We start from the raw sequence: 43,274 nt of genomic DNA, 5'->3' as shown, positions 1-43,274 counted from the left end.
CCATGGCCTGGTCGGTGGTGGCGTCCGGGGTCGTGGTGTTCGGCGGCGCCGGGAACGGCTCGAGCGCCGAGGCCAACACCGAGGCACCCGCATAGCCATACATCGCCACCGCGTCCTGAGCCCACATCAGCCCGTAGTCGGCCTCGGTGGCGGCGATCGCCGGAGTGTTCTGCCCAAAAAAATTAGTGGCGACCAGCGTCGCCAGCAGCACCCGATTCGCCGCGATCGCCGGCGGCGGCACCGTCATCGCGAACGCCGCCTCATACGCCGCCGCCGCCGCCCGACCCTGACTCGCCGTCTCCTCCGCCATCGCCGCCATCACCGACAACCACGACACATACGGCGTCACCGCCTTAAGCATCGACGCCGACGCCGGCCCCACCCACGGACCGCCGCTCAACTCCGTCACCACCGACGAATAACCACTCGCCGCCGCCCCCACTTCAGCGGCAATCTCATCCCACGCGGCGGCCGCAGCCATCATCGGCCCCGAACCCGGACCCGCATACATGAGACCGGAATTGATTTCGGGCGGTCTCGCTCCGAAGTCAAACACCGTGTCCTCCTCAGTCAACCGAGACCACTGGCAATCTCGGCGGTCAGGAATCAGTTGTGGCCGCCCTTGCAAGCTGGATGCGGCCACGGAAGAGGTGATGGCATCGCCGCCATCACGCGGCTTAGTTTGCCGCCGACCGAGCGCTGCGTGCCAGGACCAATGAGCTCACAGAGCGAAGGCGAAAACTCTTATCGGAGGCTGTTTTTGGACTGTTCAGCCCCCTATTCGGTTGTCGGCAGAATAATGCGCGGCGGCGCGCCGTCGGGGCGGTCTGCGGTAGTCGATAACATGCAGGACAGAGGCTTTGGTTCTTGCAACGTTAGCGGGAGGATGATCTGTGCGAGCAATCCCCGTGATCGGCTTGACGGGTTATCTCGGTGCCGGCAAGACCACGCTGCTCAATCACGTGCTGCGCAGTCCCGGAGCGCGGATCGGCGTCATCATCAACGATTTCGGTGAACTGAATGTCGACGCCATGCTGGTGACCGGCCAGATCGACGAGCCCGCGTCGATCGCCGGAGGCTGCATCTGTTGCCTGTCCGACGACGACGGCATCGACGACGCGTTGGCCAGGTTCACCGATCCACGGCTCGAACTCGACGCCGTCATCATCGAGGCCAGTGGCGTGGCCGAACCCGCGGGCGTCGCTCGCATGATCGGCTTCAGCGATGTCAAGGGCGTCCGGTTCGGCGGGCTGGTCGACGTCATCGACGCCGCAACGCACTTCGACACCGTCGACGTCGGCCCCACGCCTCCTGCCCGTTACGCGGCGGCATCGCTGATCGTCGTCAACAAACTCGATCGACTTCCCGAAACCGAGCGCGCGGCGATGGTCGATCGGGTGAAAGACCGGGTGCAGCAACGCGGGTCACGCGCGGCAGTCATCGGAGCGATGGACGGGAACATCGACCCAGAACTGCTGTACGACGTCGCGGTGCCACGAGACCAGCTTGGCCAGCTGTCCTTGCGTGAATTGTTCGTCGACGTCGACTCAGCGCATGCGCACCATTCGGCCCACGCCGACTCGGTCACGGTGACGAGCACCGGCCTCGTCGACCCGGGCGCGCTGCTCGACCTTCTGGAGAATCCCCCAGACGGGGTGTACCGGCTCAAGGGTGTGGTGGCGGTGCGGTACGGCGCCGCCACCCCCACTTACCTGGTCAACGTGGTGGCCGACGCCGTTCACGTCGAGGCCGCGCCGCCCGGTGCGGTCGCCAACTGCCTCGTGGCGATCGGCGCCCACCTCGACGATGACGACGTTCGAGCTCGGTTGGAAGCGGCGCTGCGCCCCGCCACCGGCTCGCCAACGGTGGCAACGGTGCACCGCCTTCGGCGATATCGCCGCCGCACCTGACCGCCAGGGTAGAGAGTCGCTTCGTGGTCCTACCCGGGACCCTCGCCGGCCGCGGCAAGTGACGGCTCGGCCACGGGCGTGACCGCCGTCCGCTCGAGCCGTCCGATGGTCTCCGGGCCGACCAGGACGGCGATGAGAAAGATGACGTACCAGGCGAAGAGAAAGGCAGCCAGCCGCGATGGGATGTCTGCGAGTGTCGGACTGGCCAACGTCACGAAGGTGGTCATGAGGCCGCCGATCGCGAAGCCGCCGTTCCAGAGGAACGCGGTCCCGGTGGCTCGGACGCGGGTGGGGAACAGCTCGTTGAGGTAGATCATCGCGGGGCCATAGATCGCATTGGACAAGAACACGAGGATCAACGAGTACAGCAAAATCAGGGGGCCGGACTGCGCGTTCAGTTGGGTGATCACCCAGTACAGCGACGGGACCACCACGAGGTCGATCACACCGAACAGTACGAGGGTCCTCCTGCGCCCCCAGACTTCGCTCAACGCCCCGGCGGCCACAGTGCCGACCGCCACGACGACGCTCGAACAGATGAGGAAGTCGCTCGCCAAGCCGCCGTCGAGTTTGTTGAACTTCTGATACACGGTCGGCAGGTAACCGGACGTCAGGTAGTACGACGTCCCGGCGCCCGAAACCACCAGGACGCCGGTGAGGATCGTCCGCCGCCGGCCACGCTCGAACAGGCTCTTCACGGTCGTGTGCGTCGACGCGCCGGCGACGGCGTGGTCTTGCCACGACGCGGGTTCGCCGGCGCCCCGCAGCAGAAGGTAGCTCAGCACCGCACCCAGCAGCCCGCTGAAAAACATGAAGCGCCAACCCCACACGGCGAATTGCGCGCCCGGGAACAGTGCATGGCAGATTAGGCTGGCAACCGAGGCCAACACGGCACCGACCGCCGGTCCTCCCCCGCCGACCAAGCCCGACACCGCGCCGCGCAGATTTTCCGGCACCGTCTCGGTGGCAAGTGTGTGCGTCGAGGCGACGATGCCGCCGACGAACAACCCCTGTATCAGCCGGAGAAGGATGAAACCTATTGGCGCTGCGGCACCGGCCACCGCGAACGTCGGAACCGCACCCATCAACGCCGTCGAAAGCCCGGCGCCCGCGGTCGTGACGAGCAGCAGTCGCTTCCGCCCGAGCCGGTCCGCAAGCGGCCCGAAGACAAACGAGCCGAGGGGCCGCATGATCAGACTCACCGCGAACGAGGCGTATACGGCGGCGAGCGAGAGCGTTTCGCTGCGCGCGGGAAAGATGAGCTCGCTGACGGCGGAGGCGACGAACAGCAGGATGAACAGGTCGTAGAGGTCGAAGGCGAACCCCACGATCGACGCCGCGACCGCCGCCCCGAATCGCCGCGCACCGGCGGGGCCGACGTCCGTCGACGCCGTCACCTGTGCCTCATCCACGGACGGCAACCGGCTTACTGAAGCACGTCACGCCCCCGTCGTGGCACACCGGTGTCTGCGGTTCGATCTCCAGCAAGGCGGTGTCCGAGTCACAGTCGACGGCGATGCGTTGGATGTGCAACGGCGGGCTTCCGTCGTCTTCGCCCTTCACCTGAACGCGCCCGAGCGTCCGCCGGAACAGCGTCACCACACCGGTGCTCAGCGTCTTCGCCCACGCCTCCTCGTCCACGAACCCGACCATGAGCACCTCCCGAGTGACCGCGTGCTGCAACACCACGGGCGCCAGGCCGCCCAGCTTCGAGAAGTCCAGTGCGACCGTCTGATCGAAGCTCATCAGTACCCTCCTCAATTGGCGCCGGCCGCGGTGAGCGCCTCTTCGCCCAGCCGGCGCGCCGCCTCGCGCGGATCGTCGGCCGCGGCGATCGCGCGGCCCACCACCGCATACCGGCGGCAGCCCACCGCCGCGGCGAATACCTCGGGAATGCTGCCTCCCAGCGCTCCGATGCCCGGCAACAACAACACCGGCCTGTCGACCCGGTCCTGGAGAGCCTTCGCGTGGAGGCGCACCGCCGCGGCGTCATGGGCGGGGAGGACAAAGTGGCCGGCGCCGTGCTCGACCGCCGCACCCAAGATGCGCTCGAGCGCATCATCGGCGACAAAGCCACCGGCACTGGCGAAGTATTCCGGCAAGGGCAGAGCGCCTCCAACGATTGGAGTCAGACCCGCCACACGCGCTTGGCCGACGAATTCGCTTACCGCCCGCTGCCCGGCAAGCGGGAACAAAACGATGGCCGTGACGCCGGCCTCGCGGCAGAGCTGCGAGAACCGGTGGGCCATATCCGGGATGTCGGGCCCGGCCTTCTGGTGGTCGTAAATTATTGGCAGGTGCGATATTTCCCGGATTGCCTGGACCGCAGCGGGCAGGCCGAGGCGCAGGGCGCCGGCGATCCCGAGCTTGTAGGCCACGATGCCGTCGATGTCGGTGGTCGCCTCGACGAGACGCCTGAGCGCATCGACGGAGTCCACGTCCAGCGCGGGAATCACACCGCCGTCGGTGGATCGCCAGTCGGCGGCGTCAGGCACGGACGACGTCCGCTTTTAACGCCTCGGCAATGAACCGCTGCGCGCTGGGCTTGACCTCGCCGATGTCCAGACTGACGTCCAGCGCTTCGACGCTGTGGGTGAGGTCGCCGACGGAGATGACGTCCACACCGAGTTTGGCCACCTCGACGATGTTGTCTTCGCGGATGCCGCCCGATGCCTCCGTCATCGCGCGACCACCGACCAGCGCGATACCGGCGCGCATCTCGTCGAGGTCCATGTTGTCGAACATGATCACCTCGACGTTCGCGGCGACCGCCTCCTCCACCTGGCTCAACGTCTCACATTCCACTTCGATCTTGAACGTGTGCTGAGCCCTTGCCCGCAACGTCTCGACCGCCTCGGTCAAGCCACCGGCCGCCTTGATGTGGTTGTCCTTAACCAGGATCGCGTTGTGCAGGCCGAACAGGTGGTTGTGGCCGCCGCCCACGCGGACCGCGTACTTCTGAAGAACCCGGATGCCGGGGACGCCCTTGCGGGTGTCGGTGATCCGGGTGCCGTACGGCTCGACTAGGGCGACGTAGCGACGCGTTTTCGTCGCGATGCCCGATAGCTGTTGGATCCAGTCCAGGGCGGCGCGCTCCGCGGCGAACAGGGTGAGAGTCTGGGCCTGCACGCGCAAGAGCACATCGCCGGGTTGCACCCGCTCGCCGTCGTGTACCTGGTAGGAGACTAAAGCGTTGGGTTCGATCGCTTTGATCGTCTCTTCGGCGAGCAGCAGACCACACACCACACCGGGCTTCTTAGCGTAGATCAGGGCCTGGCTCCGGTCGTCCGGCTCAACCAGGAAACCGCCGGTGGTGTCACCCGCGCCGATCTCTTCGCGGAGCCCCTGCTCCACGAAGGGCCGGACCATGAACCCCGATAGCTGCATCGGCCTTCACCTTTCAGCCCGCAGCCGGCACCGGCGGCTAAAACGCCGGACCCGTTGGGCACGAGATCACGATTCATCCGAGGAGACCGCCGCGCAATCGCGTTGTCCGGGAATCGAATCCAGAGGTCACCACTTGAGCAGACGGTATCGGAGGGCGCGGCTGCTGTCCCCTATTAATACCGCGGCGATCAGAATCCCATGGGCGGGCCCAGCCGCCCACCTCGCGCGAAGCGATCCACTTGGCCCTCCCCACCTATCCCTGGCCGAAGCGCCGCGAACTAGGTATGGTCGTACCGTACTGCAATACCTTTTGCTTCGCGGTGACGACCTTGCCTGATCAACACCCCACCGCGAGGCACTATTCGCTATAGGAAGGAACCGGCGATGCCCAGCTGGCACGACGCACTTGCGCAATTGCAACAAAGTCTGAATGGACCCCTGCTGACGGCGGAGTGCCCCGAATTCGGCGACGAGACAGGCGTTTTCAATACAGTCGTGCGCCACCGCCCGGCCGTGGTCGTGGGCGCTGTCGATGCCTCGGATGTCGCGAACGCGGTGCGTTTCGCTGCCGCCCATAATCTAAAGATCGCGGTCCTGAACACCGGACACGGACCTTCCGTTCCGGCCGATGCCGAGACGCTGATGATCACCACGCGCAGGATGCGCGAGGTCACGGTGGACGCGGAACAGCGCCGCGTGCGCGTCGGCGCCGGCATCCGCTTCGCGGAGCTCGTCGCTGCCACCGCTTCCCACGGCTTGGCGCCGCTGTGCGGATCGGCTCCCGGCGTCGGCGTGGTCGGTTACACCCTCAGTGGCGGTGCCAGCGCCACCTTGGGACGCAAGTACGGGTGGGCCTGCGACCATGTGAGCGCGATCGACGTGGTCACCGCGGACGGCGAGTCGCGTTGTGTGACACCACAGTCGCATGCCGACCTGTTCGAGGCGCTGCTCGGCGGGAAGAGCAACTTCGGGGTCGTGACGGCCATGGAATTCGCGCTGTTTCCCGTGACACAGCTTCACGCCGGCGCGTTGTTTTACGCCGGTGAACACATCGCGCCCGTCCTTGATGCCTATCGCGCGTTGACGGTATCGGCGCCCGACGAGCTCACTACCGGCTTCGCGCTGCTGAATCTGCCACCGCTGCCCGGCCTTCCGCCGTTCATGGCCGGCAAGCCGACCGTCTCGCTGCGCGTGTCCTTTGTCGGCGACGCCGCCACCGGGGATCGGCTCATCGAACCGCTGCGCCAAGCGGCGCCGCTGCTGGCAGACACTGTGACCACCATTCCTTATTCCGCTTTCGGAACCATCACCAACGACCCGACCGACCCGGCGGCCGCAGTCGAACAATTCGCGCTGCTGCGCGAGTTGACTCATGACACGGTGGCCGCGATCGTCGACGCCGTGGGACCGGGGTCGCAGAGCGCGATCAACATCGTCGACATCCGGCACTTGCAGGGGGCGTTCGCCAGGCCACCGGCCGTTCCGAACGCCGTGGGAGCCCGCGACGCGGCCTTCGCCATGTTCGGGTTGACGGTCGTGCCGCCGGGCCGGGCGGCAGCCGAGTTCGGACGGTCCGGCTGCGAATTGATCGCGGCGTTGACGCCCTGGCTGCACGAACAGGGCAGCCCCAGTTTCCAGGGGCCGGGTGACATCGACGAGCGAGGAACCCGCCGAGCCTACGCTCCCGACGTCTACGACCGGTTGCGAACGGCGAAGGCAAAATACGACCCCGACAACAGGTTCCGCGTCAACCACAACATCGCCCCGCACCCGGCACTGTGACCGCGGCACTGCGCCGCGCCGGTGAAAGGTTGCATCGGCGTGGTATGGCCGTACCATATTCACCCATGCCCATAGAGCGACGCACCCGGCGGGCAGGCGGAGCCCGCCGGGCCGCGGTCGCCGAGACCGTCGCCGACGTCTTGGCGGAGCGCGGGTACGAGAGCACGCGCTTTGCGGACGTCGCCGCCGCCAGCGGTGCTGCCATCAGCACGCTGCAGAACTATTTCGGTTCGCGTGAGGACATGCTGATCGAGGCGATTCGGCACGCGACCGAGAAGGAGGTCGTCGCGCTCGAGGCGGTGGCCCAGGCCGAAGCCGATCCCTGGCTTCGCCTGGTGGCGATGATCGACCGAAACCTCAACACTCCGTTGACCAATCATCGGCTGCTCATCGAAGTCTGGCGGTCCAGCATGCGTGACGAGGAACTGCGTGACTACAGCCAGCAGGGTTGGGCGCGCTACCGCGCACCGTTCGTCCAGACCGTGATCGACGGCTCCGACGCGGGCGTCTTCACGCCAGTCGCCAGCCCCGACGACATCGTCGATCTATTGCTCGCGTCGTTGGCCGGCGGCATGATTCCGCGCACGCTGCGCTTTCCCAACCCGTCGGCCGATCAATTCCGGGCGGCGCTGCTGCGCCATGTCGGGGTGATGCTGGGCCGCGGCGGCTATCACTGAGCAAACGACGCGCGCTAAGACGCCATATCCATTGCCGCGTAGCGCCATTCGCCTACCGCACGTCTGAACGGCCCGGCGCCGACCAGTGCACCACCTTCACGGCCGTCATCTCGTCCAGCAGTTCCGGCCCGAAGCCGAACCCGCTGCCACTGGCGCGGCGCGGCTCGGACGCGCCGCCAGGGGCGCCGCCGAACACGTCGTTGATCTTCACGGTCCCGACGGGAAGGCTGCGCCACGCCTCCTGGGCGCGCCCCATGTCGGCGGTCAACACGGTGGCCGCCAGGCCGAACCGGTCGTCGGCGGCTTCGGCCAGCGCGGTGGCGAAATCGGGCACGACGCGCACCGGCGCGATCGGGCCGAACGTCTCCTCGCGCAACACCGCCATGACCGGCGAGCAATCGGTCAACACCGTCGGCGGATAGAAGGAGCCGGGCCCCTCGGCCGGCTCCCCGCCGATCAGCACGTGGGCGCCCTGCTTGACGGCGTCTTCCACGTGAGCGTGCACGTGCTCGCGATGTCGCTCGTCGACCAGCGGGCCGACCCGGCCCGCCCACGCCGACGCCTCGTCGACCAGCGCGTTGATGAACGCGTCGGCGATCGACTGCAGGACGTAGATCCGCTCGACCGAGACGCAGATCTGCCCCGCGTTGGCGAAGGCTCCCAACGCCGCCTGCGAGGCCGCCCAGGCCGGATCCACGTCGGCGTCCACGATCAGCGCGTCGTTGCCGCCGTTCTCCAGCAGCGCTTTGGCCCCCCGTTGCGCGCAAACCCGAGCGATCTCCTGGCCGGTCGCGCTGCTGCCCACGTGCGCGACCACGTCCACCAATTCCGATTCGGCCAACCGGGCGCCGACCGTGCCGTCGCCGTCGACGATCTGCAGCACACCGTCGGGCAGCCGCGCCGCCAGCAGCTCCGCGAAGCGCCGGCCCGTCTGTGGGCAGCGCTCGCTGGGCTTGTGCACCACCGTGTTGCCGGTCACGAGCGCCGCACCGAGCAACCCGGCGGCCACGGCGACGGGATCGTTCCATGGGGTCAGCACCGCGACCACCCCCCGGGGCTGCGGAATCATCAGGTCCGCCGCCGACCAGCCGCCTTGCAGCGCGTGCCCCCGATGCAACGGGCCGAGCTGGGCGTACTGCAGCAGCGTTCCCATGCCGGCATCGACGCCACCGCGCGCGTCACCGCGCACCTTCCCCGTCTCTCGCTCGTTGAGCTCAGCCAACTCGTCGGCGGCGGCATAGACATCCGACGCCGCCGCGGCGATGGCGGCGGCCCGATCCGCCGGCGAGGTGCGAGCCCACTCGTCGGCCGCGGCGGCGGCGCGGCGAATCGCCTCATCGCAGTCGGACGGCTCGGTGATCGGCACCTGCGAGACGGTGTCGCCAGTGCGGGGATCCAGGACGCTGATGATCTTTGTCATGGCCGAAGACACGCCAGCGGATACCCTGCGCTCGTGCCGACCAATCAGGCCGGATGTCGCACCGGCCGAGACAACGCTCGTCCGGTATGGTCGGCGGGTCCGCGGGCACGCGAATCAAAGGTCAGGTCAATGGGCGAGGCATATCCCGACAACGCCTACACCTCACGACAGGCGCTCAATCCAGACCTACGCACGGTGGCCCGGTTCCTGCCCCGCGGCTACGCGCTGCAACACGGTCTCAAGTTGCAGCGCAAGCTCATGCATCTGATGGGCAACGCGGGCCGGATCCGCGACGTGCCGGTGGCCGCCGTCAACGAACACGTCACCGTCCGGCTGCATCGCCCGACCGACCTACCGAGTCGAGCACCCGCGCTGCTGTGGATCCACGGTGGCGGCACCGTGATGGGTCACGCCGCCCAAGATGACAAGTACCTGCGGAAATTGTCTCGTTGCGCCGGCGTCGCGATCGCGGCGGTGGAGCACCGATTGGCGCCCGAGCACCCGTATCCGACGCCCGTCGAGGATTGTTATGCGGCGTTGCGGTGGCTGGCCAACCAACCATGGGTGGATCCGGCGCGAGTCGGCGTCGGAGGGGCCAGCGCCGGCGGGCATTTCGCAGCGGCGGTGGCCCAGCGAGCCCACGATCGCAAGGACGTGGCACTGGCCTGTCAGCTGCTGATCTATCCGATGCTCGACGACCGCACCGGAGCCGAGCGCGACGCCCGCAAGCGCCTGATGTGGACGGCAACGGACAACCAACTCGCCTGGCGGTGGTACCTCGACGGAGCCGACCCGCGCGACGCGGCGCCGGCGCGCCGCGATGACCTCTCCGGTCAGCCGCCCACCTGGATCGGGGTCGGCACGCTGGACCTGTTCTACCCGGAATCCCGGGCCTACGCTCGGCGCCTGCGCGACGCCGGCGTGCCCGTGCACGAAGAGATAGCCCCCGGCGCTTTCCACGCCTTCGACCAGATCGCCGACAAGGCCCCGGTCTCGGTGCGGTTCTTCGACAGCCAGTGCACGTATCTGCGGGGCGCCCTCGCCGGGCCCGGCGCCGATTCCGGGCTCCACACCACCGATTAAGGCGCTGCGCCGCAACAGTTTGCGTCGAGCCGGTGCGGCCCGCGCGGTCGCCGTCGCCGCGGCAGGTCCGACGCGTTCGGACACGTTTTGACTGCAAAGTATGCAGAGTGTGCAACTATAGAGGCCGTGGTGGTCAACCAGATGGGCCTGCGCGAGCGCCGTCGCCGTCAGACGAGCGCGGACATCCGCGACGCGGCGGTGCGCCTGACGCTGGAGCGCGGATTCGACAAGGTCACCGTCGACGAAATCTGTGCCGAGGCCGGCATTTCCACGCGCACGTTCTTCAACTACTTCCCCAACAAAGAGTCGGCACTGGCGTACGGGCCCTCCGATATTCCTCCCGAGTTGGTCGCCGATTTCGTCGCGGCCGGCCCGGCTCGGTACTCGGTGGTGTTGGCGGAGCTGATCACCTTGGCGGCGCACCATCTGCGCGACGTCCCGCCGCGCCGCGAGCATGCCGCCCACATGCTGGAGCTGGCCAAGACCTCCCCCGCGGTCCTGGCAGCGTTCCTGGCCGACCTGGAGCGCTTCCAGAATCACCTCACCGACGTGGTGGCGCGCCGCCAGGGCATGCAACCTGACGACGAGATCGTGGCGTTGATCGCCGCGCTGGCCCTGACGGCCGTGCGCTCGGGCATCGAGCGCTGGTCGCAGGGCGAGGCGGACGAGACCGCCGACACGCCGATGCCCCACGTCGAGCGGGCCGCGGCGCTGGTCAACAGCATCTTCACGGAGTGATTTGAAACACCGTCAGCAATAGTTGCATGGTGTGCAACATATGCAGAATATGTACTATGCTCGACTCGCGGTTCTCAGCTAAGTTTCGCAGTAACAGGCAAGAGCACCGGGGGTGAGCGTCGGTGCGCTTGGCGGCCCGCGCCGCCGGCAATCGAACGACCGTTGATCATTGTCACCGTCGAGAAACACTGCGGTGCAACGTAAGTCGTGGAGCTCGTGTGGCCATGGCCTCGTGTGCGGGCGGCGCTCACGCTGACCGCATCACGAGTGGGTGATGAGAAAGGGAATCACCTCGGTGCAGATATCCAAGTTGGTGCGTACCGCGTGGTTGCCGCTGCTGATCGTGGCGGTCGTCGTGGTCGGCGGCTTCGCCGTCGTGCGGGTCAAGTCGTTCTTCGGTGCCCAGGACACCAAAATCCTGACCAGCCCGCGGCTTGACGACTCCAAGCCCTTCAAGCCAAAGGTGGTCAAGTACGAGGTCTTCGGCTCGGCGCCGGAGGCCAACGTCAACTACCTGGATCTGAGCGCCGACCCGAAGCGGGTCGACGGCGCGCCGCTGCCGTGGACGCTGGTCTTGAGCACCACCGCCCCGTCGGTCTTCCCGAACCTTTCCGCGCAAAGCGACGGTGACTTCCTGGGGTGCCGCATCACCATCGACGACGAGGTGAAGGCCGAGAAAACGACCACCGGCGTACACGCCCTGACCTTCTGCTTGGTGAAATCAGCATGAGCACCGTCTCCGACGACACGCGGACCGACACCATCCCGATCAGCCAGGCGCCGGTACGGGAGCGAATTCCGCGGTTGATCCGCAAATTCGCCGTCCCCATCATCCTCGGCTGGATCGCGATCATCGCCGTGCTCAGCGTCATCGTTCCCGACCTGGACGAGGTCGGGAAGATGCGATCGGTGTCGATGACGCCCGACGACGCGCAGTCCGTGGTTGCGACCAAGCGCATGGGCGCCATCTTCAACGAGTACAAGTCCAACAGCTCGGTGATGATCGTGTTGGAGGGCCAGAGCCCGCTCGGCGCCGACGCCCACGCCTACTACGACAAGATGGTCCAGAAGCTCGACGCCGACACCAAACACGTCGAGCACGTCCAGGACATGTGGAGCGACCCGCTCACCGGGGCGGGCGCGCAAAGCAACGACGGCAAGGCCGCCTACGTGCAGGTGTACCTGGCCGGCAACCAGGGTGAGGCGCTGGCCAACGAGTCGGTCGAGTCGGTACAGAAGATTGTCTCGGGCCTGACCCCACCCAAGGGGGTGAAGACCTACGTCACCGGGCCCGCCGCGTTGTCGGCGGATCAAAACGTGGCCGGCGACCGCAGCCTGCAGTTGATCACGGCGGCCACGTTCACCGTCATCATCGCCATGCTGCTGCTGGTGTATCGGTCGATCGTCACCGTGCTGCTGACGCTGGTGATGGTGGTGCTCGAGCTCTCGGCAGCGCGGGGAATGGTGGCGTTCCTCGGCTACTACAAGATCATCGGACTTTCGACATTCGCGACCAACCTGTTGGTCACCTTGGCCATCGCGGCCGCCACCGACTACGCGATCTTCTTGATCGGCCGATATCAGGAAGCCCGCGCTATCGGCGAATCCCGGGAAGAGGCCTACTACACGATGTACAAGGGCACGGCGCACGTCGTGCTCGGCTCGGGCATGACGATCGCCGGCGCCACCTTCTGCCTACACTTCACCAACCTGCCCTACTTCCAAACCCTCGGCATCCCCTTGGCCATCGGCATGATGGTCGTCGTGGGCGCGGCGTTGACGCTCGGACCCGCGGTGATCTCGGTGGCGACGCGATTCCGCAAAACGCTGGAACCCAAACGCACACAACGTATTCGCGGGTGGCGCAAGATCGGCGCCCTGGTGGTGCGGTGGCCGGCGCCCATCCTGGTCCTGACCGTCGGGGTCGCGCTCGTCGGGCTGCTCACGTTGCCCGGCTACCGCACCAACTACAACGACCGCAACTACCTGCCCGCCGACCTGCCCGCGAACGAGGGTTACGCGGCCGCGGATCGGCACTTCTCGCAGGCGCGGATGAACCCTGAAGTGCTGATGATCGAAAGCGACCACGACCTGCGTAATTCCGCGGACTTCCTGGTCATCGACAAGATCGCCAAGGCGGTTTTCCGGGTGCCGGGAATCGCTCGGGTGCAGGCGATCACGCGTCCCCAGGGCACGCCGATCGAGCACACCTCGATCCCCTTCCAGATCAGCATGCAGGGCGTCAGCCAGCAGATGAACCAGAAGTACCAAGAAGACCAGATGGCCGACATGCTCAAACAGGCCGACATGATGCAGTCGACCATCGACAGCATGGAGAAGATGCAGAGTCTGACCCAGCAGATGGCCGATGTCACCCACCAGATGGTCGCCAAGACCAAGCAGATGAAGGTCGACATCGACGAGATCCGGGACAAGATCTCCAACTTCGAGGACTTCTTCCGCCCGGTCCGCAGCTACTTCTACTGGGAGAAGCACTGCTACGACATCCCGGTGTGCTTCTCGCTGCGCTCGGTGTTCGACACCCTCGACGGCATCGACACGACGGCCGACGACGTCGGCGAGCTGGTGCCGCTGTTGGAGCACCTGGACACGTTGATGCCCCAGCTGACGGCGTTGATGCCACCGATGCTCGCCAACATGCGGGCGATGAAAACGACCATGCTGACCATGTATTCGACGCAGAAGGGCCTGCAAGACCAGCAGAACGAGGCGCAGAAGAACTCCAACGCCATGGGCAAGGCGTTCGACGAGTCGAAGAACGACGACTCTTTCTACCTGCCGCCGGAGACCTTCAACAACGCCGAGTTCAAGAAGGGCATGAAGAACTTCATCTCGCCCGACGGCCACGCGGTGCGCTTCATCATCAGCCATGACGGCGATCCGATGTCCCAGGAAGGCATCTCGCACATCAACCTGATCCGCAAGGCCGCCTACGAAGCGCTCAAGGGGACGCCGCTGGAGGGCTCGAAGATCTATCTCGCGGGCACCGCGTCGATCTACAAAGACCTCAGCGACGGCAACGCCTACGACCTGTTGATTGCCGGGATCTCCTCGCTGTGCTTGATTTTCATCATCATGCTGCTCATCACCAGGGGTGTGGTCGCCTCGGCGGTCATCGTGGGCACGGTGCTGCTGTCGCTGGGCGCGTCGTTCGGGCTCTCGGTGTTGATCTGGCAGCACCTCATCGGCATCGAGCTGCACTGGATGGTGCTGGCCATGTCGGTCATCATCCTGTTGGCCGTGGGCGCCGACTACAACCTGCTGTTGGTGGCGCGGTTCAAAGAGGAGATTCACGCCGGCTTGAACACCGGCATCATCCGATCCATGGGCGGCACCGGCTCGGTGGTGACGTCGGCGGGCCTGGTGTTCGCGTTCACCATGATGACGATGGCGGTCAGCGAGTTGACGGTCATCGGTCAGGTGGGTACGACCATCGGCCTCGGGCTGTTGTTCGACACGTTGATCGTCCGGTCGCTGATGACGCCGGCGATCGCCGCGCTGCTGGGCAAATGGTTCTGGTGGCCACAACGGGTGCGGCAGCGCCCGCTGCCGTCGCCCTGGCCCAAGCCCGGCGAACGAACCGAGAGCGACGCGCCGGTGATCAGCGCTACGTGACCCAGTCGGGTTGCGCGGCGACGTCGACCGCCGAGAAGTCCTTGTGCCCAAGGCCGGCGGTGACGCCGCCGTCCACGACGAATTCGGAGCCGGTCGAATAGCTGGACTCGTCGCTGGCGAGGTACACCACCAGGTGCGAGACCTCCCGCGGGTCGGCGGCGCGGCCCAGGGCGGTCTGGAAGATGTCGTCGGGCACCCATTCGGTCATCGGCGTCTTGATCAGGCCGGGGTGAATCGAGTTGACGCGAATACCGCTGGGCCCCAGCTCCAGCGCCGCCGATTTGGTCAACCCCCGAACGGCGAACTTGGTGGCCGTGTAGCCGTGGCACGCGATGGTGCCGGCCATCCCCTCGATCGAAGAGATGTTGATGATCGAGCCCCGGCCGGCTTCCTTCATAGGCTTGACCACCGACCGGATGCCGAGGAACACCCCGGTCAGATTGATGTCGAGGATGCGCTGCCACTCGGAGAGCGCGTAGTCCTCCAGGGTGCCGATGTTGATGATGCCGGCGTTGTTGACCAGCACGTCCACCCCACCGAACTCGGTGACCGCCAGGGTCACCGCCGCGTCCCACTCCTCGGGCTTGGTGACGTCGAGGTGCAGGTAGCGGGCCGCGTCACCGACCTCGGCGGCGACTGCCTTGCCTTCGTCGTCGAGGATGTCGCCGAACACCACCTTGGCGCCCTGCTCGGCCAGCGCGCGCACGTGCGACGCCCCCATGCCGCGCGCACCGCCACTGACCAGGGCCACCTTGCCCGCCAACCGTTGTGCCACCGCATCGCTCCCGTCGTGTAGGTGCCTAGCACCATACAAAGCGGAAGCGATGGATGGCCAGGGTTCCACCGTGGCGGGTCAGCTCCTGTCCGACCACCGGAAAACGGCGAGGCAGGCGATCAGCCCACCGATCGTCCAGGCCGTCAGCACGAAGAAGATGTGCCAATGTTCCCAGCGGCCCGCCGGTTCGAAGGCGGCCATCTCCGCCGGCAACAGCACCGACCGAAATCCCTGGGCCATCCACTTCACGGGAAACACCGAGCCCAGGGTGAGCATCCAGGCCGGCAACGCCATCAGCGGAACATATGTGCCCGAGACGAATTGCAAAGCCACGGCCGGGCCGTTGGTGATCACCGCCGCCGACACCGCGCTGCTGGCGAAGTTGCTGACGAAGATGCCCAACAGCGAGCAACTGACGATGCCCAAGAGGAAGACCCACGCCAGGGTGAACCAGCCGAACACCGTGGTGGGGAGCGCCAGCTTGAACACCAACACACCCACCGTCAACAGGACGACGGCCTCGGCGAGGCTGGCCACGGCGACCAGGCAGATCTTGCCGATGAAATACGACGAGGCGGTGGTCGGCGTGCCCCGTAACCGCCGCAGGGCACCGGTTTCGCGATCGGCGGCGATGCTGATGCCGAGGTTGATGAAGGAGGTCGACAGGATCCCGTAGGCAAGGATGCTCGCGGCGATGACCGCCCCGGTGCTGGTATTGCTGTGCGGCAACTTCGTCGAGAAGATCGACCCCAGGAGCACGCCGATGACGGCGGGCATCGAAAAGGTCAGCACCACCTGCTCGGGCCGCCGGTAGAACATCTTGAGCTCCGGCACTATCCGCGACATGCCGATTCGCATCGCCGACGGCAGCGCTACCACCGGCGCCCCCGAACGGCGCTGCGCCGCAACAGCTTTGACATGACCGACCTTCATCACGCCTCGCCGATGAGCCGCAGGTATGCGTCTTCCAAAGTCGGTCGAGACACCGTGAGCTGGTCCAGTTCTGCGCCGTGTTGTGACCGCTGCCTGATGAACTCGGTCGGGCGGTCCGTCTCCTCCTCGTGCATCTCGTCTCCCTCCATCCACCGGACCGTCGCGGCCGACTTCACGTACGCGGTCAACCTCGACGGCGAGTCGACCGCCACCACCCGGCCGCCCGCGAGAACCGCGACGCGGTCGGCCAGGGCGGCGGCTTCCTCGAGGTAATGGGTGGTCAACAGGATGGTCGTGCCATCGCTTGCCAGACGTTTGATGAGGTCCCAGAAGCGACGCCTGGCGTCGGGGTCGAACCCGGTGGTCGGTTCGTCGAGAAAGAGCAGTTCGGGCATCCCGATGATGCCGAGTGCCACGTCGAGCCGACGCCGCTGACCCCCGGACAGGCTGCGCACTCGCGCCTGAGACACCGCGGTGAGCCCGACGAGTTCGAGCGTCTCCTCGGGAAGTCGGGCCTTGCCATAGCATTTCGTGAACATGTCCACTGTCTCTGACACGGTCAGCATGCCGGCGTCGCTGGCTTCTTGCAGCACGATGCCGATCCTGGCCCGCCACCCCCGCCCGGCCGTCCCCGGGTCGTCGCCGAGAACCCGCACGATGCCGGCGTCGCGTCGTCGATGGCCCTCGAGGATTTCGATGGTCGTCGATTTCCCCGCCCCGTTGGGACCCAGGATGGCGAAGATCTCGCCGTAGCGGACGTCGAGATCGAGATCCTGAACGGCGGATAGCTGCCCGTAGGCCTTCGACAACCCGCGGACGCGCACGGCGGACGACCCGTCCGGGCGCGTCATCGCCACCACTCGGCGCGGCCCGCAGCAGTCACGACTGCGCCTCGTCCGTGTCGTGGTCCTGGGGCCCGCTCGTCAGTTCGGCGAGCAATTCCGCAAGCTCGGCTTCGGAAACCTGCTCCATCAGGCGGTCGACCTCGTCGCCAGGGTCGGGATGACCGGCCGGCTCGGCGAGTCTGGCCGTGTCGGTGCCGTCCAAGCCGAGTTCGCCGAGCAGCCGCACCGCCAGTGAGTTCACGCTGACACCTCTGAGCAGTTCCAGCACCGGCAGGTCGACCGCGAACACCGCACCGATTCGGGCGCGGAAATCCATCGCCATCATCGAGTCCAGGCCGAGATCGTCGAGGGCGTCGTCCGGCCCGATCTCGGTGACGGCCAAGTCGAAGACCGCCGACGCGATGTGGCGAACCTGGCGCGCCACCGTGTCGAGCCTCTCGGCTGGGGGGCATTCCGCAAGGGACTCCAGCACCGACGCTCCGTCACCGGTCTCACCGGTCGGTGCCTGCTCCGTGCCCAGTTCGCAGAACATCGGGGGGAGCGCTCCGACGACGCCGACCCGCCGGGCGCGCGCCCAATCGGCGGTGATGGCGACGACGTGCGGCGCCTTCTGGTTGATGAGCCGATCGAGGACCCGGATGCCCTCGGCGGGCGTGATCAGCTCGATTCCCCGCTGCGCGTAGACATTTTCGAGCTTGAGGTCTTCGACCATGCCGACCGACCAGGGACCCCACCCGATGGTGAGGGCTGGCAGCCCCGCCGCCCTGCGGTAGTGGGCGAAGGCGTCGAGGAACGCGTTCGCGGCGGCGTAGTTGCCCTGACCGGGCGAGGCGATGACCGATCCCGCGGACCCGAACATGACGAAGAAATCCAGGCGGTGGTCTCTGAAGGCGTCGTGCAGCACCCGGGTTCCGACGATCTTGGGCGCTAGGACGGTGGCGAAGTCCGCCTCGGCCATGTTGACCAGCAGCTGGTCGTGCACGGAGCCCGCCGCATGGACGATGCCACGGATCGGGCGGCCGCCCTCGGACTCGTGGCGCCGCAACCATGCCTGTACCTGGCCGGCGTCGGTGACATCGACGCTCACGGTGCTGACCCGGGCGCCGAGCCCTTCGATCTGCCGGATCGCGCTGACAGTGGCGTGATGCCTGTCGCCGTGGCCCAACATGGGCCAGCGACTCCTGGGGGGAAGTTCGCTGCGGCCCAGCAAGACGATGTGCCGAGCCCCCTGCTGCGCGAGGTAGGTCGCCACCGTGCGGCCCAGGGCGCCCGCTCCCCCGGTGACCACGTAGGTGGCGTCGGGCGCGAGCTTGGTGGGGAAAGCCTTGGTAAGTCCGGTGATCGACCGCATCCTCGGGACCAGCGTCGAGCGGCCGCGCAGGGCGATCTGATCCTCGGCATCCTCGGCGAGGACGTACTCACACAGGCGTGCGGCGGCGTGGTGGCGCGCGTCGGCGTCGGCGTCGGGGGCCAGGTCGAGGTCGATGAGGCCGCCCCACTGTTTGACGAACTCCTGGTGGCCCACCACGCGGCCGAGCCCCCAGATGACCGCTTGGTCGACGGCGAGCGTTTCGGATCCTAAGGCCGGTTGCGCGTTCGCGGTGACCAGGAAGAGGCGCAGTGGGCAGTCGTGCGCGGCGAGCGCCTTGACGAGGTGCAGTACCGCGAAAACACCGATGCTGTCGTTCGTTTCGGCTCGCGTCGGGATCCGCTCGGCGGCGTCGAGAGAAGCGCCGTCGGGGACGGGCCGGATGTCCAGCGGCCAGCAGTCGACGATTCCGGCGAGGTTGCCCTCGTCGTCGAGGTGAGCGCGCAGCAGGTCCTGGAATTGGTGCGGTCGCGCGGGATTGACGAGGTATCCGTCGCCGGTTCGGGTGAGGGCGTCGACGGGCCGGTGCTCGACCGTCCGGACCCGCTGGCCGGCTTGCCGCAGCTGCTCCGCGAGTGCGGCTCCCGTCCCTCCGCCGTCGGCGAATACGAGCCACGACATCCCCTCGGAGGCAACGGGACTCGTGGGACCGACGTCCTGACTCACGCTGGTCGGTGTCCACACGAGCTCGTAGAGCCCCTTGTCCACCCGTTCGGGCGACACGCGCGACGACGCGCTGAGCGACGAGACGGTGAAGCCGTCGAACACGGCCAATGGCCGGCCCTGCGCGCCGACGATCGCGATGTCGCTCTCGATTTCGTCGTCGGTGGCGGACACGATGCGCACCTGCACGGTCATGTGGTCTTCGGGCGGGAAGTAGATGCGGCTTCGCCGCACCCGGACGGGAACGTAGGCACTGCCGTCGGCATCATCACCGAAAAGGGGGATTCCCAACAGGGTTTGGAAGGCCCCGTCGATGAGGGCCGGGTGAAAGCGGAATTGCCCGACCTGAGCACCGAGGCGGGCCGGCACGGCGAGGCGGGCGGTGGCCCAGCCGTCCCCGGCCGCCACCTCGGTGACGGTGTGGAACGCCTCGCCGTATTCCATTCCCACGGAGCGGGTGCGGGCGTAGAACTGCGCTCCGTCGATGGTGGTGACCGGTCCGGTCCCGGGCGTGGCGTCGCCGCGATCCGGCACTGCGGGCAGCGTGTTGAGTTCCGCGGTCGCCGTCACCGTCCACTTGAGGTCCCCGCCCGCAGTGGCTGTGAACGCCGCGAATTCGAGTACGCCGGTGTCTTCGTTGAGGGTGGTCCGAAGGATCGGATCACAGCTGTCGTCGAGGATCAGTGCGCGCCGAAGTTTCAGGTTGTCGACGCTGTGATCAGCCGACCCATAGGCCGCCTGCCCCGCCGCGAGGGCCATCTCGACGTACACGGCGCCGGGTAGCAGGATGCTGCCCTGGATTCGGTGGTCCTCGAGGAACGGCACGGTGGCGGTGCTCAGCTCGACTTCCCACGTCGGATGCACGGCACTCACCGGTTGCCCGAGCAACGGGTGCACCGGGTGGTAGTGCAGGTCCTCCGTGGCTTCCTCGGTTTCGTTCCAGAACCGCTTGGCTTGCCACGGATAGGACGGAAGCGCCACCGGCCGCTGCTGCGGGTAGAGCGCGCTCCAGTCGATGCGGTGTCCATGGCAGTGCAGCGCGGCCAGGCAGGACATCAGCGCGCGCCCGTCGTCCTCGTTGCGCCGCTGCGCCGCCAGGACGGCGACGTCCGCCTTGTGCGCGGCGGCGATCTCGACGATCGACGTCGCCAGCACAGGATGTGGGCCTAACTCGACGAAGTGGTTGTATCCGTCCTCGAGCATGCGACTGAGGGCCGGCTCGAAAAGCACTGTGGCGCGGGTATTCTGCCACCAGTAGGCGTCCCCCGCGGCGTAACGGTCCAACCGCTCGCCGGTCACCGTCGAGTACAGCGGGACCACCGCCGATTGCGAGGACAGCCCGGCCAAGGCGGTGTTCAGTTCGTCCTTGACCATGTCCATGTAGTGGGTGTGATACGGCACCTTCACGTCGAGGAATCTGTTGAAGATCTTCTGCGCGTCCAACTGCCGGGCGATGCCCTGCAGCAGGTCACCGTCGCCGGCGAGCGTGATCGCCGACGGGCTGTTGACGGCGGCGATGGACACGCGCCGACCGAGGTGTCCGGCCGTCGTGGAATCTATCGATTGCAGCAGCGCGTCGGCACCGACGCCGACGGCCAGCAGGCGACCCAGCCCGGTCGTGCGTTGTTGAAGACGGCTGCGGTGGTAGATGACTCGGACGGCTTGCTCGAAGGTGAGCGCGCCCGCGAGGTAATGGGCCGCCACCTCGCCGGCGCTGTGCCCGACGACGGCGTCCGGGGTGATGCCGAACTGCCGGAGCTGCTCGGCGAGCGCCACCTGGATCGCAAAGTTCGCGGGCTGCGCGACAGCGGTTTCCGCCATTTTCGAGTCGGCCTCGTCGGCGCGTAGCTCGTCGAGCAGGGACCAGTCGGTGTAGCGGGACAGCTCGCGATCGCTTCGCAGGATGCTTTCGGTGAAGGCCGGATAGACGTCCAGGAGCCCACGACACATCCGCCACCACTGCGGCCCCATGCCGGTACACACGAAGGCGATCTTGGGGGCGTCGCCCGGCGTGCGGGCCGCCGAGCCGGATCCGCCGGCGGCCAGCGCGCGGAGTTGGTCCAGCGCGTCGTCGATGCTGCCGGCGACGAGCGCGCGTCGGTGGGTCAGGTGGGAGCGGCGGCGGCTGAGCGTGTAGCCGAGTTGGTGCGCGGTGATCTCGGGGTGCGCGCTGACGTGGTCGGCCAACCGGTTCGCGGTTGCCAGCAACGCGTCCTCGGACCGCGCCGATATCGGCAGCACGGCCAGCGGCCACTGGTGGGTGCCGTCGGTAGCCGCGACGTCGTCGGCAGCGGGAGGCTCGGCGAGCACGACGTGAGCGTTGGTGCCGCCGAAGCCGAACGAGTTGACTCCGGCGATGCGGCGGCGGACGGCGGGAAACGGCCGGCTCGTCCGGGCCACCTCGATAGGCGCGTCGCCGACGGTGATGGGGTTGTTCGCATGCAGGCTGGCGGGGATATACCCATGCTCGAGCACGAGCGCGGCCTTGATCAGACCGGCGACCCCGGCACCGGCCTCCAGGTGGCCGATGTTGGTCTTGACCGACCCGATCAGCAGTGGCTCGTCCGAAGGCCGATCGTGAGCCAGCGCATTGGCCAGAGCCCGCATCTCGACGGGATCGCCCACGGGTGTTCCCGTCCCGTGTGCCTCCACGTAGCCCACGTCCGCGGGCTGGACTCCGGCCCGTCGCAGCGCTGTGGTGATCGCCGCTTGCTGTGCCGTCACACTGGGTACGGTGATGCCGTCGGTGTGGCCGTCCTGCGACACCGCGGTGCCGAGGATTTGGGCGTAGATCCGGTCCCCGTCGCGGCGGGCCCGCTCGAGGGGCTTGATGACGACGACCGCGCCGCCTTCTCCCCGGGCGTAGCCGTCCGCGGACTCGTCGAACGCCTTGCACCGACCGTCCGGGCTGAGGAACCCGCTCTTGGACTCGGCGATGGCGGTGTTGGGGCCAATCATGATATTGACGCCACCTGCCACGGCGAGCGCGCATTCACCGTTCCAAATGCTCTGCGCGGCAAGGTGAACAGCGACCAAGGAGCTCGAGCAAGCGGTGTCGATGGTCATGCTCGGTCCGCGGAAGTCGAAGGCGAACGACACCCGGTTGGCCAGCATGGTCATCATCATTCCCGTGGCGGAGTGCGTCTTGAATCGGTACCGGCTGGCTCGGCCCCGGTTTTGCAGCAATTGATAGTCCAGCGTGAAGCCGCCGACGAATACGCCGACATCGGTGCCGGCGAGGCTTTCCGCGGGTATGCCGCCGTCCTCCAACGCTTCCCAGGTCGCCCGCAACATGAGGCGCTGCTGGGGATCGATCAGGTGCGCCTCGCGCGGGGAGATCCCGAAGAACTGCGGATCGAATTGGTCGATGTCGGTGAGGAAGCCACCGCGCCGCGTGACCATCTTGCCGACCTTGCCGGGGTTGGGGTCGTGATACTTCTCGGCATTCCACCGGGTTTCGGGCACCTCGCGGGTGGCGTCGGTTTCGTCGCAGAGCAGGCTCCAGTAGCTGCGCGGATCGTCGGCACCGCCCGGGAACTGGCATCCGATCCCGACGATAGCCAGGGGCTCGCGGGCGCCGTGTTCGACACGCATGTTCGTCCTTTCGCCTATAGCTGCCCGCGCCGGGCGCCGCACACCCCGTGACCGCACCGGTGTGCTCGGCGCTGGCCGGCGCACAGCCCGCCCCGCCGCGGCGGGGCCACCAACCCGGCAGGGCATCGGTCGATTCCCGAGGAAAGACCGGAGCCTTCGGTGATTGCTCTGTCGCTCAACGTGCTTCGAGCGCGGGTGCGGCGCCGAGGATCCATTCTCGGCTGAGGGGGTGGAGCGCCTGCTCGCGGCGATAGATCGATCGAAGCTTGCGCAACAGCGCGTCCTGCTGCCAGGCCTGAAGCTGCCGCACCGCCCGGTCGTCGGCGAAGTCGTCGCACTTGGCCGCGATCACGGTCTCGACGAGTTGGCCGGCAAGCTGGTGCAAGAGCCGGGCGTTGGCGTCGAATTGCGCGGCGAAGTCCGGTGATTCGTCCATCATCGCGGTGTGCAGCGTCACCATGAAATTCAACGGTGAATACAGGTCGACGAATCCCGCCGCCGGGCGCCCGGTCTCGATCGCGGCCCACTCGCGAAAGAACCTCTGCGTGCGGTTGCTGAGGTCGATCATCCCCTCCAGGTGTGGCACCACGTGCGGGTCATCGGCGACGGTGACGAACTTGCCGTTCCGGTAGAGCAGGCCCACGAACCCCCAGTAGAACGCGATGTCCCAGATGACCTTGGCGGTCATCACCGCCGGCGAACCCATGAGGGGGTACTGGTCGCAGTAGACCGCGAGCCACATGTCGGTGAGGGACCTGAACAGGGAGTCGCTGATGCCCGACCGCGCGACGACGTCTTCACCGTCGAGCTCGCGGGTGATCATGTCGGTGATGAGACCGTTGCCGATCGCGACGAGGTCCAGCCCCGACGAATAGAGGGGATCCAGGAACACCGCGGCGTCCCCCGTGCAGCACCAACGGTCCCGACCGCTGTACACCGTGGTGGCGCCGTGGCTGTAATTCTTCATGACCCGAAAATCTCTGATGAGGTGCTCGTGCGCCGCCAGGACCGCGGCGAATTGTGGCTCGTGCTCGCCCAGCCACGCGCGCGCTTTCGCCAGCGTGTTGAAGCCGTCGAAGTCGTGGCAGGCCGGGTCGGCGACGATTCCCACGCTCGTGGATCCAGACGGGAGCCGGATCAGCCAGACCCAGTAGCCCTGGCCCATCAGGTGATTGGTGGACATCGCGCGGTCGCCCTCGGCGAGACGGGTTCGCCACGCCGGGTCGTCGCTCCAGGCGCCGATTTCCAGTTCGGCCGCCACGCGCAGCCAGACGGCGTTGCAGAGGTGTGCGTTGCTGCGCCGCAGCCCCAGATGCCGGGCCACCGTGCGGGTGCGCCCCGAGGCATCAACCAGCCAGCGAGCCGTCGTGCGGGTGACGGCGTCACCTGACTGCACCGAGATCACGTGTGCGCGCCCCTGCCGCTCGATCGATGCGGCCCGGCCGAAGACGATGTCGATGCCGGCCGACCGGCAGCGCCTGTTGAGCTCGTTCTCCAAGCGGCCGCGGTCGATCTGATAGGTGACCTGAGGGATGAAGCGGGAGCTGCCGAGCTCCAACCGGTCGGCAATGTCGAGGTTGCCGCCGTTGGAGAAGAACATCCGCAACCCCATCTTGCGGATTTGGGCGGTGCTCAGGTGGTCACCCAACCCGAGGCGGTCGCGCAGGTAATGGGCGGACACCTCGACCGTCGACTCGCCCACCGTGTGGGTGACCTCGGGAACCGGGTGGGCGTTGGGCGAGATGACCACGATCCGCGTTTGCGGCCGGGCGGTGTGCACCTCCAGGGCGAGCGTGAGACCGGCCGCGCCGCCGCCCACGATCGCTACCTCGCGGTCGGTGACGACCGCGTCGTCATCCCTTGCGGCCGCGATTTTACGACGCAGGGCCTCGCGTGCCTGCGGGCTCAACTGCGACAGTTGCGAGCGCACGTCCACGCGTCCACCTCTTGCAAACCGGCTTCGATTCAATTACTTAATAGTTAAGTAGGTTACACGAAACGGGGGACCTGGCAAGCGCAGCCGCCCCCGTATCGGTGGCGCCTATCGTCGGCGGTACGTGCACCGAAAAGCGTTGCAATGTCGCAACTTCGAATGTCGACTCGACCGCAGCCGGACCGTCGCAAGCGTCAGATAGGACCCCCGGACATGTTCCCGAGATTCGCAGGTGATGGCGAACTTTCACCGGCACCTCCGGCCGCGTCGGCTCGGTGACCTGACTCCATGCCGGCAGCGACAGCGGTCCACTTCTTCCTCGAACTCGCCGTCATCCTGGTGGCGTGCCGTCTCGTGGGGTTGGCGGCCCAACGCGTCGGCCAGCCACAAGTCGTCGGCGAGATGATCGCCGGTGTGCTCTTGGGACCCTCGTTGCTGGGCCGCGTGGCGCCCGGCGTGCAGCACAGCCTTTTCCCGCCCGGCCCGGCGAACACCGTGCTGTACACGACGGCGCAGATCGGCCTGGTCCTGTACATGTTCCTGGTCGGCCTCAGCTTCGACATCGGGCTGATCAGGCACCGGGCCGGGACGGCCACGGCGGTCTCGGCCGCCGGCATTCTCGCCCCGCTCGCCTTGGGGGCGCTGGTGGCCGCGCCCTTGCTGACGAGCGGCCGCTTCTTCGGCCATGACGTCTCGCTGCCGCTGGCGATGATGTTCTTGGGCGCCTCGATCGCCACCACCGCGTTTCCCATGCTCGCCCGGATCATCTTCGAGCAACGGCTCTCCGGAACGCCGTTGGGCACCCTCGCGCTGACCTGCGGCGCGACCGACGACGCGCTGTCCTGGTGCATCTTGGCCGTCGTCCTCGCCATCCATCGGGGCAGCCCTAGCACCGCGGTGACGGCCATCGTCGGCGGAATCGTCTACACGCTGGTCCTGCTGACGGTGGGACGCAAGTCGCTGGCCGTCCTGGGTGCGCGCTCCGAGCGGGACAAGACGATCAGCGCGCCGGTGTTCAGCGTGGTGCTCGTGGTGTTGATGACGTGCTCGTGGCTCACCGACGCGATCGGCATCTACGCCATCTTCGGTGCGTTCATCCTGGGCGTCGCGATGCCGTCCGGCTTCTTCTCGCGCCAGCTCACGACCAGCCTCGAACCGCTGGTCACCACGTTGTTGTTGCCCCTGTTCTTCGTCTACTCCGGGCTCAACACGCAGGTCGGGCTGGTGAACACCCCGCGGCTGTGGGGGGTGACCCTGGGACTGCTCGTGCTGTCGATCGTCGGCAAGGGATTCGCCTGCGCGTCGGTCGCATGGCTGCGCAAGGTGCCACTGCGCGAGTCCATCGCGCTGGGGTCGCTGATGAACGCCCGCGGCCTGATCGAGCTGATCCTGCTCAACATCGGGTTGCAGGCGGGAATCATCACGCCAACCCTGTTCAGCATCCTGGTGCTGGTAGCGATCGTCACCACCTTGATGGCCACACCGATCTTCGAAGTGGTCTACGGGCGCTATCGCGACGACCCACCGGTGCCGGACGCGGCCACCGGAGCGCGCAGTGACCCGCCGGTTCGCCAGCCGCCGCTGCGCGGTCCGCGGCGCCGCAGACTGCCGCGGCGGGCGTGACGGTCTCGCGGGCGCCCGCAGCCCGTAGCATGCGCCCGCGACCCCGCGTCCGGATGGACCAGTTTCGGCAAGTAACCTCCGGTCCGAGCGATATGACCGGAACACATCCTTTCGACGAGGCCGTTCACCTCGATGCGATCGACGCGCAGCGCTGGCGCGGCCGGACCCACCACGAGTGGGCCAACATGGTCGGGCCGTTTGGTGGCATCACGACCGCCGTGCTGCTGCGCGCGATCGACGGGCATCCCGACCGCCTCGGCGAACCCATGGCGCTGACGGTCAATTTCGTCGCTCCCGTCGCCGACGGTGACTTCGACATCGCGGCGCGCGCGGTACGGACCAATCGCACCAACCAGCATTGGATCGCCGAACTCAGCCAGGACGGCGTCGTGAAGACCACGGCGACGTCGGTGTTCGCGACTGCGCGGGAAAGCTGGGCCGACACCGAGGCCCAGCCGCCTTCGGTGCCGGCCCCCGAGGAGCTCACCCGCCTCGACCCCGGCGTCGTGAAGTGGACCCGCCTGTACGACATGCGGTTCGTCGAAGGGGCGATGCCCGTCGAGGACGGGCAACCGAACCCCAGTTCGACGACCACGCTGTGGGTCCGCGACGCCGCGCGCCGCCCACTGGACTACCTGGCACTGGCCGCCCTGGCCGACATCTTCTACCCGCGAGTCTTCCTGCGTCGCGGCGGCTTCCTGCCGTCCGGAACCATCTCGTTGACGTCGTACTTCCACGCCGATCAGCGCCAGCTTGACGCCGTGGGCGACGACTACATCCTGGCCACCGCCCACGCCAACCGCTTCACCGGCGGCTACTTCGACCAGAGCGCACAGCTGTGGAGTCGCGACGGCGCGCTGCTGGTAAGCACCCACCAAATCGTCTACTTCAAGGGTTGACACCGCGATGACGGAACGCCCACTCGAACCCGGCATCATTGACGACGCCGCCTCGCTGCGGGCGATCGAAGCCATCAAGCAACTCAAGGGACGGTACTGCCGGTACCTCGACACCAAGGACTGGCCTGCGTGGCGCGCACTGTTCACCGATGACTTCGTCAGTGACACCTCCGCGGCCGGCGGCGTGGTGATCACCGGCGCCGACGACTTCGTCGCCTTTCTCCGCAAGACCCTGGGGCGGCCGACACAGGTGACCGCCCACCAGGTGCACGCCCCGGAGATCGAGTTGACCTCCGCGACGACCGCGCGCGGCGTCTGGGCGCTGCAAGACGTCGTCCGGTTCGCACCCGGCGTGAGTCTCGTCGGCTACGGCCACTACCACGAGACCTACGAGAACATCGACGGCCAGTGGCTGATCAAATCTTCGACGCTGACGCGACTGCGCGAAGACATCGCGACGCCGCTGTTCTCCGTCTACCTCTCGCCGCGCATCCGCCGGATCGCGGGCCGCCTCTCCGGTCGGCTGACCCGACAGTAAGGATCGCATGACCGTCGACACCATCCTGGTCACCGGCGCCTTCGGGCAGGTTGGAAAGCGTTGCGTGCAGCTGCTTTTGGAGCGCGGTCGGACTGTTGTCGCGCTGGACCTGCGCACCGACAACACCGTCGCGGTCGAGAAATCGTTGTCCGCCGGCGACGGCACGCTGATCGCGGCCTACACGGACCTGCTGGACGCCGCGGCCGTGCGTGAACTGGTCGGCGCCCATCGACCGCAGGCCATCGTCCACCTTGCCGCCGTCGTCTCCCCGCCGTCGTACCGCAATCCCAAGCTGGCGCGCCGGGTCAACGTCGGCGGCACCGAGAACCTGTTGGCGGCGGCGGCGGCCCTGCCGCGCCCACCCCTGTTTCTCCTGGCATCCAGCGCGGCGGTCTATGGGAGCCGCAACCCCTACACGCACCCCGAGCGCATCACTCCCGACACTCCGGTCAACCCCATCGATCAATACGGACAGGACAAGGTGCTGGCCGAGGCGGCGATTCGCGCCAGCGGGCTGCCCTACGCGTTCTACCGCCTCGCCGGCATCATCTCGCCGGACACCCAGGCCGAGATCAACGGCGATCACCTGATCCTGATGCGCTCGATGCCGAGCGACAACCGCATCCACGCCGTGGATGCCCGCGATGTGGCGCTGGCCTTCGCCAACGGGGTCGACCGAGAGGCCACGATCGCCGGCAAGGCCCTGCTGGTTGGCGGCAACGAAACGTACGTGCTGCTGCAGCACCAACTGCAGGACAGCATCATGGCGGCGGTGGGTCTCGGTGGGCTTGGCCCGTCGGCCGGCCTGCCCGGGGACCCCACGGACGAGCGCGGCTGGAGCTTCACCGGTTGGTATGACACCACCGAGGCGCAGGCCTTGCTCGACTTCCAGGAACATGACTGGTCCGAGACCGTTGCCTGGCTCGCCGAATCGCAAGGCCTGCGGCGCCAACTGTTGCGCGTCGTGGGGCCGCTGCTGCGCCCTGCCCTGCGAGTGGGCCTGCGGATACAGCGCCAGGTCGAACACCGGGGCCGGTATGCCGACCCCTGGGCCTTCATCGAAAAGACCTACGGGACAGCGGCTTTGGCCAGCGCAGACCAGAACCCCTAGCGGTCGATCCACGCCATCTGCGACTCGGAGTGGTGAGCTCCCAGCGGCGGGGTCAGCGCGTCGAGCCTGGCCAGCTGCTCCGAGCTCAGTTCCACCGTGTCGGCACCGACGTTTTCCTCCAGGCGCGCAACGCGTTTGGTTCCCGGGATCGGCACGATGTCCGGGCCCTTCGCCAGCACCCAGGCGAGTGCCACCTGCGCGGGCGTCGCCCCCACCTCGTCGGCGATCTCCCGCACCTGCGCCGCACTGCGCACGTTGTGCTCGAAGTTCTCGTCGGAGAACCGAGGGCTCGTCTTGCGGAAATCCGTGTCGGGCAGTTCGTCACGCGAACGGATAGCGCCCGTCAGCAAGCCACGACCCAGCGGCGAATAGGCCACAAAGCCGATGCCCAATTCGCGCAACGCCGGCAGGATCTCGTCCTCTTGCTCGCGCGTCCACAACGAGTACTCCGATTGGACGGCCGTGACGGGGTGCACCGCGTGCGCCCGCCGAATTGTGTTGACGCCCACCTCGGACAGCCCGATGTGCCCGATCTTGCCTGCGGCGACGAGCTCGGCCAGGGCGCCGACGGTGTCCTCGATGGGTGTCTGACGGTCGAGCCGATGCTGGTAGTAGAGGTCGATGTGGTCGGTCTGCAGCCGCCGCAGCGATCCGTCGACGGCGACGCGGATGCTGTCCGGACTGCTGTCCAGGCCGTCGCGGCCGGTATGCGAGATCATCCCGAATTTGGTTGCCAGAACCACCTGTTCGCGCCGGCCTTGCAGGGCGCGCGCGAGAAGTTCTTCATTGACGAACGGCCCGTAAACCTCGGCCGTGTCGATCAGCGTGACGCCCAGTTCGATCGCGCGGTGCACGGTCCGGATCGACTCGGCGTCGTCGAAGCCACCCATGGCGTAGGCCGCGGACATCCCCATCGCGCCGAGGCCGAGACGCCCGACCTGCAGGTCACCGAGGTGGGCTTGCTTCATGACGCGTCTCCTAAGGGCTTGGGCGATGCCGATCGGGGTACCGTGGCGCTGTGTCTGGCGTCGAGCTTTCCCGGAACTGATGGACCGCGCAACCAGCCCGCGCCCGCAGCGCGACCTGGCGGTCGACTACTACCGCGTGTCGGGCGTGGTGCTGATCGTGTTGGGGCACTGGTTGGCCGGGTCGGTGACCTACCACGACGGTCGATTCGGCCGGCAGAACCCGTTGGTCGACATGCCCTGGACGCAGTGGCTGACCTGGCCCTTCCAAGCCGTTCCCACGTTCTTCCTGGTGGCCGGCTACGCCGGCGCGGTGTCGTGGACGCATCGTCGCGAGACCGACGCGGTGTCAAGCCGGGCGTGGCTGCAGCATCGACTGGCCCGAGTCCTCGGCCCGACCGCGGTATATGTGGGGCTGGTCTCAGCGCTCGTCATCGTGGCGGGCGCCCTCGGGGTCGCGGGCGCGGTGCTGGAGTACGCGGGCTGGGCGGTGGCGATGCACCTGTGGTTCTTGGCCGTGTATCTGGTGGTCGTGTCCCTGACCCCCATTGCCGTTGCCGCGCAACGCCGCTGGGGGCTGCTGGCGCCGTCCGCCCTGGCGGTGGCCGTCGCCGTGGTCGACGCGGTCCGGCTGGGTGCTCACGTGCAATACCTAGACTGGTTGAACTACCTGCTGGCCTGGGGAGCGCTCTATCAGCTCGGGATCTGCTGGCGCGGCGGCCATTTGGCGGGCCGCAGGCCGGCGCTACTGGCCGCGGCGTCGACGGCGACGCTGGCGCTGCTCATCTGGGCGCGGCTGTATCCGGTCAGCATGATCGGCGTCCCGGGCCAGACGATCGACAACACAACCCCGCCCACCGTGGCGCTGCTGGCGTTCGCCGGCGCGCAGACGGGAATCGTGATGGCGTTGGCGCCCACGCTGAACCGGGTGTTGCGGGCCGCGGGCGTCCGGCGCGCGCTGGCGATCGGTAACCGCAACATCATGGCCCTGTACCTGTGGCACATGATCCCGGTCGTCGTCGTCGCGGTCGTCGGCTATCCGGCCGGACTCTTGCCGCAACCGGAGGAAGGCACCGCCGACTGGTGGCTGGCCCGGGCGGAGTGGGTTGCGATCCTGGCCGCCGTGACCGGCGCGGAGATCGCGGTGCTGTGGGTGGGCCGGCGGGTCTTCGCCGCGCCCCTCCCCCAGTTCGGCGTTCCGTGGCCGCAGCGCGCGGGTGCACCGGTCCTGCTCCTCGGCGCGGCGATGGCGGCCTACGCGCTGTCGGTGCTGGCCGCCGGGGGATTCGCTCCCGACGGCCAGTTTCCGTGGTGGGTCGCGGGGCTGTTCGCCGCCGGAGTGCTGCTGGTGGCGCTGCGTCCCACCCGCGCCGCCCGTCCGCAGCCGGCGTCGCGGGACGGGCGCCCGGCGTCCTAGCCGCCGTGCGCCGGGAGCACGTGGTCGGCGAGCTTATCGGTGGACAGACACAGCGAGCAGACGTGCGCGCCGTGCGTCTGGCAGGCCAACACGTCGGGCCGCTCGTAATCGTGATGGCAGACATGGCATTTCAGCTGCGCGCCCGAGGGGTTGCCGTGTTCGTCGTACATCGGAAGATCGATGCCGTCGTCGTGACGGCGCAGGTAGTACCTGCCCCCGGTGGCCACCGCGAGGATCGGCGGCAACGCCACGGCGATCACGATCGCCACCAGCGGCGAGAACGGCCGCAGGGTGGCGCCAAGCCCGCCGAAGAAGGCCGCGACGGACAGGCCCGCGGCCAACAGCATGGAACCGAACCCGACCGGGTTGATCGCGTAGAGCATGCCGCGACGAAACTCGGGCACTTTCGGCGACAGCTTGAGCAGGTATTTGTTGAAGACGATGTCCGACGCGACGGTCACCACCCAGGCCATCCCGCAGTTCGCGTAGAAGCCGAGGATGGTGTTCAGGACGTCGAACATGTTGGCTTCCATCAGGACCAGCGCGATGGCGAGGTTGACGCCCAGGAACACCACGCGTCCCGGGTAGTGCTTGGTGACGCGGGTGAACGAATTGGTCCACGCCAGCGACCCCGAGTAGGCGTTGGTCACGTTGATCTTGACCTGGCTGAGCACGACCAACACCACGGCCAGCGTGAGCGCCAGCCAATTCGGCATGAAATTGCGGTAGATCAGCAGGAATTGGTGCACGGGCTGGTTGGCGACCGGGGTGGAGCCCGCGACATGGGAGATCAGGTAGACGGCGAGGAACAAGCCGATGATCTGTTTGAGCGCCCCGAACACCACCCAGCCGGGGCCGGCCAGCAGCGTCCACGCCCACCAACTGCGTGCGTTGGCGGGGGTGCGCGGCGGCATGAACCGCAAGTAGTCGATCTGCTCGGCGATCTGGGCGATCAGCGACAGGCACACACCGGCGGCCAGCAGGCTGGACCCGGCGTTCACCGCGCCGCTGTGGGGGCGCCCGCCGTAGGCGAAGAACTGCTGAATCGACTCCGGGTGGCTCACCACGAGATAACCAAACGGGATGACCATCAGCACCAGCCACAACGGGGTCGTCCAGAGTTGAAGCTGTGACAGCACTTTCATGCCGTAGATGACCAACGGGAAGATGACGAGCGTCGAGCAGGCATAGCCGGCCCAAAGCGGCACTCCCAGGCCGAGTTTGAGGCCCTGGGCCATGATCGAACCCTCGAGGGCGAAGAAGATGAACGTGAACGTCGCAAAGATCACGTTGGTCACGACCGAGCCGTAATATCCGAACCCGCTGCCCCGCGTGATCAGATCAAGGTCGAGGTTGTAGCGGGCGGCGTAGTAGGCCAACGGCACGCCCGTCGCGACGATCACCGCGGCGAAGATCGCGATGCCGCACAACGCGTTGCCGGTGCCGTAGGCGATGCCGATGTTGGCTCCGATCGCGAAGTCGGCGAGATAGGCGATGCCGCCCAGCGCCGAAACTCCCACCACGGCCGTCGACCAGCGCCGGTAGCTGCGGGGCGCGAAGCGCAGCGTGTAATCCTCCAGCGTCTCGCGTGTCGCCGTCATCGTGTCGAGGTCCGCGGTGGCGGACGGGTTGTCGGTGTCCTGTTCGGTCATGCACGCCTCCCACGCCGGTTCCGGCCGAACATAGCCGACGTGGGTTTCGGGCAGGTGACGAGAAACGCCCACGCCCCGCCCGCAGCGGCCAGCCCGCCGCGTGGCCGGCCCGGCCGCGGACGCGCGGGTGACGAGGTCAGGCCCCGGGCCGGGCGACGATCACGGGCACTCGAACCGAGTGCACCACCGCGTTGCTGACCGAGCCCAGCAGCACGCTCGTCAACCCGCCACGGCCGTGGCTGCCGACGACGACAAGCTGTGCGCCCTCGGCTTTTTCGGCAAGCTGCCGGGCGGGATGATCGCGCACCACGATGCGGTGCACGGGGACGTCGGGATAGCGTTCGCGAAAGCCGGCCAGGCTTTCGGCGAGGTGCCGCTCGGCTTCGGCCTCTACCATCGACCAATCCAGGTCGGCGATTTCAGCCCCCATCACGTCGCTCCACGCGTGCAGGGCCACCAGATCGACGCCGCGGCGCGACGCTTCGTCGAACGCGATCGCCGTCGCCAGCTCGGACGCGGGCGAACCGTCGATCCCGACCAGGACGGGCCGACCACCGTGCGGATCCGGCAGTGGCCCGTCGCGGACGACCGCGACGGGGCAGTGCGCGTGGCGCACCACGGTGGACGTCACCGAGCCGAGCAGGCCGCGCGTCAGCGCACCGCGTCCGGCATTGCCGACGACCAGCAACTCCGCCGCCGCCGAGAGGGTGATCAGGGCCAGCGCCGGTGCCGCGTACTCCAGCCGCCGGCCGAGCGGAACCTTACGGTCGGCAGGCATCGACTCGTCGGCGATCTTCATGGCGTGCATGACGGCCTTCTTGCCCTCGTCCTCCAGTCGCATGCCCAGCGAATCCGGGTAGGGCACGGGCGGCCAGTAGGCGGTGGGGGTGGCCACCGCGTGCGCGACGGTCAGGGGAACGTTCCTTAATGTTGCTTCGGAAGTGGCCCACAGGGTGGCCGCTTCGGACGCGGGCGAGCCGTCGACCGCGACGACGACGCCAAGCTTTTCTCCGGTTGTCGACATGTCCATCTCCTCCCATCGCGAATGACGGTATTCGCCGGAGGGCGCGTCGGCGTGAGGCTTTGGTCCTCAGCGGCCGGGCCGTTGGACTTTCGTCACGGCCGGTCGGCGTCGCGCAGCACGTCGATTGCGTCGATGACCCCCGCGACGTGGTCGTCGCTGAGCTTCTCGCCGTCGAAGACGTGGTTGAGCAAGATCTTGAGGTCTTGCATCTGCTGGAGGTACACCAGGCACGGCGGGCATTCGTCGAGGTGCTTGGCGACGATCGCGCCCCAGCGTTGCGGGGGCGAGTCGACGAGGTCGTCGACGAGACGCACGAAATCGACGCAGTCCATGGCGGGCACCGTGTTGTCGTAGACGGTCATCGCTGATACGTCCTCTCCAATTCGTTGCGCAGGTTGCCTCGGGCGCGGTAGAGCAGGGCGCGCTGCGCCTCCGCGGAGAGGTCCAGGATGGCCGCGGCCTCGTCACCGGAGGCGCCGGCGAGGTCGCGCAGAATGATGAGCTGCCGTTGCCGCGGCGGCAGCGCGTCGAGCGCCGCCCGCACCTGCCCGACGAGTTCCTTGGTGACGGTGTGGTCTTCGGGCAGGAAGCGACCCGACGGCGGCACCCGCCAGTGCCCGGCGTCCGGATGCCCCGCGGGGTGCATCCGACCCGACAGCGGGTCGGGGTCGGTGCCGTCGGTCGCGGCCAACACCTCGTGTTGCCTGATCCGCGACTCCCGGCGACGATGCCGGATCGCGGTGTTCTTGACGATGGCGAATAACCAGGTGGCCACGGAGGAACGCCCTTCGAACGAACTCGACGATTGCAGAACCTGCACCCACGCCTCTTGCACGGCCTCTTCGGCCGCGACCGGTGAATCCACCACGGTGCGAGCGAAATTGAGCATCGCCCGGTGGTAGTCGCGGACCAGGCTGCTCAGCGGGACCCCGCCGACGAGAAGCTCGGCGGCCGGCTCGAACCCGGGCCCTTCGGACGGCGATGCCCTCGGCGGTGCCGGCGTCACCGTCGGCCCGGGCCGTCGCTCACTCGCAACGCTCGAGTTCCCACCGCAGCTGACCCTCGGACGGCGACTGAACCGGTATGAACGCGGCCTCGCGGTAGCGCCGGCTCGCGGGCGTGCGGCTCGCGTATCCCTTACCGCCCGCGGTACGGATCTCCAAAGCCGCGCTGCCGCTGGCGATCTCGGCGGACGCGAGCCGCAACGTCAGCAACTCCCTCTTGCTGGGCGGCTGTGTGCCACCGACCCGCGCCGCCAGGGTCGCCAGTTCCTGCTGCGCGGCGGCCAACCGCTGCGCCACGTCGTCGACCTCACCGGCGAACACGGCGTTCACGCCGGTCAATCCGAGCTTCGCCTGGGCCACCGTGGTCTGCGTCAGCCCCAGGCACATCGCTGACTGCAGCACCAGAAACGTCGGCCGGACGGCGGCGAGGAACCCGGCGAAATCGGTGGTCAGCACCTGCTCCGCTGCGACGAACGCGTCCTGCAAGGTCAGATACGACGACGCGGTGCTGCCCATGGCGAGCAGCGAAAAGTGATCTCCGAGCGCGACACCGGGCGTGCTGAGCGGCAGGGCCACGATCAGCTTATCGCCGGCCTCGGTTTGCGCGGCGGTGATCATCAGTGAGTCGTCGTACAGATTGCTGGCCCACCGGATGGCGCCGGAGAGCCGGTAACCGCCCTCGACCGGTGCGGCGGAGAGGTCCAGGCTGCCGCAGCCGGCCACGTCCTTGAAGGCCGAGGCCATCCCGGTGACACCCAGCGTGGTCCCGCCGAGCAGCCGTTCGGCCGCGGCGACCCCGAACGGCGTTGCGGCCGTGAGCAAATACTCGACCGCCATGCGGTGCGCCCACAGCGAGAAGCCGGTGCTCATGCATTCCGCGGAAATCCGGCCGATCACGTCGGCCATCTGCGGTAGGCGCCCGTCGGCGTTGCCGGGAGCCCCCAGCCCCAGCAGGCCCGCCCCACCCAGCGCCGCGAAGCTGCGGCGCGAGGTGTCTTCGTCACGGTCCAACGCGTCGGCGTGGGCGCGGATGTCCGGAAGGAGTTGAGATTCCAGCAGGCTCAGTCCGGCGTCGACGGCCGCGGTCATCCCTGCACCTCCCCATGCTTCCACGCGTAGTCGAGGAACTTCCCATCGAAAGTCACGATCACCCGGTCGCCCTGCGGGTCGGGCCGGCGTTCGACGCTGAGCTGGAAGTTGATCGCACTCATGATGCCGTCACCGAACTCCTCGTGGATCAGCTCCTTGATGGCGGGACCGTAGACCGACAGCGCCTCATGAAAGCGGTAGATGGTCGGGTCGGACACCACGGCGGGGTCGCTGCCACGGTAGGGCGCCAGCTGCAGAACCGCGACCGCCTCGTCGTCGAGCTCGAGCAGCTCCGCCACGATCGCGGCGTCCTCCGGTGTCATCGGGTGCTGGCCGAGCAGGGCAGCGACCGTCCACGCGCGGTCTTTGCCGATGGATTCGGCGATCTTTGCCCAACTCAACCCGTGTTTGAGCCGCGCCAGCCGGATGATCTGCGCCAGCTCCTGCTTCGTCAATGTGCTTGCCACGCTTGGCCGTCCCGTCTCGAGGGTCTCAGCCGATGGACAGCGTCGAGCCGACGCTCACCGGATTGCTGAACGTGTTGACCACCGGTGACCACGCGATGGCGTTGTCGTGGATTTCCTTGAGCGTCGCCTCGTCGGCGTCTCCCGCCAGCGTCACCTTGCAGCGCACCGCGCTGAAGCCGAGCCGCTTGCCCTCCGGGGTGTCCCCGACGCCCCACACCGCGGAGATGTCGATGTCGCCTTCCATCTCCACCTCGATCTTCGTCAGCGTCACACCGCGGTGGGTGGCGTTGGCGAGCAGCCCCACCGACACGCACGAACCCAGGGCGGCGAGCGCGGTCTCGGAGGGGTTGGGCGCCGAATCGTCGCCCAGCAGCGCGGGCGGCTCGCCCACCAGCATCGGCGCCAGGTCGCGGACGTAGGTCATGTTGCGGAACCCGGTTTCGCACACCGTCTTCGCCTTCAGCGTCTTCTTGCCGGTTTCCGGGTTGGCCTTGGCGTTACAGGAGAGCTTGTCGAGGCCTTCGGCGTCGATGACGAGCGCGTCGCTCATGTGTCTTTCCTTCCATAGCGGGGTGTGGGACCAACATGGGGTTAGTGCGTCGCCAGGGGTCGAGCGTGACGCGGCCCGCCGACGTTTTACCGCGACGACACCGAACCTCACACATCCGTAACCGACCGCCGCCCCCGGCGGGCCGGGCGCCTGGCGCGTTTGCTCAGTCGAAGAGGTTTTGACCGATGTAGTGGCCCTCCTTTGGGGCGGGCGGCACCGCAAAGATTGCTGAGCCGATGTGTCGGATGTATTCGTTCAGCAGGTCGTTGGCGCCCAGCCGGTTCTGCAGCCGGATAAAATCGCGGGGATCTTTTTGGTAGGAGATGAACAGGAGGCCGGCGTTGAGCTGGCCGTTGGCGTCCAGGCCGTCGGTGTAGTTGTAGGACCGCCGGCGGATCATGACGCCGTCGTTGTTCTCCCGGGCGGCGAGCCCGATGTGCGACCGCGGGTCGATGAGCAATCCGCCGTCGGCGCCCTTGGCCGTGAAATCGGGCGCGTCGAATTCCGCCTTGCCGGACAACGGCGCACCCTCTGCCTTGGTGCGCCCGAAGATTCGTTGCTGGTTGCCGATCCTGTCGACGTCCCACGTCTCGAGCAGCATCCGGATCTTGCGGACGACTTGATAGGTGCCGCCGTCCATCCAAGGCTGGTCGCTGTGGTCGACCCACACGAACCGGGCGTACTCCGCGTCGGAACCGATGTTGCGGGTGCCGTCCTTGAATCCCAATAGGTTTCGCGGGGTGCTCTGGCCGGGCCCTGCGGACGCCCGGCCGAAGCCCAGCACCGACCAGGAGGGCGAGACGATGGTGCGGCCGAGGCGGGCCAGGTTGCGGACCGCGTGGTAGCAGACCTGTGGGTCGTCGGCGCACGCCTGGACCGACAGGTCACCGCCGCGCAGCCGGGGATCGAGGTTGTCCCCGTTGAGCGGCGGCAGGTCGGTGAACACGGCCGGCCGTCGGGTCGCCAGCCCGAACCGGTCGCCGAACAGCGACGGGCCCAGCCCGATGGTGACGGTGAGGCTGGCGGGGCTCAGCCCGTAGGCCTCCCCCGTGTCGGCCGGGGGCTGTACCTCGCCCGACGGTTGCACCGTGCCGACGGGCTTGCCCTGCTGCAGAATCGCCGCGGCGGCCGACCAGCGCGCCAACAGCGTCTGCAACGCCGCACGTCCCACGCCGGCGCCGAGCGCGAACGACATGAACATCGCGTATCGCTGTGGCAGCGTGGCGATTCCGCCCTGATGCGGCTGGTCGTAGAACGGGTAACTGCGGCGCAGGTCGACGGTGTCGTCGGCGGCACCGTCGCGGTCGGTCGCCGCCGCGTACCCGGCGACACCGCCGCCCGCCGCGCCGACGGCGGCACCGGCCAGCATGGCACCGCCGAGCAGGCGCCGACGCGTCACTGAGGGTGGTTGCGCGGCAACACCGTTCGCGTTGTCTTTCACGTGGTCTTCTGCGTCGGCGTCTTTGCCGCCGGAGTCGTGGTGTGCGCCCATGTCAGTGTGCCGCCACGACCTTTTGCGCCACCGTGGACAGGCTTTGGTGCAGCGGCTGGATCACCGCGGTCAGCTTGGGGGCGTCGCTGGCCCGCAACGCGGGAGTGTAGGTCCGGTATCCACCCAACGCGGACGGGTCCCGATACCCGTCGAGGGTGTTCTGCACCGCCTGGAATTGCTGATCGATCTGTTTGACCAGGGCGGCGTCGATCTTGTCCAGTCCCGGCCGCAGCGAGGCGTAGGCCTGTTGCGCGCCTTCGACGTTGCCCGAGAAGTCGACTAGGTCGAGGTGGCTGAAGGCCTCCTCCTCACCGGTGATCTTGGTGTTCTGCACCTCCTCGATGAGGTCACTGGCCCCGTTGGCGAGGTCTTCCGGCTTGTACTCCAGGAGGGCGACGATCGCGCTCAATTTGGCGACGTTGCCGACCAATTCGGAGCTGAAGGCCTTGGTTCCCGGGGTGATTGTGCCGCCTTGCCACAGATCGCGTTCGATGGCGTGGAAGCCTTTCCAGCCCACCTTCGCGTCCACCGGGGTGGACTCGCGCATGTCGATCAGATAATCGAGGCTTCCGGCGTTGTCACCCACCGCGAAGCCCACCAGGATGAAACCCTCGACGGCGGACTCCGAACGTTCCCAAAACAGGCGCGCTTTACCGTAGGCGGTTTTCGCGGCCTCGACGTTGCCCTGCTGCACCGCGGCGTCCAGCGCCTTGACCCCGTCACCGAGTTGAGCGACCTGGTTGACGATGTACGCGGCGTAGTCCTTGGTGCCCTGGGTGAGGATGGTCGCGACGGTGCCCGTCGGCGACGCGGGCGCGCGGCCCGTCACCGTGAGGTTCTGGTATTCGGTGCTCGCGCCGGGGCAGTACAACTGATACGACCCGCCGTCGAGGGTGACGGTGAACGAGACCGGGTCCAGACCCGGGGCCAGGTCTTCCTTTTCACCGACGATGCGCTGGTCCCGCAGCAATTCGACCTCGCTGATCCCCGGCGAGTTGGTGTTGGCGATGGTGAAGGTCACGGGGCCGGCGGGCACGCTGGTGTTGTCGAGGGCGCAGGTGTCTTTGCCGGCGTTGTTGCTCAACGTCACTTTGACCGCGTTGCTGCTGCCGGGTTTGCCGGCGGGCGCCGACCGGCCGCCGGAGTGGCCGCACCCCGACGCCTCGGCCACCACCGCGGTCACCAGTAGACCCGTTGCGACCCAACGCATTCCGCGCGATCCGCCCGCTTCGAGTGACGCCCTCACCCGGTCTCCTTTCTTGCGCGGCGGGGCGGCTGCCAGCGCCGCGTCGAGGCTACAGCGCGAACGCCGCAGAGCAGGGCAAGCCCGCCGAGCAGCAACGGGAGCCACACCGCCCACAGCCTGGGTTGCGCCGCGTCGTACCGGTCGGCCGCGAGTTGCGCCGCGGTCCGGCGATCGTCGTCCGCGGTGGTCGACCAATCCGTGGGCAGGCCTCCGATGCTCACGGTCCTGGCGGCGGCCAGGCCACCGCCGGTCAGGGTTGCGGTGCGATTGGTCGACGCTCGCGCGCTCACCACGCAGTCACCGGCGGCCAATACCGAGTACACGATCGAGGTGTTCCACTGCACGCGGAACGCGCCGGAGGTACGTGCGGCGGACACCCCCACCGGCAACCGGCCGCCCGTTAAGTCGACGAGCTGCTCGAGGGTCACCGTGGGTGGGGCGTCCGCGGCGGCCGCGTCGCCGGCCGTCGCCTGCCAGGCGCGCACCCCGACGCCGTCCACGGCCTGCTCGCCGGCCGGCGACAGCGCCAGGGTGTGCACGTTCGCGGCGTCGGCGATGGTCAGCGTCGCGCGCTGCGGGCCGGTGGACACCGCGACCCGCGCGGTGCGGCCGGCCTGGTCGCTCACGACGCGCTGCCGCCCGCAGCTCACCGGGTGGGCGGCCGGCACGGCCAGCACCAGCAGGGCGGCGGCGACCAACGATGTCAGCGCCGCGGCCGTCAGCACCCTGGCCCGCGTTCGCGGTGCGGCGGCAAGCCCGTCCGGCCAGCAGAACACGATCAGCACCGGCACCGCGTAGGCCGCCCAGCCCAGCAGTTCGACGAGCCGCGGGTCGGCGGGAATGCCGAACATCCCCGTGATCAGCGCGCCCGGCACGGAGTCCGGGGGTATCCACCGGGACAGGTCGAGCGCCCGTTGCTGCCCGAGGTTCACCCAGCCCGCCTCGTGACCCGAGCGCAGGGCGCCCAGCACCAGCCCCGCGGCGATGAGCACCAGGAACACGCCGGTGACGCGGAAAAACCGGCCGAGGTTGAGGCGCAGGCCGCCGGCGTAGAGGCCGGCGCCCAGCCCGATGGCCACGGCGATGCCTGACGCGCCGCCCAGCGCGGCCGCCCACCGGCTGCCATGCGACGTCTGGGCGGCCGCCAGCAGAAACACCGACGTCTCGAAGCCCTCTTTGAGCACCGCCAGGAAGGCCATCACCGCCAGCGCCAGCGCGCCACCGCGGCTCATCGCGCGCTGGGCGTCGCGTTCGAGGCCACCCTTGAGGCGCGCGGAGTGGGTGTTCATCCAGACGATCATGGAGGTGACGAACACCACCGCGACGGCGTCGATGACCGCTTCCATCGCCTCCTGCCGGGCCTGCGGCAGGCTCGCCGCGAAGGCGTCCAGCCCGACGCCGACCGCGGCGCTGACCAGGACGGCCAGCGTGACGCCGGCGACCAGCGGGCGAGTCGACTGGCCGTTTCGTTTGAGGAACGCCGCGACGATGCTCACGATCAGCGCCGCCTCCAGCCCCTCGCGGAGGCCGATCAGGAAGGTGCCGATGAAAACGCCGAATACGCCCTGCATGCGCTCGTTTCCGCCCCAACGATCGAGACTGTCGACTTAGCCTAACCTCACTCGGCGCCGCCGCGGGCCGGCGGGTCGGCGGCGTCAGGCCGCCGGTTGCGTCACGAAGTCGATGAGCTCCTCGACCCGGCTGATCAGCGCCGGCTCCAGGTCGTTCCAGTCGCGCACCCGGGAGCGGATGCGCCGCCACGCCGCGGCGATGTCGGCCTGCGTGGTGTGTGGCAAGCCGAGCGTCCGGCACACGCCGCGCTTCCACTCGACCTGGCGCGGGACCTGGGGCCAGGCCGCAAGCCCGAGCCGCTGGGGTTTCACGGCCTGCCAGATGTCGACATAGGGGTGCCCCACGATCAGCGTGTCGGCGCCGCCCGGACCGCGACGCACCGCGTCGGCGATCCGCGTCTCCTTCGAACCCGGCACCAGATGGTCGACGAGCACGCCGAGCCGGCGACCGGGCTCGGGGGCGAACTCGGCGACGATGCTCGCCAGGTCGTCGACGCCGCCGAGCTGCTCAACGACGACGCCCTCGATGCGCAGGTCTTCGCCCCAGACCTGGGCGATGAGTTCGGCGTCGTGGCGGCCCTCGACGTAGATCCGGCTGGCACGGGCGACCCGAGCCCGCGCGCCGGGCACGGCGACCGACCCCGAGGCCGTTCGGGTTTGCGCGGCGGGCGCGGCTCGGCGGGGAGCGGTCAGGATGACGGGTCGCCCATCGAGCAAATACCCAGGACCCAAAGGGAATCCGCGCACGTGACCCCGCCGGTCCTCCAGGTCGACGCGCCCGTACTCGACGCGCACGACCGCCCCGACGTATCCCGTCTGGGCGTCCTCCACCACCAAGCCGATGTCGGCCGGGTGCTCGGTCGAGCGGGGCTTGGGTCGGCCGGCGGCCAGGACATCTGTTCCGTAGCGATCCACCCGTCAATATTAGAAAGCGTTGCGGCCGAAGCCCGTTGCAGCGCGCCCATCGTTGCCGAATCGTCTCCTGACGGTGTCGGCAACGTCGACATAAAAAACGCGTTTAACTGTGTGGCGTTACCAGGCTGCTGGTATCGCCGATGGTACGTTGCTAGCCAAGGGAAAGGCTGCCGTTTCGCCGGCAGTTAGCGAGGTGGACGCATGGACCTGGCGCATTGGGTGTCGAGCATCGTGGCTTTCGTGCGGGCCGGCTACCCCAGCGGCATGCCGGGCACCGGGTACATCCCGCTGTTGGCGCTGGCGCGCCGCCGCCTTTGCGATGACGACATCGCGGCCATCGCAACGAAACTCATGATGCGCCGGCTGTGGCCCATCAGTTCGGTGGACATCGGCGTGGAGATCACCCGGATCACCGACCAGATGCCGTCGCTGGACGATATCGACCGCGTCACCCGCCGCGTCCACGCGATCCGCTGCGCCGGCGGCTGAGCACCGGCGCCCGCGTCACGGCGTGTCGCAAACTTTGAGGAACTCCGGGTAGTCCCAGGTTCGTAGGAACTGTTGGCCCGCTCGCAATCCGCGTTGGTACAGCGCGTCGCGCTGGGCGGCCGAGAGGTCGAAGTCGATGGGGCTCACGTCGTTGGCGGGCACGAAGATGGTGCGTCGGACGGTGCACGGGTCGTCGATGTAGGCGTTGTCCTGGTCGCTGACGAGCGTTTCGATCGCCGCTATGCCCAACGACACGGGGCCGTGCACCGCCCGGGTGGGCGGGATGCCCGGACGCGCGGACAACCGGATACCGAAGGTCGGCCAGCGCGGACCCGGCCGGTCGAACAGTTGCACGGGGAAACCGGACAACAGGCCGCCGTCGACCCAGGTCGCGCCGCGGACCCGAACCGGTTGGAACACATACGGGATCGCCGCCGACGCGTGCACGGCGCGGGCCACGGGAAAATCGTCGGGGTC

Annotated in this window: 37 protein-coding genes (1 of these 37 only partly in view); 13 read left to right on the top strand and 24 right to left on the bottom strand. The window is 67.8% G+C overall.

Annotation, left to right across the window (positions count from 1 at the left end):
• On the bottom strand, positions 1–556 hold a 556-nt coding region (locus tag A5700_RS21105), incomplete at its 3' end, for a PPE family protein (RefSeq protein ID WP_156671337.1).
• A 337-nt stretch (positions 557–893) separates the two neighbouring features.
• On the opposite strand from A5700_RS21105, the gene A5700_RS21100 reads away from it, so the two are divergent.
• Complete coding sequence (locus A5700_RS21100) at positions 894–1,910, top strand: GTP-binding protein (RefSeq protein ID WP_068068103.1); 1,017 nt, start codon at positions 894–896, stop codon at positions 1,908–1,910.
• Between the two features lie 29 nt (positions 1,911–1,939).
• Here the strand turns inward: A5700_RS21100 and A5700_RS21095 are convergent, their stop codons facing one another.
• Genes A5700_RS21095 through nadC form a run of 4 tightly spaced genes read right to left on the bottom strand, consistent with a single transcriptional unit; the run spans position 1,940 to position 5,297 of the window.
• Complete coding sequence (locus A5700_RS21095) at positions 1,940–3,307, bottom strand: MFS transporter (protein WP_068068151.1); 1,368 nt, start codon at positions 3,305–3,307, stop codon at positions 1,940–1,942.
• Between the two features lie 7 nt (positions 3,308–3,314).
• Positions 3,315–3,656 (bottom strand): phosphoribosyl-AMP cyclohydrolase, encoded by a 342-nt coding sequence (locus tag A5700_RS21090; RefSeq protein ID WP_068068100.1) that lies wholly within the window; start codon positions 3,654–3,656, stop codon positions 3,315–3,317.
• An 11-nt stretch (positions 3,657–3,667) separates the two neighbouring features.
• A complete protein-coding gene (locus A5700_RS21085) occupies positions 3,668–4,405 on the bottom strand; it encodes an orotidine 5'-phosphate decarboxylase / HUMPS family protein (protein WP_068068096.1) in 738 nt (245 codons plus the stop codon).
• The gene (gene nadC, locus A5700_RS21080) at positions 4,398–5,297 is read right to left on the bottom strand and encodes a carboxylating nicotinate-nucleotide diphosphorylase (protein WP_068068093.1); all 900 of its coding nucleotides are present in this window, start codon (positions 5,295–5,297) and stop codon (positions 4,398–4,400) included. The genes A5700_RS21085 and nadC overlap by 8 nt, the downstream gene beginning before the upstream one ends.
• Before the next feature lie 384 nt (positions 5,298–5,681).
• On the opposite strand from nadC, the gene A5700_RS21075 reads away from it, so the two are divergent.
• Together A5700_RS21075 and A5700_RS21070 are read left to right on the top strand one after the other, a co-directional pair.
• On the top strand, positions 5,682–7,079 hold the full coding sequence (locus A5700_RS21075) for an FAD-binding oxidoreductase (RefSeq protein WP_068068090.1): 1,398 nt from the start codon (positions 5,682–5,684) through the stop codon (positions 7,077–7,079).
• Between the two features lie 65 nt (positions 7,080–7,144).
• Positions 7,145–7,756, top strand: coding sequence for a TetR/AcrR family transcriptional regulator (locus tag A5700_RS21070; protein ID WP_197502777.1), 612 nt, complete (start codon positions 7,145–7,147; stop codon positions 7,754–7,756).
• A 52-nt stretch (positions 7,757–7,808) separates the two neighbouring features.
• On the opposite strand, the gene A5700_RS21065 is transcribed toward A5700_RS21070, so the two are convergent.
• Positions 7,809–9,176, bottom strand: coding sequence for an aldehyde dehydrogenase (locus A5700_RS21065; protein WP_156671336.1), 1,368 nt, complete (start codon positions 9,174–9,176; stop codon positions 7,809–7,811).
• A gap of 129 nt (positions 9,177–9,305) precedes the next feature.
• Between A5700_RS21065 and A5700_RS21060 the strand changes: the two genes are divergently transcribed.
• The 4 genes from A5700_RS21060 to A5700_RS21045 all read left to right on the top strand — a co-directional run bounded on the left by A5700_RS21060 (position 9,306) and on the right by A5700_RS21045 (position 14,633).
• Positions 9,306–10,259, top strand: coding sequence for an alpha/beta hydrolase (locus A5700_RS21060; protein WP_068068083.1), 954 nt, complete (start codon positions 9,306–9,308; stop codon positions 10,257–10,259).
• Positions 10,260–10,388: 129 nt separating this feature from the next.
• Entirely contained in the window at positions 10,389–10,997 is a 609-nt protein-coding gene (locus A5700_RS21055; RefSeq protein WP_068068144.1) for a TetR family transcriptional regulator, read from the top strand.
• Positions 10,998–11,271: 274 nt separating this feature from the next.
• The gene (locus tag A5700_RS21050) at positions 11,272–11,727 is read left to right on the top strand and encodes an MmpS family transport accessory protein (protein ID WP_197502776.1); all 456 of its coding nucleotides are present in this window, start codon (positions 11,272–11,274) and stop codon (positions 11,725–11,727) included.
• On the top strand, positions 11,724–14,633 hold the full coding sequence (locus A5700_RS21045; RefSeq protein ID WP_068068080.1) for an RND family transporter: 2,910 nt from the start codon (positions 11,724–11,726) through the stop codon (positions 14,631–14,633). Before A5700_RS21050 ends, A5700_RS21045 begins: the two co-directional genes overlap by 4 nt.
• Here A5700_RS21045 and A5700_RS21040 read toward each other — a convergent pair.
• From A5700_RS21040 to A5700_RS21020, 5 genes are all read right to left on the bottom strand, one after another.
• Positions 14,626–15,408 carry an SDR family oxidoreductase gene (locus A5700_RS21040; protein ID WP_068068078.1) on the bottom strand — a complete coding sequence of 261 codons (783 nt, stop codon included), beginning with the start codon at positions 15,406–15,408 and terminating at the stop codon, positions 14,626–14,628. The genes A5700_RS21045 and A5700_RS21040 overlap by 8 nt on opposite strands.
• Positions 15,409–15,486: 78 nt before the next feature.
• Positions 15,487–16,341: an ABC transporter permease gene (locus A5700_RS21035; protein WP_068068077.1), complete on the bottom strand. Its 855-nt coding sequence runs from the start codon at positions 16,339–16,341 to the stop codon at positions 15,487–15,489.
• Positions 16,341–17,192: an ABC transporter ATP-binding protein gene (locus tag A5700_RS21030; RefSeq protein ID WP_068068138.1), complete on the bottom strand. Its 852-nt coding sequence runs from the start codon at positions 17,190–17,192 to the stop codon at positions 16,341–16,343. Before A5700_RS21030 ends, A5700_RS21035 begins: the two co-directional genes overlap by 1 nt.
• Positions 17,193–17,220: 28 nt before the next feature.
• Positions 17,221–22,812 (bottom strand): type I polyketide synthase, encoded by a 5,592-nt coding sequence (locus tag A5700_RS21025; protein ID WP_068068075.1) that lies wholly within the window; start codon positions 22,810–22,812, stop codon positions 17,221–17,223.
• Positions 22,813–22,987: 175 nt separating this feature from the next.
• On the bottom strand, positions 22,988–24,748 hold the full coding sequence (locus tag A5700_RS21020; RefSeq protein ID WP_156671335.1) for an NAD(P)/FAD-dependent oxidoreductase: 1,761 nt from the start codon (positions 24,746–24,748) through the stop codon (positions 22,988–22,990).
• A 285-nt stretch (positions 24,749–25,033) separates the two neighbouring features.
• On the opposite strand from A5700_RS21020, the gene A5700_RS21015 reads away from it, so the two are divergent.
• The 4 genes from A5700_RS21015 (at position 25,034) to A5700_RS21000 (ending at position 28,916) form a co-directional block, all read left to right on the top strand.
• A complete protein-coding gene (locus A5700_RS21015) occupies positions 25,034–26,368 on the top strand; it encodes a cation:proton antiporter (protein WP_082960401.1) in 1,335 nt (444 codons plus the stop codon).
• A gap of 92 nt (positions 26,369–26,460) precedes the next feature.
• Positions 26,461–27,267, top strand: a complete 807-nt coding sequence (locus A5700_RS21010; RefSeq protein ID WP_068068074.1) for an acyl-CoA thioesterase II — start codon at positions 26,461–26,463, stop codon at positions 27,265–27,267.
• A gap of 7 nt (positions 27,268–27,274) precedes the next feature.
• Positions 27,275–27,805 (top strand): nuclear transport factor 2 family protein, encoded by a 531-nt coding sequence (locus A5700_RS21005; RefSeq protein WP_068068072.1) that lies wholly within the window; start codon positions 27,275–27,277, stop codon positions 27,803–27,805.
• A 7-nt stretch (positions 27,806–27,812) separates the two neighbouring features.
• A complete protein-coding gene (locus tag A5700_RS21000; protein WP_068068070.1) occupies positions 27,813–28,916 on the top strand; it encodes an NAD(P)-dependent oxidoreductase in 1,104 nt (367 codons plus the stop codon).
• On the opposite strand, the gene A5700_RS20995 is transcribed toward A5700_RS21000, so the two are convergent.
• On the bottom strand, positions 28,913–29,884 hold the full coding sequence (locus A5700_RS20995) for an aldo/keto reductase (RefSeq protein ID WP_068068068.1): 972 nt from the start codon (positions 29,882–29,884) through the stop codon (positions 28,913–28,915). The genes A5700_RS21000 and A5700_RS20995 overlap by 4 nt on opposite strands.
• A 79-nt stretch (positions 29,885–29,963) precedes the next feature.
• Between A5700_RS20995 and A5700_RS20990 the strand changes: the two genes are divergently transcribed.
• Entirely contained in the window at positions 29,964–31,298 is a 1,335-nt protein-coding gene (locus A5700_RS20990) for an acyltransferase (protein WP_068068064.1), read from the top strand.
• Here A5700_RS20990 and A5700_RS20985 read toward each other — a convergent pair.
• The 11 genes from A5700_RS20985 to A5700_RS20935 form a co-directional block, all read right to left on the bottom strand.
• Positions 31,295–32,950 (bottom strand): cytosine permease, encoded by a 1,656-nt coding sequence (locus A5700_RS20985; protein WP_068068060.1) that lies wholly within the window; start codon positions 32,948–32,950, stop codon positions 31,295–31,297. The genes A5700_RS20990 and A5700_RS20985 overlap by 4 nt on opposite strands.
• 136 nt (positions 32,951–33,086) lie before the next feature.
• The gene (locus tag A5700_RS20980; protein ID WP_068068132.1) at positions 33,087–33,974 is read right to left on the bottom strand and encodes a universal stress protein; all 888 of its coding nucleotides are present in this window, start codon (positions 33,972–33,974) and stop codon (positions 33,087–33,089) included.
• A gap of 92 nt (positions 33,975–34,066) precedes the next feature.
• Positions 34,067–34,336, bottom strand: coding sequence for a hypothetical protein (locus A5700_RS20975; RefSeq protein WP_068068057.1), 270 nt, complete (start codon positions 34,334–34,336; stop codon positions 34,067–34,069).
• Positions 34,333–34,980: an RNA polymerase sigma factor gene (locus tag A5700_RS20970; protein ID WP_068068055.1), complete on the bottom strand. Its 648-nt coding sequence runs from the start codon at positions 34,978–34,980 to the stop codon at positions 34,333–34,335. Before A5700_RS20970 ends, A5700_RS20975 begins: the two co-directional genes overlap by 4 nt.
• 19 nt (positions 34,981–34,999) lie before the next feature.
• Positions 35,000–36,067 carry an acyl-CoA dehydrogenase family protein gene (locus A5700_RS20965; RefSeq protein WP_068068051.1) on the bottom strand — a complete coding sequence of 356 codons (1,068 nt, stop codon included), beginning with the start codon at positions 36,065–36,067 and terminating at the stop codon, positions 35,000–35,002.
• Positions 36,064–36,534 (bottom strand): cyanase, encoded by a 471-nt coding sequence (cynS, locus tag A5700_RS20960; RefSeq protein WP_068068047.1) that lies wholly within the window; start codon positions 36,532–36,534, stop codon positions 36,064–36,066. The genes A5700_RS20965 and cynS overlap by 4 nt, the downstream gene beginning before the upstream one ends.
• Positions 36,535–36,559: 25 nt before the next feature.
• Positions 36,560–37,084, bottom strand: coding sequence for an OsmC family protein (locus A5700_RS20955; protein WP_068068044.1), 525 nt, complete (start codon positions 37,082–37,084; stop codon positions 36,560–36,562).
• 163 nt (positions 37,085–37,247) lie between these two features.
• A complete protein-coding gene (gene efeB / locus A5700_RS20950; RefSeq protein ID WP_082959612.1) occupies positions 37,248–38,576 on the bottom strand; it encodes an iron uptake transporter deferrochelatase/peroxidase subunit in 1,329 nt (442 codons plus the stop codon).
• Position 38,577: 1 nt separating this feature from the next.
• Entirely contained in the window at positions 38,578–39,786 is a 1,209-nt protein-coding gene (gene efeO, locus A5700_RS20945) for an iron uptake system protein EfeO (protein WP_369828297.1), read from the bottom strand.
• Positions 39,787–39,818: 32 nt separating this feature from the next.
• Positions 39,819–41,393, bottom strand: a complete 1,575-nt coding sequence (gene efeU / locus A5700_RS20940) for an iron uptake transporter permease EfeU (RefSeq protein ID WP_068068041.1) — start codon at positions 41,391–41,393, stop codon at positions 39,819–39,821.
• An 84-nt stretch (positions 41,394–41,477) separates the two neighbouring features.
• Positions 41,478–42,308 (bottom strand): DUF3097 domain-containing protein, encoded by an 831-nt coding sequence (locus A5700_RS20935; RefSeq protein ID WP_068068038.1) that lies wholly within the window; start codon positions 42,306–42,308, stop codon positions 41,478–41,480.
• A 201-nt stretch (positions 42,309–42,509) separates the two neighbouring features.
• On the opposite strand from A5700_RS20935, the gene A5700_RS20930 reads away from it, so the two are divergent.
• A complete protein-coding gene (locus tag A5700_RS20930) occupies positions 42,510–42,797 on the top strand; it encodes a DUF3349 domain-containing protein (protein WP_068068035.1) in 288 nt (95 codons plus the stop codon).
• 15 nt (positions 42,798–42,812) lie between these two features.
• Here A5700_RS20930 and A5700_RS20925 read toward each other — a convergent pair whose 3' ends face one another.
• Positions 42,813–43,274, bottom strand: the 3' portion of a protein-coding gene (locus A5700_RS20925; RefSeq protein ID WP_068068032.1) for a patatin-like phospholipase family protein. It continues 486 nt past the right edge of the window; only the last 462 of its 948 coding nucleotides appear in the window; the start codon falls outside the window, past its right edge — the gene reads right to left on this strand; it ends in the stop codon at positions 42,813–42,815.

Source organism: Mycobacterium sp. E1214 (assembly GCF_001666755.1).
GTDB lineage: Bacteria > Actinomycetota > Actinomycetes > Mycobacteriales > Mycobacteriaceae > Mycobacterium.
This window is presented reverse-complemented; position numbering and strand designations above follow the sequence as displayed.

What these genes read in the sequence shown, in the direction of transcription:
- A5700_RS21090 (WP_068068100.1), bottom strand. Translation starts at nt 3,656, where the DNA reads ATGAGCTTCGATCAGACGGTCGCACTGGACTTCTCGAAGCTGGGCGGC.
- nadC (WP_068068093.1), bottom strand. Translation starts at nt 5,297, where the DNA reads ATGCAGCTATCGGGGTTCATGGTCCGGCCCTTCGTGGAGCAGGGGCTC.
- A5700_RS21075 (WP_068068090.1), top strand. Translation starts at nt 5,682, where the DNA reads ATGCCCAGCTGGCACGACGCACTTGCGCAATTGCAACAAAGTCTGAAT.
- A5700_RS21070 (WP_197502777.1), top strand. Translation starts at nt 7,145, where the DNA reads ATGCCCATAGAGCGACGCACCCGGCGGGCAGGCGGAGCCCGCCGGGCC.
- A5700_RS21065 (WP_156671336.1), bottom strand. Translation starts at nt 9,176, where the DNA reads ATGACAAAGATCATCAGCGTCCTGGATCCCCGCACTGGCGACACCGTC.
- A5700_RS21060 (WP_068068083.1), top strand. Translation starts at nt 9,306, where the DNA reads ATGGGCGAGGCATATCCCGACAACGCCTACACCTCACGACAGGCGCTC.
- A5700_RS21050 (WP_197502776.1), top strand. Translation starts at nt 11,272, where the DNA reads ATGAGAAAGGGAATCACCTCGGTGCAGATATCCAAGTTGGTGCGTACC.
- A5700_RS21045 (WP_068068080.1), top strand. Translation starts at nt 11,724, where the DNA reads ATGAGCACCGTCTCCGACGACACGCGGACCGACACCATCCCGATCAGC.
- A5700_RS21035 (WP_068068077.1), bottom strand. Translation starts at nt 16,341, where the DNA reads ATGAAGGTCGGTCATGTCAAAGCTGTTGCGGCGCAGCGCCGTTCGGGG.
- A5700_RS21030 (WP_068068138.1), bottom strand. Translation starts at nt 17,192, where the DNA reads ATGACGCGCCCGGACGGGTCGTCCGCCGTGCGCGTCCGCGGGTTGTCG.
- A5700_RS21025 (WP_068068075.1), bottom strand. Translation starts at nt 22,812, where the DNA reads ATGCGTGTCGAACACGGCGCCCGCGAGCCCCTGGCTATCGTCGGGATC.
- A5700_RS21015 (WP_082960401.1), top strand. Translation starts at nt 25,034, where the DNA reads ATGCCGGCAGCGACAGCGGTCCACTTCTTCCTCGAACTCGCCGTCATC.
- A5700_RS21010 (WP_068068074.1), top strand. Translation starts at nt 26,461, where the DNA reads ATGACCGGAACACATCCTTTCGACGAGGCCGTTCACCTCGATGCGATC.
- A5700_RS21005 (WP_068068072.1), top strand. Translation starts at nt 27,275, where the DNA reads ATGACGGAACGCCCACTCGAACCCGGCATCATTGACGACGCCGCCTCG.
- A5700_RS21000 (WP_068068070.1), top strand. Translation starts at nt 27,813, where the DNA reads ATGACCGTCGACACCATCCTGGTCACCGGCGCCTTCGGGCAGGTTGGA.
- A5700_RS20995 (WP_068068068.1), bottom strand. Translation starts at nt 29,884, where the DNA reads ATGAAGCAAGCCCACCTCGGTGACCTGCAGGTCGGGCGTCTCGGCCTC.
- A5700_RS20990 (WP_068068064.1), top strand. Translation starts at nt 29,964, where the DNA reads ATGGACCGCGCAACCAGCCCGCGCCCGCAGCGCGACCTGGCGGTCGAC.
- A5700_RS20985 (WP_068068060.1), bottom strand. Translation starts at nt 32,950, where the DNA reads ATGACCGAACAGGACACCGACAACCCGTCCGCCACCGCGGACCTCGAC.
- A5700_RS20980 (WP_068068132.1), bottom strand. Translation starts at nt 33,974, where the DNA reads ATGTCGACAACCGGAGAAAAGCTTGGCGTCGTCGTCGCGGTCGACGGC.
- A5700_RS20975 (WP_068068057.1), bottom strand. Translation starts at nt 34,336, where the DNA reads ATGACCGTCTACGACAACACGGTGCCCGCCATGGACTGCGTCGATTTC.
- A5700_RS20965 (WP_068068051.1), bottom strand. Translation starts at nt 36,067, where the DNA reads ATGACCGCGGCCGTCGACGCCGGACTGAGCCTGCTGGAATCTCAACTC.
- A5700_RS20955 (WP_068068044.1), bottom strand. Translation starts at nt 37,084, where the DNA reads ATGAGCGACGCGCTCGTCATCGACGCCGAAGGCCTCGACAAGCTCTCC.
- efeB (WP_082959612.1), bottom strand. Translation starts at nt 38,576, where the DNA reads ATGGGCGCACACCACGACTCCGGCGGCAAAGACGCCGACGCAGAAGAC.
- efeO (WP_369828297.1), bottom strand. Translation starts at nt 39,786, where the DNA reads ATGCGTTGGGTCGCAACGGGTCTACTGGTGACCGCGGTGGTGGCCGAG.
- efeU (WP_068068041.1), bottom strand. Translation starts at nt 41,393, where the DNA reads ATGCAGGGCGTATTCGGCGTTTTCATCGGCACCTTCCTGATCGGCCTC.
- A5700_RS20930 (WP_068068035.1), top strand. Translation starts at nt 42,510, where the DNA reads ATGGACCTGGCGCATTGGGTGTCGAGCATCGTGGCTTTCGTGCGGGCC.